Origin of the sequence: Thiohalophilus thiocyanatoxydans (assembly GCF_004366735.1) — a bacterium.
Classification (GTDB): Bacteria; Pseudomonadota; Gammaproteobacteria; order UBA6429; family Thiohalophilaceae; genus Thiohalophilus; species Thiohalophilus thiocyanatoxydans.
In genome coordinates this window covers 1-56,896 of the sequence record NZ_SOQX01000009.1, presented here as the reverse complement: position 1 = coordinate 56,896, position 56,896 = coordinate 1, and the positions used below count along the sequence as shown (strand labels likewise).

General features: G+C 58.1%; 56 protein-coding genes and 2 tRNA genes (1 of these 58 cut by a window edge). 27 read left to right on the top strand and 31 right to left on the bottom strand.

The annotated features are described in order from the left end of the window. Positions 1–141, top strand: the end of a protein-coding gene (locus EDC23_RS13070; RefSeq protein ID WP_134085205.1) for a bifunctional diguanylate cyclase/phosphodiesterase. The gene continues 2,931 nt to the left of window position 1, outside the view; 141 of the gene's 3,072 nt are visible here — the last part of the coding sequence; its start codon lies beyond the left edge, outside the window; it ends in the stop codon at positions 139–141. A gap of 19 nt (positions 142–160) precedes the next feature. On the opposite strand, the gene EDC23_RS13065 is transcribed toward EDC23_RS13070, so the two are convergent. Then, positions 161–730 carry a cell wall hydrolase gene (locus EDC23_RS13065; RefSeq protein WP_166668876.1) on the bottom strand — a complete coding sequence of 190 codons (570 nt, stop codon included), beginning with the start codon at positions 728–730 and terminating at the stop codon, positions 161–163. A 204-nt stretch (positions 731–934) separates the two neighbouring features. On the opposite strand from EDC23_RS13065, the gene EDC23_RS13060 reads away from it, so the two are divergent. Continuing rightward, entirely contained in the window at positions 935–1,942 is a 1,008-nt protein-coding gene (locus tag EDC23_RS13060) for a DUF2235 domain-containing protein (protein WP_134085202.1), read from the top strand. Between the two features lie 225 nt (positions 1,943–2,167). Here the strand turns inward: EDC23_RS13060 and cmoB are convergent, their stop codons facing one another. Genes cmoB through EDC23_RS13040 form a run of 4 tightly spaced genes read right to left on the bottom strand, consistent with a single transcriptional unit; the run spans position 2,168 to position 5,931 of the window. Next, entirely contained in the window at positions 2,168–3,142 is a 975-nt protein-coding gene (cmoB, locus tag EDC23_RS13055) for a tRNA 5-methoxyuridine(34)/uridine 5-oxyacetic acid(34) synthase CmoB (protein WP_134085201.1), read from the bottom strand. Then, complete coding sequence (cmoA, locus tag EDC23_RS13050; protein WP_134085200.1) at positions 3,139–3,873, bottom strand: carboxy-S-adenosyl-L-methionine synthase CmoA; 735 nt, start codon at positions 3,871–3,873, stop codon at positions 3,139–3,141. Before cmoA ends, cmoB begins: the two co-directional genes overlap by 4 nt. 6 nt (positions 3,874–3,879) lie before the next feature. Continuing rightward, positions 3,880–4,674 (bottom strand): undecaprenyl-diphosphate phosphatase, encoded by a 795-nt coding sequence (locus EDC23_RS13045; protein WP_134085199.1) that lies wholly within the window; start codon positions 4,672–4,674, stop codon positions 3,880–3,882. A gap of 12 nt (positions 4,675–4,686) precedes the next feature. Next, the gene (locus EDC23_RS13040) at positions 4,687–5,931 is read right to left on the bottom strand and encodes a class I SAM-dependent methyltransferase (protein ID WP_134085197.1); all 1,245 of its coding nucleotides are present in this window, start codon (positions 5,929–5,931) and stop codon (positions 4,687–4,689) included. A gap of 56 nt (positions 5,932–5,987) precedes the next feature. On the opposite strand from EDC23_RS13040, the gene EDC23_RS13035 reads away from it, so the two are divergent. Then, the gene (locus tag EDC23_RS13035; RefSeq protein WP_134085196.1) at positions 5,988–6,722 is read left to right on the top strand and encodes a pteridine reductase; all 735 of its coding nucleotides are present in this window, start codon (positions 5,988–5,990) and stop codon (positions 6,720–6,722) included. A 348-nt stretch (positions 6,723–7,070) separates the two neighbouring features. Here EDC23_RS13035 and folK read toward each other — a convergent pair whose 3' ends face one another. Together folK and folB are read right to left on the bottom strand one after the other, a co-directional pair. Further along, a complete protein-coding gene (gene folK / locus EDC23_RS13030; protein ID WP_134085195.1) occupies positions 7,071–7,562 on the bottom strand; it encodes a 2-amino-4-hydroxy-6-hydroxymethyldihydropteridine diphosphokinase in 492 nt (163 codons plus the stop codon). Between the two features lies 1 nt (position 7,563). Next, entirely contained in the window at positions 7,564–7,920 is a 357-nt protein-coding gene (gene folB, locus EDC23_RS13025) for a dihydroneopterin aldolase (protein WP_134085194.1), read from the bottom strand. Positions 7,921–8,016: 96 nt separating this feature from the next. Here folB and plsY point away from each other — a divergent pair, with 96 nt between their 5' ends. After that, entirely contained in the window at positions 8,017–8,613 is a 597-nt protein-coding gene (plsY, locus tag EDC23_RS13020; protein ID WP_134085192.1) for a glycerol-3-phosphate 1-O-acyltransferase PlsY, read from the top strand. Positions 8,614–8,811: 198 nt separating this feature from the next. Here the strand turns inward: plsY and EDC23_RS13015 are convergent, their stop codons facing one another. Together EDC23_RS13015 and thiS are read right to left on the bottom strand one after the other, a co-directional pair. Beyond that, positions 8,812–9,606: a thiazole synthase gene (locus EDC23_RS13015; RefSeq protein WP_134085191.1), complete on the bottom strand. Its 795-nt coding sequence runs from the start codon at positions 9,604–9,606 to the stop codon at positions 8,812–8,814. 63 nt (positions 9,607–9,669) lie between these two features. Further along, a complete protein-coding gene (gene thiS, locus EDC23_RS13010; RefSeq protein ID WP_134085190.1) occupies positions 9,670–9,870 on the bottom strand; it encodes a sulfur carrier protein ThiS in 201 nt (66 codons plus the stop codon). A 320-nt stretch (positions 9,871–10,190) separates the two neighbouring features. On the opposite strand from thiS, the gene EDC23_RS13005 reads away from it, so the two are divergent. The 7 genes from EDC23_RS13005 (at position 10,191) to EDC23_RS12975 (ending at position 15,270) form a co-directional block, all read left to right on the top strand. Further along, positions 10,191–10,264 (top strand) — tRNA-Gly (locus EDC23_RS13005). A 214-nt stretch (positions 10,265–10,478) separates the two neighbouring features. Then, on the top strand, positions 10,479–12,743 hold the full coding sequence (locus EDC23_RS13000) for an AsmA family protein (protein ID WP_134085189.1): 2,265 nt from the start codon (positions 10,479–10,481) through the stop codon (positions 12,741–12,743). A 28-nt stretch (positions 12,744–12,771) separates the two neighbouring features. Beyond that, positions 12,772–13,302 (top strand): SRPBCC family protein, encoded by a 531-nt coding sequence (locus EDC23_RS12995; protein ID WP_134085187.1) that lies wholly within the window; start codon positions 12,772–12,774, stop codon positions 13,300–13,302. Continuing rightward, positions 13,292–14,377 (top strand): A/G-specific adenine glycosylase, encoded by a 1,086-nt coding sequence (gene mutY / locus EDC23_RS12990; protein ID WP_134085186.1) that lies wholly within the window; start codon positions 13,292–13,294, stop codon positions 14,375–14,377. Before EDC23_RS12995 ends, mutY begins: the two co-directional genes overlap by 11 nt. 20 nt (positions 14,378–14,397) lie before the next feature. After that, a complete protein-coding gene (locus EDC23_RS12985; RefSeq protein ID WP_134085185.1) occupies positions 14,398–14,670 on the top strand; it encodes an oxidative damage protection protein in 273 nt (90 codons plus the stop codon). 174 nt (positions 14,671–14,844) lie between these two features. After that, positions 14,845–14,920 (top strand) — tRNA-Phe (locus EDC23_RS12980). A 146-nt stretch (positions 14,921–15,066) separates the two neighbouring features. Next, positions 15,067–15,270 carry a hypothetical protein gene (locus EDC23_RS12975; protein WP_134085184.1) on the top strand — a complete coding sequence of 68 codons (204 nt, stop codon included), beginning with the start codon at positions 15,067–15,069 and terminating at the stop codon, positions 15,268–15,270. On the opposite strand, the gene cysQ is transcribed toward EDC23_RS12975, so the two are convergent. Further along, positions 15,264–16,067 (bottom strand): 3'(2'),5'-bisphosphate nucleotidase CysQ, encoded by an 804-nt coding sequence (cysQ, locus tag EDC23_RS12970; RefSeq protein ID WP_134085182.1) that lies wholly within the window; start codon positions 16,065–16,067, stop codon positions 15,264–15,266. The two genes, EDC23_RS12975 and cysQ, sit on opposite strands and share 7 nt — an antisense overlap. A 100-nt stretch (positions 16,068–16,167) precedes the next feature. Beyond that, positions 16,168–16,863, bottom strand: coding sequence for an alpha/beta hydrolase (locus EDC23_RS12965; protein ID WP_208321384.1), 696 nt, complete (start codon positions 16,861–16,863; stop codon positions 16,168–16,170). Between the two features lie 93 nt (positions 16,864–16,956). Between EDC23_RS12965 and yrfG the strand changes: the two genes are divergently transcribed. Continuing rightward, entirely contained in the window at positions 16,957–17,610 is a 654-nt protein-coding gene (gene yrfG / locus EDC23_RS12960) for a GMP/IMP nucleotidase (protein ID WP_134085181.1), read from the top strand. Positions 17,611–17,880: 270 nt separating this feature from the next. Here the strand turns inward: yrfG and EDC23_RS12955 are convergent, their stop codons facing one another. Next, positions 17,881–18,288, bottom strand: a complete 408-nt coding sequence (locus tag EDC23_RS12955) for a YkgJ family cysteine cluster protein (RefSeq protein ID WP_134085180.1) — start codon at positions 18,286–18,288, stop codon at positions 17,881–17,883. Between the two features lie 106 nt (positions 18,289–18,394). Here EDC23_RS12955 and EDC23_RS12950 point away from each other — a divergent pair, with 106 nt between their 5' ends. Then, entirely contained in the window at positions 18,395–20,131 is a 1,737-nt protein-coding gene (locus tag EDC23_RS12950) for an ATP-binding protein (RefSeq protein WP_134085179.1), read from the top strand. Positions 20,132–20,480: 349 nt separating this feature from the next. Here EDC23_RS12950 and EDC23_RS12945 read toward each other — a convergent pair whose 3' ends face one another. The 6 genes from EDC23_RS12945 to EDC23_RS12920 all read right to left on the bottom strand — a co-directional run bounded on the left by EDC23_RS12945 (position 20,481) and on the right by EDC23_RS12920 (position 26,322). After that, entirely contained in the window at positions 20,481–21,128 is a 648-nt protein-coding gene (locus EDC23_RS12945) for a hypothetical protein (RefSeq protein ID WP_134085177.1), read from the bottom strand. A gap of 276 nt (positions 21,129–21,404) precedes the next feature. Beyond that, a complete protein-coding gene (gene dtd / locus EDC23_RS12940; protein WP_134085176.1) occupies positions 21,405–21,860 on the bottom strand; it encodes a D-aminoacyl-tRNA deacylase in 456 nt (151 codons plus the stop codon). Further along, positions 21,857–22,813 (bottom strand): prolyl aminopeptidase, encoded by a 957-nt coding sequence (gene pip, locus EDC23_RS12935; RefSeq protein ID WP_134085175.1) that lies wholly within the window; start codon positions 22,811–22,813, stop codon positions 21,857–21,859. The genes dtd and pip overlap by 4 nt, the downstream gene beginning before the upstream one ends. Before the next feature lie 9 nt (positions 22,814–22,822). Next, the gene (locus EDC23_RS12930; protein ID WP_134085174.1) at positions 22,823–23,380 is read right to left on the bottom strand and encodes a hypothetical protein; all 558 of its coding nucleotides are present in this window, start codon (positions 23,378–23,380) and stop codon (positions 22,823–22,825) included. A gap of 126 nt (positions 23,381–23,506) precedes the next feature. Further along, positions 23,507–25,321 carry a translational GTPase TypA gene (gene typA / locus EDC23_RS12925; protein ID WP_134085172.1) on the bottom strand — a complete coding sequence of 605 codons (1,815 nt, stop codon included), beginning with the start codon at positions 25,319–25,321 and terminating at the stop codon, positions 23,507–23,509. A gap of 290 nt (positions 25,322–25,611) precedes the next feature. After that, on the bottom strand, positions 25,612–26,322 hold the full coding sequence (locus EDC23_RS12920; RefSeq protein ID WP_134085171.1) for a response regulator transcription factor: 711 nt from the start codon (positions 26,320–26,322) through the stop codon (positions 25,612–25,614). A 504-nt stretch (positions 26,323–26,826) separates the two neighbouring features. On the opposite strand from EDC23_RS12920, the gene EDC23_RS12915 reads away from it, so the two are divergent. Next, positions 26,827–28,695, top strand: coding sequence for a putative bifunctional diguanylate cyclase/phosphodiesterase (locus tag EDC23_RS12915; RefSeq protein WP_134085170.1), 1,869 nt, complete (start codon positions 26,827–26,829; stop codon positions 28,693–28,695). Between the two features lie 55 nt (positions 28,696–28,750). On the opposite strand, the gene aroG is transcribed toward EDC23_RS12915, so the two are convergent. The 4 genes from aroG to EDC23_RS12895 form a co-directional block, all read right to left on the bottom strand. After that, a complete protein-coding gene (gene aroG, locus EDC23_RS12910; protein ID WP_317622986.1) occupies positions 28,751–29,821 on the bottom strand; it encodes a 3-deoxy-7-phosphoheptulonate synthase AroG in 1,071 nt (356 codons plus the stop codon). Between the two features lie 113 nt (positions 29,822–29,934). Continuing rightward, entirely contained in the window at positions 29,935–30,795 is an 861-nt protein-coding gene (locus tag EDC23_RS12905) for a dienelactone hydrolase family protein (protein ID WP_134085169.1), read from the bottom strand. 332 nt (positions 30,796–31,127) lie between these two features. Next, positions 31,128–32,369, bottom strand: coding sequence for a hypothetical protein (locus EDC23_RS12900; RefSeq protein WP_134085167.1), 1,242 nt, complete (start codon positions 32,367–32,369; stop codon positions 31,128–31,130). A gap of 527 nt (positions 32,370–32,896) precedes the next feature. Then, complete coding sequence (locus tag EDC23_RS12895; RefSeq protein WP_134085166.1) at positions 32,897–33,235, bottom strand: rhodanese-like domain-containing protein; 339 nt, start codon at positions 33,233–33,235, stop codon at positions 32,897–32,899. Between the two features lie 173 nt (positions 33,236–33,408). Between EDC23_RS12895 and EDC23_RS12890 the strand changes: the two genes are divergently transcribed. From EDC23_RS12890 to EDC23_RS12875, 4 genes are all read left to right on the top strand, one after another. Next, on the top strand, positions 33,409–35,577 hold the full coding sequence (locus EDC23_RS12890; RefSeq protein WP_134085165.1) for a tRNA(Met) cytidine acetyltransferase TmcA: 2,169 nt from the start codon (positions 33,409–33,411) through the stop codon (positions 35,575–35,577). A gap of 8 nt (positions 35,578–35,585) precedes the next feature. Continuing rightward, entirely contained in the window at positions 35,586–35,876 is a 291-nt protein-coding gene (locus tag EDC23_RS12885) for a hypothetical protein (RefSeq protein ID WP_134085164.1), read from the top strand. 67 nt (positions 35,877–35,943) lie between these two features. After that, a complete protein-coding gene (locus EDC23_RS12880; RefSeq protein ID WP_134085162.1) occupies positions 35,944–36,825 on the top strand; it encodes a PfkB family carbohydrate kinase in 882 nt (293 codons plus the stop codon). 6 nt (positions 36,826–36,831) lie between these two features. After that, the gene (locus EDC23_RS12875) at positions 36,832–37,158 is read left to right on the top strand and encodes a hypothetical protein (protein ID WP_134085161.1); all 327 of its coding nucleotides are present in this window, start codon (positions 36,832–36,834) and stop codon (positions 37,156–37,158) included. A gap of 12 nt (positions 37,159–37,170) precedes the next feature. Here EDC23_RS12875 and EDC23_RS12870 read toward each other — a convergent pair whose 3' ends face one another. After that, on the bottom strand, positions 37,171–37,365 hold the full coding sequence (locus EDC23_RS12870) for a PA3496 family putative envelope integrity protein (protein ID WP_134085160.1): 195 nt from the start codon (positions 37,363–37,365) through the stop codon (positions 37,171–37,173). A gap of 219 nt (positions 37,366–37,584) precedes the next feature. On the opposite strand from EDC23_RS12870, the gene EDC23_RS12865 reads away from it, so the two are divergent. From EDC23_RS12865 to EDC23_RS12850, 4 genes are all read left to right on the top strand, one after another. Then, entirely contained in the window at positions 37,585–38,424 is an 840-nt protein-coding gene (locus EDC23_RS12865) for a LysR family transcriptional regulator (RefSeq protein WP_134085159.1), read from the top strand. A gap of 146 nt (positions 38,425–38,570) precedes the next feature. Continuing rightward, a complete protein-coding gene (locus EDC23_RS12860; protein ID WP_134085158.1) occupies positions 38,571–39,605 on the top strand; it encodes a putative zinc-binding metallopeptidase in 1,035 nt (344 codons plus the stop codon). Further along, positions 39,602–40,627, top strand: coding sequence for a D-alanine--D-alanine ligase family protein (locus EDC23_RS12855; RefSeq protein ID WP_134085156.1), 1,026 nt, complete (start codon positions 39,602–39,604; stop codon positions 40,625–40,627). Before EDC23_RS12860 ends, EDC23_RS12855 begins: the two co-directional genes overlap by 4 nt. Positions 40,628–40,865: 238 nt before the next feature. After that, entirely contained in the window at positions 40,866–41,300 is a 435-nt protein-coding gene (locus tag EDC23_RS12850; protein ID WP_134085155.1) for a hypothetical protein, read from the top strand. Positions 41,301–41,320: 20 nt separating this feature from the next. Here EDC23_RS12850 and EDC23_RS12845 read toward each other — a convergent pair whose 3' ends face one another. The 4 genes from EDC23_RS12845 to EDC23_RS12830 form a co-directional block, all read right to left on the bottom strand. Then, the gene (locus EDC23_RS12845; RefSeq protein WP_134085154.1) at positions 41,321–41,992 is read right to left on the bottom strand and encodes a c-type cytochrome; all 672 of its coding nucleotides are present in this window, start codon (positions 41,990–41,992) and stop codon (positions 41,321–41,323) included. Positions 41,993–42,229: 237 nt separating this feature from the next. Next, positions 42,230–42,982 (bottom strand): MBL fold metallo-hydrolase, encoded by a 753-nt coding sequence (locus EDC23_RS12840; protein ID WP_134085152.1) that lies wholly within the window; start codon positions 42,980–42,982, stop codon positions 42,230–42,232. A 61-nt stretch (positions 42,983–43,043) separates the two neighbouring features. After that, positions 43,044–44,048 (bottom strand): alpha/beta hydrolase family protein, encoded by a 1,005-nt coding sequence (locus tag EDC23_RS12835; protein WP_134085151.1) that lies wholly within the window; start codon positions 44,046–44,048, stop codon positions 43,044–43,046. A 24-nt stretch (positions 44,049–44,072) separates the two neighbouring features. Next, positions 44,073–44,567, bottom strand: a complete 495-nt coding sequence (locus tag EDC23_RS12830) for a DUF302 domain-containing protein (RefSeq protein ID WP_134085150.1) — start codon at positions 44,565–44,567, stop codon at positions 44,073–44,075. 181 nt (positions 44,568–44,748) lie between these two features. Here EDC23_RS12830 and EDC23_RS12825 point away from each other — a divergent pair, with 181 nt between their 5' ends. Further along, on the top strand, positions 44,749–45,060 hold the full coding sequence (locus EDC23_RS12825) for a c-type cytochrome (protein ID WP_208321383.1): 312 nt from the start codon (positions 44,749–44,751) through the stop codon (positions 45,058–45,060). Between the two features lie 11 nt (positions 45,061–45,071). Further along, positions 45,072–46,364 carry an NAD(P)/FAD-dependent oxidoreductase gene (locus EDC23_RS12820; RefSeq protein WP_317622985.1) on the top strand — a complete coding sequence of 431 codons (1,293 nt, stop codon included), beginning with the start codon at positions 45,072–45,074 and terminating at the stop codon, positions 46,362–46,364. Between the two features lie 262 nt (positions 46,365–46,626). Here the strand turns inward: EDC23_RS12820 and EDC23_RS12815 are convergent, their stop codons facing one another. From EDC23_RS12815 to EDC23_RS12800, 4 genes are all read right to left on the bottom strand, one after another. Next, positions 46,627–48,594: an alpha-amylase family protein gene (locus tag EDC23_RS12815; RefSeq protein ID WP_134085147.1), complete on the bottom strand. Its 1,968-nt coding sequence runs from the start codon at positions 48,592–48,594 to the stop codon at positions 46,627–46,629. A gap of 58 nt (positions 48,595–48,652) precedes the next feature. Next, complete coding sequence (locus EDC23_RS12810; RefSeq protein WP_134085146.1) at positions 48,653–49,414, bottom strand: M90 family metallopeptidase; 762 nt, start codon at positions 49,412–49,414, stop codon at positions 48,653–48,655. Between the two features lie 158 nt (positions 49,415–49,572). Next, positions 49,573–53,280: a methionine synthase gene (gene metH, locus EDC23_RS12805; protein WP_134085145.1), complete on the bottom strand. Its 3,708-nt coding sequence runs from the start codon at positions 53,278–53,280 to the stop codon at positions 49,573–49,575. Between the two features lie 214 nt (positions 53,281–53,494). Next, positions 53,495–53,917 (bottom strand): hypothetical protein, encoded by a 423-nt coding sequence (locus tag EDC23_RS12800; protein WP_134085144.1) that lies wholly within the window; start codon positions 53,915–53,917, stop codon positions 53,495–53,497. 103 nt (positions 53,918–54,020) lie between these two features. Between EDC23_RS12800 and EDC23_RS12795 the strand changes: the two genes are divergently transcribed. From EDC23_RS12795 to EDC23_RS12785, 3 genes are all read left to right on the top strand, one after another. Further along, positions 54,021–54,803, top strand: coding sequence for a tRNA 2-thiocytidine biosynthesis TtcA family protein (locus EDC23_RS12795; protein ID WP_134085143.1), 783 nt, complete (start codon positions 54,021–54,023; stop codon positions 54,801–54,803). 287 nt (positions 54,804–55,090) lie between these two features. Next, positions 55,091–55,276 (top strand): hypothetical protein, encoded by a 186-nt coding sequence (locus tag EDC23_RS12790; protein WP_134085142.1) that lies wholly within the window; start codon positions 55,091–55,093, stop codon positions 55,274–55,276. Between the two features lie 128 nt (positions 55,277–55,404). After that, positions 55,405–56,274 (top strand): lysophospholipid acyltransferase family protein, encoded by an 870-nt coding sequence (locus EDC23_RS12785; protein WP_134085140.1) that lies wholly within the window; start codon positions 55,405–55,407, stop codon positions 56,272–56,274. Positions 56,275–56,896 lie beyond the last annotated feature (622 nt).

Below are 56,896 nucleotides of genomic sequence, written 5' to 3'. Positions count from 1 at the left end.
GCACAGCTTGATTTTTTGCGCTCCCATGGCTGTGATCACATCCAGGGTTATCTGTTTAGCAAACCTCTTCCCGCTGGCGATATTTGGAAATTACTCTCTGACTCAGAAACAAATAAACTTACCCTGATATATTCCAGTTAATATTCACCTGAAATTCGATTCATTTATAGAATATATGCTGCCCGATGCTGGCGACTTTCGTCTTGGTACGTGCCCAGCTGGGGCGAATATATGTTGCATGATAGAACAAGGCATCTTCCACCCGCGGTTCGTTACGTTGGTAATAAACATCCTCCGCGATCTTGCGCGCAGTTTTGTACGCCGGATCCCCGGCATCCGCCTTGAGCTCCAGTTCGGTCCATGAGAAGGCGCCGACATGGCGCTTGCGTATACTGTCCCAGCGCTGTTCGTGGACAACCTTGCATATCGTATCCGGGAAATGGCGCGAGGCCACGCGGTTCAGAGTGACTTCCGCCACCGCGTACTGACCGGCTGCCGATTCCCCACGTGCTTCATGGTAGATGTTCTGCGTCAGGCAACGTAGATCGTAGAGGGCCTGCTTGCTGTCCTGCGCGTGGCTGATCAGCCCGTGAATACCCAGCGGCATTGCCAGCAGGACAGCGAACACAATACTCATCAAAGTCAGCCGGGACTTGTCGCGCGTGTACCACCACGACTGCAAACCCAGCCGCCAGCCATACCAGGTCGACGGCCAGGTCAGTTCACGCATTTTTTCAAGTACCCGGTACATAGTGCGAGTATAGCCGGCAGTATTGTGATATGTGAAAAGTGGCAGGCTAGAATGTGCCACAAACCACAGCCTGGTCGGTAGTCACGCGTGCCGCGACTCTGCTGAGGGGCAATACCGGGCACTTGATTTCGTCCCGGACGGGGAGTAGATTTTTACACTTTATAAAAAAAAGGTCTCTCACGGATGGGCAAAATACTCTTTATCTGTACTGACGGTACCTGGAATACCGCCGACCAAAAAGACGACGGTGTCACCTCCCCCAGCAACGTGGCCAAAATGGCGCGCCTCATCCTCAGTACCCCGGAACAACTGACCTGGTATGACGAAGGAGTCGGCACCCGCAACTGGCTGGACAGGATCACCGGCGGAGCCTTCGGTCACGGTCTGTTCAAGAACGTCCAGGAGGCCTATCGATTCGTCGTGGAACACTACCAGCCCGGCGACAGACTGGTGTTGTTCGGCTTCAGCCGCGGCGCCTATACCGCTCGCAGCCTGGCAGGACTGATTGGTCAATTCGGCATTCTGCGCAAAAAGTACATCAGCAAGATCGAAAAGACGTATGCGATGTATCGCAGCCACGATACCGACCCGGCAAAAATCGAAGCCTACCGCGAACGCTACAGTCATGTTGACCGGGACGTGCACTTTCTCGGCGTCTGGGACACAGTTGGCGCGCTGGGGATTCCGTTGAAATCACTCAACTGGGCCACCGCCTGGATGTACAAATTCCACGACACAAAACTCTCGCCGCACGTGAAACACGCCTTTCATGCCGTGGCCGTCGACGAGAAGCGGCGCTCCTTCAGCCCGACACTGTGGCAAGCCAGCAACCTCAGCGAGGAGCAAGTCGTGGAACAGCGCTGGTTTGCCGGCGTGCACTCGAACATCGGCGGCAGCTACAAGGAGAAGGGGCTGTCCGACATCACTCTTGACTGGATGCTTGGCAAATTATGTGAACATCTGCCGGGCGTGCAACTGGACGAGGAGTATATCGAACGCACCGTCGAACCCGACTACAAGGACAGGCTGCACGAATCCCGCGGCAAGCTCTATATCAGCTCCTGGATCAAACCGCATATCCGCGATACCCGTCGCGAGCATATCTGTAACCAGATTATCGACGATACGGTATATCAGAGAATGGATTGTGAGCGGTGCGACTACCAGCCGAAGAATGTTATACGAAGCTGAGATCCCTGCCTTCGTGTTGAGTCAGACAGCAATGATCTTGCAGAGATCCCGTTTATTCATTGTCAATGTGTTTGGGGTATTCAGACACCCAGCCTGTCAGACAGGTGTCACGCAGGCTGTCGCCAGCGTGACCTACGGCTTTTTTGTAAAATCCCCGCATTTAACCGTAGGTCAGGTTGCACGCAGCGCTACCAGACATTCTCGCTACTGGTCCGGCCGGAATATTCAGGCTTTCTGTGCAATGATGATCGCCCGCCTTGGGGCCGGATAACCTTCGATTGACTTGCTGTGATCGGCGGGGTCGAGAAAGTCGGCCAGGGACTGGAAGGTCATCCAGTCGGTGGCCCGTTGTTCTTCTATCGTGGTAGTCGTCACATCGACCGTGCGGATGTTGCTGAAGCGACAGCGGCGCAGCCAGCGCTCGAGCATGGGCACCGAGGGCAGGAACCAGACATTGCCCATGCGCGCATAGCGGTCTTCGGGAAACAGAGCCGTATTCTCGTCGCCGTCAACGATCAGGGTTTCCAGCACCAGCTCGCCGCCGGAGGCGAGGCAGTCACGCAGTTGCAAAAGATGGTCGAGAGGCGAGCGACGGTGATACAACACCCCCATGGAGAAGACAGTATCGAAGGCGCCCGGTTTTTCCGGCACAGCGTTGATCCCCAGCGGCAGTACATACACCCCCTGGTCGCCGGCATAGCGGTGCATGACTTCATACTGCAGGGTAAACAGCGGAGTGGGATCGACGCCGATCACCAGTTCGGCGCCGGCACCTCGCATACGCCAGCAGTGATAGCCGTTGCCGCAACCCACATCCAGCACCGTTCGTCCGGCGAGCGGGCTAATGTGATCTTTTAATCGGTCCCACTTCCAGTCAGAGTGCCATTCGGTATCGATGTGGATACCGAACAGCTCGAAGGGTCCCTTGCGCCAGGGATGCAGTTGTTTTAGCTGCTGCTTTAACGCCTCCCGCTGCTCATCATTCAGCTCGCTGCCATCGCCGATGCGCACAGCGTCTTGAGTGAAGTCGCAACTGACCGGTTGCACCTTCGGCATGGCGTCCACGGCGGCCTGCCATTTGGGCAGATCCCCGTAACGTTTCGCATCCAGACCTTTTTCGATCTGTTCCGGCAATTGTTGTGTCCAATCGGCCAGCGGAGTATTCGCTATACGTTGGTACAAACCGGAATAATCGTTCATTTGACGGCCAGCAGGGAGACAAAGTTAAAACATTGAAACCATTGGTAGACATCTTTGAAACCGGCCTGTTGCAAACGTTTGCGATGTGTCTCGAAGCTGTCGGGAATCAGCACCTTCTCCAGCGCGGTGCGTTTCTGGCTGATCTCCAGTTCGCTGTAGCCGTTGGCTTTTTTAAACGCCAGGTGCATGTCGGTCTGAAACTGCTGTTCGCTATTCTTCTCGAACGCGAGTTTTTCCGACAATACCAGTGCACTGCCGGGCAGCAGGCCGGCGTAAATATGATCCAGCAGCGCCTGACGTTCATCGGCCGGAATAAACTGCAAGGTAAAGTTGAGCACCACCAGCGAGGCCCGCTCCACCTTGATGTCGCGAATATCGGCGCAGATCACATCCACCTCAACCGGCGAGTCGTCCTGTGCCAGTATCTGGCGACAGCGTTCGGTCATGGCGGTGGAATTGTCCACCGCGATAATGCGGCAACTGTCATGCGCGACCCGGTTGCGCATGGAGAGCGTGGCCGCGCCCAGGGAACTGCCAAAATCATAGATTCGGCTGTCGGGTTGTGCGTAACCTTCCGCCAGCAATCCCAGCAGGGTGATCACGGTCTCATAACCGGGCACCGAGCGGCGGATCATATCCGGAAACACCCCGGCCACTTTCTCATCAAAGGCAAAGTCCACAATCATCGATTGCGGCGTGGCATAGATGTTATCGCGGGGTTTGTCGTTCATAATCGCTTACATAAAGACGTATAACAGACCGGCGCCCAGCAACAGCCGGTAGATGACAAAGGGCAGCATGCCGATGCGATCCAGCAGCTTCAAAAACCAGTGAATACACAGATACGCAGTGAACGCCGAGATCACCGCGCCGAGTAACAGCGGCAACCACTCCACACTACCCTGCTCAATCAGCTTCAGGGTTTTGTAGGCCCCGGCCATGAGGATCGCCGGGATAGACAATAAAAAGGAGAATCGTGCCGCGGCAGTGCGGGTCAGGCCCATTAACAAGCCGGCGGTCATGGTGATCCCCGAGCGCGAGGTACCGGGGATCAGGGCCACGGCCTGGGCCAGGCCGATCACCACCACATCTTTCCAGCCGAGGCGGTGTTCGTCACGCACCCGGCGGCCGATCACATCGGCCAGCCACAACAGCAAGCCGAAACCAATGGTCGCCCAGGCGATGACCAGCGGCGAGCGCAAGGTGGTATCGACCAGATCATGCAGCAGCAGACCGAAGACCGCCACCGGAATACTGCCCAGGATCACCGCCCAGGCCAGGCGGCTCTCACCCGTCTGCTGGCGCTGTACACAGGAACTGCCCCAGTCACGCGCCATGGTGATCACCTCACAACGGAAATACCAGACCACCGCAGAGAGGGTGCCGACATGCACCGCCACATCAAACGCCAGCCCCTGATCGGGCCAGTCGCTCAGCTGCGGCACCAGGATCAGATGCGCGGAACTGGAGATGGGCAGAAACTCGGTCAGCCCCTGGATAATCGCCAGAATAATAATCTGTATCAGCAACATGCGTGGTTCTCGTTATAATTGATGGCGTAAATCACGCCCGCCGAAGCCTTTCGGCAATACTTCGCTGCCTTTATTGAGCAACATCACCTTGAAGATCTCGCCCATCTCCTGCGGCAGGGTCAGGCGCCTGACTTCGCCGGCACATTGCAGATAGTCGGCTTCATCACCGCCATGCTGTTCGAGACGCTGCATCAGACCGGCATCCAGCAGAAAGTGGGCCTGGGTGGTATAGCCCGCCACGCCAAACCCGGCGGCCAGGGCGCTGTCCGCCACATGGGTAAAATCCACATGCGCGGTGATATCCTGCAATCCCGGATAGACGAAGGGATCGTCGTGGGCACGATGGCGATAGTGGCACATGAGCGTGCCGCGCTGGCGCTGGGGATGGTAATACTCGTGGCGCGGATAGCCGTAATCGAGCAACAACACGATGCCCTGTTGCATCTGTTCGCCGAGCGACTCGATCCACTGCGCCGCATCAAGATTGATTTCGCTCAGATAATCATCGGGTAACGGCTGCGGCTCTTCGATAGCCGCCAGCTGGCATTGCAATGCCTCGTTGACCGACGGCTGTTCGCCGCTAACGAAACCATCCTGCTCGAACCCGACCGTCTGCTCGTACCACTGGCCCGCGCGTTTGTGAACCCGGTGCACGGGCATCGCGTCCAGCAACTCGTTGGCCAGCACGATGCCGTTAAAATCATCTGGCCAGCCTTGCAGCCACTGCACCCGGGGCAGCAGTTCAGGACAGTGTTGTGCGATCTGTTGCTGCTGGCGTTCGCGCAGATCGCCGCTCAGCTCCAGTATATAATAGTGTCGCGGCAGACAATCCTGTGCCTGCCACTCCTGTAACAACCGCGCGGCCAGGATGCCGCTGCCGGCCCCCGCTTCCAGCAGATCCCAGTCAGGCCGACTATTCAATACAGGCGACAGGGCTTCGGCGAGACATTCAGCAAATAAAGACGAAATCTCCGGCGCGGTGACAAAATCGCCGGCGGCGCCGAACTTGCTGCTGCCGGCAGCGTAGTAACCCAGTCCCGGTGTATACAGGGCCGCCTGCATGTAGTCATGGAAGGGGATCGCACCGCCGGCGGCGGCGATCTGTTCGCGGATCGCCTCGATCAGACGCAGACTGTGCTGGCGTGCCGTCGCATCGGGCTCGGGCCAGTCGGCCAGAGCCGCCTGACGCTGGCGCAGGCGCCGGGGAAAGCGCTCGCTCGGCGCTCCGCGCCCGGAATGGGGATCCGCTGTATTCATCGGCTGATTACGTTTAAAGTGTACGGCTGGTGGCGAAAACCGAAGGATAACACAGCATGTCTGAACACAAGGTGGTTTTGATTACCGGCGCGGCCCACCGGATCGGCGCCACGACCGCACGCCTGCTGCACGAGCAGGGCATGAACATCGTGCTGCATTATCGCCACTCGCGCGAGGCGGCAGAACAACTGCAACTGGAACTGGAACACCAGCGCGCCGATTCGGTCGTGCTGGCACAGGCCGATCTGCACCACACCAACGAGCTGCGGCAACTGGCCAAACAGGCCGCGCAGGTCTGGGGGCGACTGGATGTGCTGATCAACAACGCCTCGACCTTTTATCCCACTCCCGTCGAGTCGGCCAGTATTGCGCAGTGGGACGACCTGATGGGATCCAACGTCAAGGCGCCGTTTTTCCTGAGCCAGGCGGCGGCGCCGTATCTGCAAGAGCAGCAGGGCTGCATCGTCAACATCGTCGACATCCACGCCGAACGGCCGCTGCGCAACTTTCCCCTCTACAGCATGGCCAAGGCGTCACTGGGCATGATGACCAAGGCCCTGGCCGCCGAACTCGGCCCCGAGATCCGCGTCAACGGCGTCGCCCCCGGCGCCATCCTGTGGCCGGAAAACCTGGAAGATGAGGACAAGGAAAAAATTATCTCGCGTACCTTCCTCAAACGCCGCGGCAGTCCGGACGACATTGCCAAAGCGATTCTCTATCTCATCCGCGACGCCGACTACATGACCGGCCAGATCCTCGCCGTCGATGGCGGGCGCTCGCTGAATTCATAAAATTGATTCACCACGAAGGCGCGAAGACTCGAAGTAAACAACGAATTATTTAAAAACCACCAAGACACCAAGAAAAACAAATCTTTTCAGTGCTTGTTTTACTCAGTGCTAACACTTCGCGTCTTCGTGGTAATGATTCACCACGAAGGCACGAAGACGCGAAGAAAAGCGAAAGCTTTTTCAGGATGTTGTTTTATTCAGTAGTAACACTTCGTGTCTTCGCGACTTCGTGGTTAAGCTCTTGATCCCCGTTCAAAAAACCAGGCCACGATGCAAACAAGGCAGTTTCATAGTGTTGATTTTCAGTATTTAATACTTCGTGTCTTCGCGCCTTCGTGGTAAAGCTCTTTATTCCCATACGAAAGGAATCGGCCAGAGTGACTGGCTGGCCTTGTCGAATTGTTGCCACAGTTGGGCCATGCTCAGCTGTTGCTGGGGATGCCGGAGGTCCGGGGCGATCTCGGCCAGGGGTTGCAGGACGAAGGCGTTATGGGTGATCTCCTCGCGCGGGAGGTCGATGCCCTGATCATGCAGATCCAGATCGTCGTACAGCAGCAGATCCAGGTCCAGGGTTCTGGATGAAAAACGCGGGCCAGTGCGTTTGCGTCCGTATTGGTTTTCGATATCGTGCAGGGTATCAAGGACCTGTTGAACGGGCTGATCCGTTTTCAACCCGACAACCAGGTTGAGAAAGTTGTCACCCTCGAAGCCGACCGAGGCGCTTTCATAGACGCTGGAGAGGGTCAGTTCGCCGTACTGCTCTCTCAGCGCATGGACCGCGCCGCGGATGTTGTGTTCCGCGTCGATATTGCTGCCGATGCTGATGTAGATCTGGGCCATGTCAGGCCTGCGTGCCGCGCTCGATGATCACGCCCACGTCACGCGCGCCGCGCACCGCGCCCTGCTTGTTAAGCCGGATCCGCACCCAGGGCACGTTGAATTCGCCCAGAATGATTTCGGCGACCTTTTCCGCCAGAGTCTCCACCAGCTGGTATTCGCTCTCTTCCACAAAGCCGATGATCCGTTTGGCCACCGCCTTGTAGTTGAGCGTGTCGTCGATGTGATCGCTGGCGGCCGCCTGGCGAATGTCGGCGCCCATTTCCAGATCCAGCACCACGGTCTGCTTGATGCGCCGCTCCCAGTCATAGATACCGATGACGGTATCAATGCGCAGATCGTTGAGATAAACAATATCCATAATCGTACAACTTTGCCTGATCAACTGGCGCCCAACTATACACGGCTTGCGCCAATCCCTCTATAATTCGGCCTCCAGTGGGGGGATAATTTGTCCATGGATATCATCGATTACACGCTCATCGCGGGCGCCTATCTGCTCGGCTCGCTCTCATCGGCCATCATCGTCTGCAAGCTGGCGGGCCTGCCCGACCCGCGCGGCCAGGGCTCGGGCAATCCCGGCGCCACCAATGTGCTGCGTCTGGGCAGCAGGAAAGCCGCCGCCGTCACCCTGCTGGGCGATATGCTCAAGGGGCTGCTGCCGGTCCTGCTGGCGGTCACTCTTCAGGTCAGCCCGCCGGTGCTGGGACTGGTTGGCTTCGCGGCCTTTGTCGGCCATCTGTATCCGGTGTTTTTCCAGTTCAGGGGCGGCAAGGGGGTGGCGACCCTGCTGGGGGTGCTGTTCGGGTTTAATCTCTGGGCCGGTCTGGCCACCGCGGCCACCTGGCTGTTTATCGCCAAGGGGCTGAAAATCTCCTCGCTCTCGGCGCTGGTGGCCATGGCGCTGGCACCGCTCTTTGTCTGGCTGTTTGCAGGCGCGCAGTGGGCACTGATCCTCGCCACCCTCGCCATGGTGGTGCTCTCCTTCTGGCGCCACCGCAGTAACATTGCCCGGCTGGTCAAAGGGGAAGAGAGCCTGATCGGGAAAAGCTGACCTGGCTCATACAATGGCTCGCGCCAACCAGATGGAACAATGTCCAATGTCTCACGTATTCTTAAGGGCGGTTCCAGGTCATTGCGAGCACCCTGACGGGCATAAACTTCGCGTGGCAATCTGATGAAGACAAATCAATCGGCTAGAGATTGCTTCGTCACTTTGTTCCTCGCAATGACCCTTTGATTCAGAGGCGGCCTAGAAAAAGGTCCCATCCAGCGGCGACGAGGCACTGGCGTACTGCTTGCGCGGCATGCGCCCGGCCAGGTAGGCCTCCCGGCCCGCCTCGATCGCCTTTTTCATGGCCGAGGCCATCAGCACCGGATTCTGCGCGCCGGCGATGGCGGTGTTCATCAGCACCCCGTCGCAACCCAGCTCCATCGCCACCGCCGCATCGGAGGCGGTCCCGACTCCGGCGTCCACCAGTACCGGTACGCTCAGCTCCTCGATGATAAAGCGGATGTTATAGGGATTGCGGATCCCCAGCCCCGAGCCGATGGGTGCGGCCAGCGGCATCACCGCCACGCAGCCCATGGCTTCAAGCTCTTTGGCGATAATCAGATCGTCGGTGGTATAGACCATCACCTTGAAGCCGTCCTGGATCAGGGTCTCGGCCGCCTTGAGGGTCTGCTGCACATCGGGGAACAAAGTCTTCTCGTCGCCCAGTACTTCCAGTTTGACCAGGTTGTGGCCGTCCAGCAGCTCGCGGGCCAGGCGGCAGGTGCGCACCGCGTCGTCGGCGGTATAGCAGCCGGCGGTGTTGGGCAGGATGGTGTATTTATCCGTCGGGATGGCGTCGAGCAGGTTCGGCTCGTCCGGGTTCTGGCCGATGTTGCTGCGGCGTACCGCCACGGTAACGATCTCGGCGCCGGAGGCCTCGGTGGCCAGGCGGGTCTCTTCCAGATCTTTGTATTTGCCGCTGCCCACCAGCAGCCGGGAACGGTATTCCTTGCCGGCAATGGTCAACGGGGTGTCCTGTTTACTGCTGCTCATGCTCATTCCTGAAAATCGGGCGGGTGAAAAAGTGGATTATACCCTGCCGGGCGGCCCGGCAGATCAACCACCGCCCACGGCGTGGACGATTTCGACCCGATCGCCGTCGGTAAAGGCGTGCTCCCCATAGCGGCTGCGCGGCAGGATCTCCTGATTCACCTCCATGGCGATACGCCGCCCGCCGAGGCCCATCTGCTCGACCAGCGCCGCCGCCGTCAGACCCGGCTCAATCTGTTTCTGCTCGCCATTGACGATGATCTGCATAATCCTGCCGCCAAACACCAGATAAAAGTAAGGGAAACGCGGCCGCCGCCACGCTAAAGCTCGCTATCTTACCAGTTGCGGGCAGACTTCGTCAGGATCAAGGGAGCCCGGTCGAAAAAGCGCCAGGGGCGCGTATCCGGCGCTGCCCGAAAGACTCGTGGAAGGCCCTTGCCGCAGCAACAAGCCCTGCCTCTGACCATCGCGCTTGTAAAGCGCTCCTACAGGAACAAGGCTGAACCGATAAGCAACCCGGGTCCGGGTTTTCCTCGTCACTCGTCCCTAGTACCTCGCCCCTGCTCGCGCTAGAATAGCGCGAGCCCGCGGGTGTAGTTCAATGGTAGAACCGGAGCTTCCCAAGCTTCTAATGTGGGTTCGATTCCCATCACCCGCTCCACTTTCAGGCCGCCCCGTCCTGCCGGGCATCGAACCGGCCCCCTCAGCGCCTGTGACTCGCCGAATCCCACCCGGGATCACGGATCGCCCGCTCGGTGTCGCGACCCCCTCAGCCCCGTTTTCGGCGCACTAACCAACAGACAGCGGTTTACCCCTGTAATACACTCATACTTAATACAATACGTTAGCCCGTTCGCAGAGTGACAGGACAATCCATGAAATCGATTTTGAAAATCTTTTTGATCATAGTGGCGGCACTGGTGTTACTGGTGCTGGCCAGTATTGCGGTGGTCACCCTGGTGATCGATCCCAACGACTATAAAGAGACGATCAGCGACACGGTCGAGGCGCAGACCGGGCGGGAACTGAACATTGCCGGCGATATCAGCTGGAGTTTCTTTCCCTGGCTGGGCGTGGAACTGGGCGAAACCCGGCTGGCCAATGCGCCCGGTTTCGAACCCGAGACCTTTGCCGCGGTGGAACAGGTCGAGGTGCGGGTCCGGCTCTGGCCCTTGCTGTTCGCCGAGCTGGAAGTCGGTCAGATTATCCTGAACGGGCTGGATGTGACCCTGCAACGCAATGCTGAAGGCGTCAGTAACTGGGACGATCTGCTGCAACCGGCGCCACAAAGCCAGGCGCCTGACGCGGCGCCGGAGAGCGGTGGCCCCTCGCCGCTTGCGGCGCTGGCCGTGGCGGGCGTGGAAATGCGCCAGGCGCGGGTGATCTGGGACGATCAAACCAGCGGGCAATACATTGAACTGGATCCGCTCAATCTGACCCTTGGCCGCATCGCCCTGGCCACCCCCATTCCACTCAGCGCCGACTTTCGTCTGCAAAGCCGCGAGCCGCAGTTTGATGCCAGCGGCCGCCTCTCGCTGCAGCTCACCGCCCACCTGGAACAACAACAGTTACTGGCCGAGAAGCTGCAATTTCATGTCGACATGAAAAGCCCCCTGATCCCCGGCGATCAGGCCGACATCCGGCTGAGCGGGCCGCGGATCCAGCTGGATCTGGCCCGCCAAACGGCCACGGCCGAGGCCCTCTCGCTGGAGACATTCGACGTACAAATGCAAACGGACATCGAGGCCAGCCGGATTCTGCAGGCGCCCACTTATCAAGCCAGCGTGGCAGTGGAACCGTTCTCTCCCAGAATGCTACTGCAACAACTGCAGATCGAACTGCCGCCGATGGCTGACGAGCAGGCACTGCAAACAGCGCAGCTGAATGCCGCTATCAACGGCGATCTCCAGCAGGTCACTATCCCGGAGCTGTTTGTACAGTTCGATGAAAGTGAGCTCAGCGGCGAACTGGCGATCAGCGACTTCAGCCAGCCCGCGATCACCTATGCGTTGACCCTCGATCAAATCGACGTGGACCGTTACCTGCCGCCGCCCGACGCCGGCGAGGCGGCCCCGCCTGCCGACAAGTCCGCATCCGACAGCCAGGCCGTCCCCGCCACACCGGCCACTGCCGCGGCGGCCTCCACGGGCATGATCCCGGTCGAAGCCATTCGCCCCCTGGACATCGAAGGCACCTTGCGCATCGAGCGGCTCAAGGCCATGAACCTGCACTCACGCGCGATCCGGATCAGCACGCGCGCCCGGGATGGTCGGGTTCGCCTGCACCCGCTGGGGGCGCAACTGTACGAGGGCAGTTACAGTGGCGACATTACCCTGGATGTCCGCGACGACACCCCGCGCCTGACGCTGAATGAAACCCTGGCCGGGGTGCAGATCGGGCCCCTGCTCAAGGATCTGTGGGGCGATGACAAACTGCGCGGTCGCACCGATCTTTCGCTCGAGCTGAGCGCACGGGGGAACGATCCCGAGGCTATTCGCAAGACCCTGAGCGGCAACAGCCGGTTTGCTGTCCAGGAAGCCGAGGTGAAAGGCATCGACATGGCGCAACTGCAAAACGTGGTCAACGAGATCGACAACGACCTCAAGGCGGTCACCGACGCCGCCAACCTGGTGGAAGCCAAAACCCGCCTGGACAAGATCCAACAGCAGTTCGCCAGCATCAAGAATCCGCAGGCGGACAACGCCAGTTACTTATCCGAGGTGACCGGTACGCTGCAGATCAAAAACGGCCTGGCGCGCAACAACGATCTGCGGGCACGCCTGCCCTTCGGACGCATCCGCGGCGAAGGCAGCTTCGACCTGGTCCGCCTGTACAGTGACTACACCGCCTTTATCAAACTGACCTCCAAGGGCGAAGTGGCCGAGGGCAAGCGCTATGAACAGATGGACAAGACGCCGTTCAAGATTCACTTCAAGGGGCCGCTCGACAGCCTGACCCCGCAACCGGACTTCAGCGACTACCTGCGTGCCGAGAGCCGCAAGGCGCTGGACAAGGCGGAAGCCGAAGCCCGGGCCGAAGTGAAAAAGAAAGCCGACGAAAAAATCGAGCAGGAAAAAGAGAAGATTGAAAAGAAGCTGGAGGAGAAGGCTGGCGACGCACTCAAGAAGCTGTTCAACTAATTTAGCCTGCCGCTGGTTCGGGGCGCTGGTGGTGGCCTGCCTGTGTCCCGCCGCCCTGCATGCGGGGGAGATACTGCACTCGCAGGTGCGCCGTGACGGCGATCATTTTCTAATCCACCTGCAAATGCAGATCGACGTACCGACGAACGCGGTTTACCGGCAACTTACCGACTACGATCAGCTGCACAGGCTAAGCGAGGTGATCGTCAGCAGCCGGGTGATCGACACACAGGGAGAGCGGCAGCGGGTGGAGGTGATCAGCGAAGGCTGTGTGCTGGTATTCTGCCGCCGGGTCACCCAGGTACAGATCGCCACTTCCCTGGGCCAGGGCTATATCCGCCTGATCGACGATCCCCAACAGAGCGATTTTCACTCGGGGCGCACCCTGTGGCATATTGCGCCGGCCGGGCACGGCACCCGTGTCACCCTCAGCGCCGATCTGCAGCCGCGTTTCTGGGTGCCGCCGCTGATCGGTACGGCCATCTTCAAACACAAACTGCTCAACGAGAGCACCACTTTGATCAACAACCTGGAACAACGCGCCCCCGATGTCCCCTGACAACCACCCCACGCAGCAACCCGCCCGCTTCGACCAGCGTCTGCTCGCCTGGTTCGACCAGTGCGGTCGCCACGATCTCCCCTGGCAGAAGGATCGCAGTGCCTACCGGGTCTGGATCTCCGAGATCATGCTGCAACAGACCCAGGTAGCCACGGTGATTCCCTATTTCGAACGCTTCATGGCCCGCTTCCCGGCTATCCGCTCGCTGGCCGACGCCGAGCTGGACGAGGTGCTGCACCTGTGGACCGGGCTGGGTTACTACGCCCGGGCGCGCAATCTGCACAGGGCGGCGCAACAGATCCGGGATCAGCACGCCGGCGATTTTCCGGCCGATTTCGAGCAAGTGCTCGCCCTGCCCGGGATCGGCCGCTCCACCGCCGGGGCGATTCTGGCCCAGGCCCGGGATCAACGCTTTGCCATTCTCGACGGCAATGCCAAACGGGTGCTCGCCCGCTACCATGCCGTCGATGGCTGGCCGGGCGAAAAGGCGGTGGAGCGGCGCCTCTGGGAACTGGCCGAGGCCGCCACCCCGGGCCGGCGGGTGCGGGACTATACCCAGGCGATCATGGATCTGGGCGCGACCGTCTGCCGGCGCCGCCAGCCCGACTGCCCGGGCTGCCCGCTGGCCGACGGCTGCCAGGCCCGCCGGCAGGGCAATCCCCACGACTACCCCGGCCGCAAACCGCGCAAGGCCCTGCCGGTGCGCCAGACCACCATGCTGATCCTGCAAAACGCCGCCGGCGAGGTGCTGCTGGAGCAGCGCCCGCCGGCGGGCATCTGGGGCGGGCTGTGGAGCTTTCCCGAGTGCCCGCCGGACACCCCGCCACAGCAGTGGTGCGCCAGCCAGCTCGGCCTGGAGACGGAGGAGCTGACCCCGCAGGCCCCGTTGCGTCACACCTTCAGCCACTTTCATCTCGACATCCAGCCGCTGTGCGGCGCGATCCGGGGGGCCCCCACGCGGATGATGGAACCGAGTAAAAGAGTCTGGTATAACACACGCCGGCCTGACGCGCGGGGCCTGCCCGCACCGATCAAGGCCCTGTTGCAACAGCTGGCAACCGAATCCGACCAATAGTCCAAGCGAAGGAGACTTTCATGGCCCGTATGGTGCATTGCGTAAAACTCGACAAAGAGGCCGAAGGGCTGGACATGCCCCCCTATCCGGGCGAACTGGGCAAGCGTATTTTCGAGAATGTCTCCAAGGAGGCCTGGCAGATGTGGATCCAGCACCAGACCATGCTGATCAACGAATACCGCCTCAGCCCCATGGATCCCGAGCACCGCAAAATGCTGGAGGCGCAAATGGAGAAGTTCCTCTTCGGCGAAGGCGCCGACACCCCCGAAGGCTACGTCCCGCCCTCCGCCTGATTCGACTTGACGCCGGGGTCGCTTTTCACGTTAAATACGCGGCTCTTGCCCCTACGCAAGGGCCAAGGGACGAGTGACGAGGCACTACACTGAAGTTCCTCACAAAAACCAAACTGTGGCGGCACAACCCGGTTTTACTCGTTACTCGTCCCTCGTAACTCGTCACTGTTTATAGGCCGGGTAGCTCAGTCGGTAGAGCAGGGGATTGAAAATCCCCGTGTCGGCAGTTCGATTCTGTCCCCGGCCACCATTTTCCCGAACACAATCCGGTTATCAACCCGAAGTCCGTAGCAACGCATCAGGATCGGGGGACGCCTCGCCACAAGGTAACTAGGCTCTGGCTGCTAGAATCTAGAAACCACCCATGGATCCACGGAGCTTTGACGACTCCCGCCTATGACCATCGATGATCCCAAGCTCAGCCAGTATCTCGATCACCTCTGTAATCAGGGATGCACCGCGGTGCGCGAGGTGATCGAGCAGATGGAGACCGGCGACGCTGTGCCTGAACTGGCCAGCCTGAACCGGTTCGAACAAGAGCAAGTGTTAGAGGAACTCAAGGCCATCATGGCGGTGTACGACAGCCGCCATTATCACTGAAGATACTCCGCCCAGTCGATCGAGCGATCGCCGAAGACCAGAAAGTGGGGATTGAGCAGCTCTTCCTTGGTGTTGTAGCGCAACGGCTGCATGTGGGTGTCGGTCATCTGCCCGCCGGCCTCCTCCACAATAACCTGGGCCGCGGCGGTATCCCATTCGGACGTCGGCCCGAGACGGGCATACAGATCGGCCGTGCCTTCGGCCACCAGGCAGGATTTGAGCGCGCTGCCCATGCTGATGATTTCGTAATTATCGAGCTGGGCGATGAAGTTCTTGAACTCGGGCGTCTGATGCGAGCGGCTGCCGGCGATGATCATTTTATCAGGGCAATGTTCCCTCACCCGGATCTGTTCTGGTTCATCCAGGCCGCTGCGCTTGTAGGCACCCAGACCGTGGGCCGCATAATAAAGACTGCCGATCACCGGGGCGTATACCACACCGAGGATCGGCTCGTGGTCGTCAATCAGCGCGATATTCACGGTGAACTCGCCGTTGCGCTTGATGAACTCACGGGTCCCGTCCAGCGGATCCACCAGCCAGTACGTCGGCCAGTCGGCCCGTTCAGCAAAGCTCATCGGCTTTGACTCCTCGGAGAGAATCGGCAACTGCGGCGTCAATGCTCTGAGGCCGGCTTCGACCGCCTCATGGGCCGCCATATCCGCTTCGGTCAGCGGCGTGCTGTCCGCCTTCTCCTCCACCGAGAACCCCTGTTCGTAGATCCCCATGATTCGCCGGCCGGCTTCATAGGCAATCTTTTTCACAGGATCGATAAGGGTTTTCAGTTGCTGGTGACTCATGGGTGCGCGAACACCTGGGCGGCCGAATGCAGGCGCGTATTGTGCCAGTATTCTCCGGGCAACTCCACGCACCTGTCGTCATATACCGCACCGCAATGCGTCAGTTAATCGCCACCCGGAACATCAACTCGGTATTCAGCCGCCCTTCGAACCAGGCATCAAAACTGACACTATCGGCACGTTCATCGACCTCAAACCCTTTCTGCTTTTGAGGGGATACCGAGACCAGCTGCAGACCGGTTCCGCTGTAGTCGATATCCATGCTGACCCGCATGGGATAATAGCCATCCAGGAACTTGCGCATGAACGGCCCGTTTTGCATGGTATAGCGACCGCCTTCGCGGCTCTCCAGCGCCCGGGTCCAGCCGGAAACACACAACTGCGCGCCGGCCTGGACATCGCGTAACTGCACACTGTTCCCCTCGACCCAGCTTTCACCGATATTCTCGGCGCGGGTAATCGCGAGGTCCCGGACGCGCCCCTTCTTGAACAGAACCTGAACCCGACCGAACTCATCCATGTTGTCATGGCACTGCTGCAACCAGACCCAGCCGGTCGCCAGACTCAGTTCATTGATAACCAGCTTGTTGTGATGGTGATGCACCGGCTTGCCGGGAGGCTGCTGGAGAAAGACCAGATTGCCTTCATTGACATTCGCCGCCGACTGACCGGGCGGATGGGGGTCATCGCTTTCAAACCAGCGCTCCAGCTCCTCACTGGTCGGCTGCTGGGCAACCAGCGGCGCGGCAGCCAGTACCATCAGCCCGCCCAGGATCAGTTTATTGAACTTGCTCATAACCGCCTCCAGGTTCTGCCCTGATTTCAAGCCTAGATCAAAATCGCGCAATCCGGTACGTTAGCCGCCACAAACCCGACCCCCGATACGCCGATGCTCGACTGGAATAATATTGACACCGTTTTGCTGGATATGGACGGCACCCTGCTGGATCTGAACTTCGATACCTATTTCTGGACCGAGCATGTGCCGCGCCGCTATGCCCAGCACCACGCCATGGAGCTGGAGGCCGCCAAGCAGGCGCTCTACCCGGTTTTTCGTCGTATCGAGGGCACACTCAACTGGTACTGCGTCGATTACTGGAGCGAGACCCTGGGGATGGATATCGCCGCCCTCAAGGCGGAGATCGAACACCTGATTGCCGTCCACCCCTATGTGACCGAGTTTCTCGATCAGCTACGGCAGCATGGCAAAACCAGCGTGCTGGTCACCAACGCCCATCCCAAAAGCATGGAACTCAAGTTCGAACGCACCGCCCTGCACAACCATATCGAGCATGTCGTCTGCTCCCACGAGTTCGGCACACCCAAGGAGGAGCAGGCGTTCTGGCACCGGCTGCACGCCCGCCTGCCTTACGATAACGCCCGCACCCTGTTGATCGACGACAGCCTGCCGGTCTTGCGTTCCGCCCGGGAATACGGGATCGGCCACCTGCTGGCGGTAAAACACCCGGACAGCCAGCTGCCGCCCAAGGATGTCGAGGAGTTCGAGGCCGTGCGCTGCTTCAGCGACATCTTCCCGAAATAACAGGGACGAGTAACGAGGTTTTTTATATCCCCTCCCCCTGGCCCCCTCCCTGTGGGAGGGGGAACGGATCGTGCCAGTAGCAAGATCATTCCCTGCCCTTCCCGGGGGCCCTCGAGGGCATACAGGCCAGAGCCCGTCCCGCACTTGATGCGGGGGAGGGGAGATATAAAATCAGTCGCAACAAAACCCCTGGCACCAGGCATCTCTATCGGATTGCCGGACACCGCGTTGCTCAGTCCGGCCTACCCGCTCAGCACTCAGAACTCAGAACTATGTTTTAAACCGCTGATCCCAGCCCTTGAAACGTTTTCGACAATAGTCGTCGAGTTCCTTGTAGCTCTGGAAATAGTACTCAAACCCCTCTTCGGCCGGGGCGTCGAATTCGCAGTAATCGTTGCTGTAGTCCCGGCACACCTGCGGTCGGGTCTCGTAGATGCCGCAATTGCCGTCACCCAGTAAATGGGTGCAACGCGTGATGACCACCAGGAACCAGCCATCCTCGTCTTTATAGGCCTGGAGATTCTCGTGGGCCAGCTGCCAGAGAAGATGATCAAAATCATCTTTCGAGCGCGGGGCATCGATCTCCTGGGTGATGTAATTACAGCACTTTGTGCCGGGACAGAAGCTGCATTTGTTCTCGGGGGTCAGTGTGACCGGGATAGACTGCTTGACGGACATCTCGAAATACCATTAATTTTGTATTGAATTTGTCACAGGTTGCCAGTCATACTGGCGCGATAATATTCCGCATAGTTGTCGTGGGGAAGCCCCCAGGGAATGGCCTATGATACAAGAACAAAGCCGGGATTTTCTCGGTTATCTGAAAACCACCCGCATGTGGTCCAATCCGGATTTCAATCAGGCCATCACCCGGCTGATTATCTGGCTATTCGCCTTTGGTCATATCGGCGCCGGCATTCATACCGGCTACTATCCGGACAACCACGAAGAATATTACCTTTTCGCCGCGATATTCCTGCTCTATACCCTGGCAGTACTGATCAGTGTATTTGTTTATCCGGACTCCAGAATCCGTCCGTATGTGACCATTCCGCTGGATATTGCCGCCATTAGTACCGCGATGATCATCACTGATGCCGGTCCGTTCAGCCCCTACTTCCTGTTCTACCCCTGGATTTATATCGGCTACGGGGTACGTTACGGGCGCTGGGAGCTGTTCTCGGCGACCGCGGCGAGTGTCGTCGCCTTTTTGTTAATCCTGATCTATACCGATACGTGGTACTCCCATTACATCGATGCGATTGCCTATCTGATCTTTCTGATGGCCCTGCCATTTTATCTGAATGTCATGATCGGCCGCATCAAATCCGCCCGCTCCGAGGCGGACAAGGCCAACCGGGCCAAGAGCGAATTTCTCGCCACCATGAGTCATGAAATCCGCACCCCCATGAGCGGCATCATCGGCATGACCGAACTGCTGGATAAAACCGATCTGGACGACAGGCAGCGAGAGTACGTCATTAATCTGAAGGAAGCTTCCACCACCCTGCACTCGATCATCAATGATGTGCTGGATCTGTCGAAAATCGAGGCGGGGAAATACAAGTTCCAGAAAACCCGATTTGATCTGCCTGCCGTGTGCCGGGGAGTGACCAGCATCTTTGCTCCCGCCGCCGCCGAGAAGGGTATCGAAATCAATTGCCATATCGATAATTCGCTGCCGCGCTACTTCATCGGCGATCCCAACCGCCTGCGTCAGATACTGCTCAACCTGATAAGCAACGCCATAAAATATACCGACACAGGTGGCGTCACCATCAATGTTTCACTACGTAACCGGCAGGACAACATTTATCTGGTCCACTTTGAGGTCCGCGATACCGGTATCGGGATCGAGCGGAATAAACTGGCGGATATTTTCAACCCCTTCTATCAGTGCCATGACGATCATCCGGCACAAAAATCCGGCACCGGCCTGGGCACGACCATCTCCTTTAATCTGGTCCAGGCCATGAGCGGCAGAATGGGCGTCGATAGTACATCCGGAGAAGGCACCTGCTTCTGGTTTGGCCTGCCATTGCCCGCGGCCGGTAACCAGGAGAAGGCCCCCGCCAGTGAACAGGCCGCACAAAGCAGTGTGACTGATAAGATAGCCTTGAAGGTACTTCTGGCCGAAGATAGTGAAATTAACGCCAAGGTCATCACAACCTTCCTGCGCATGGACGGGCATGATGTCACCCATGTCACCCGGGGTGATCAGGCGCTGCAAATGCTTCTACAAAACCGCTATGATCTGGTGTTGATGGATATGCGAATGCCGGCACTCAACGGCATCGAGGTAAGCCGCGCCTGGCGCAAGCAGGAACCACCGGGGCAGCACGTACCGATTATCGCCCTGACCGCCAATGCCACAACCGAGGACCGAAGCAGCTGTCTGGCTGCCGGAATGGATCACTTCCTGGCCAAACCGGTCAGTCACGACACGCTACAGGCGGTAATCAACTCACTGTTTGAGAACGTGCCGGAGCACAGTAATGAGCAACAACTCTCCATACCCTGAAAACCCGCAGTTGTGGTCTGCAGGCTCAAGGGCCAGGAAACTGGTGTCAGCCGTAATATACGAAGCTTCAGTGTGACAGGTATCATGTACCGTGCTTCGCGCGGCGGAGAGAGTCTGGCGTATTACCGGTATAGAGCGGCCCGCGAGAGGCCGCCCAGATCGCCGACGCCTTCGGTGACCGAAACAGGCCTCATCAACACCGGGGCGGCTGCGTCTGTCTGAGGGCAGGATTGATGAACCGCTTGCAATGTCACGGCCATACTTCTGCTACAGGCTGACAACGCGCTTTACGACGCCAGGCAGGGCAGGCGCGACCGAATCAGTTATCGGGAAGCCAAAGATCCGCTATTCACGAATCAAACTGCCTGAGTAAAGGTAACTGCAGGCGCTCAAAATCCCGCGGCGCCACATATTGCAAGAGCTCCTTGCCCTCCCCGTCTAACAATAAATCCAGCCCTTTGTCCGGATATAAAAAATGCCGCTTGTCCTCACCGATGCGCATAATCTCTGCGGGTTCGCCAAACCGCTGGTGGACCATCTCTTCATCCAGATTCACATAGGGAATGTAGCCGAGCCCGCTGATCGTCATCTCGTACAGTAATTCGCGATCGGCCGATGAGGGCCGATAGCGCCGGGCACCGCTGTCCACGGTCCGGCTGTTGCCTGCCCGCTCCTTGAGGGCCTGCAATTGCGCCTCATCCGCATCGAGGGTCAGAATAAACTTGCCGCTGATACCGCCGAGTGTCACTTCATTGAAATAGATCTCCAGCGACATGCTGCCGTCACGATTTTCGAACAGACCTTCATCATGATGCGAGCCCAGGATCTTGCGCGCCTCTGCCAGCGTGGTGCGGTTAAATTCGATACCGAAAACCCGGCTTCCGCCGTCGGGCAACAGCTCGATCTGCCAGGGATAGATCTGCTCGGCCGGCACCTCCTGCTGTTCACAGCCGGACAGTGAGATCAGGAGGATTAAAAAGAAAACGACTCTCGCCATGGTTCATCCCGTGTTGTTTAATCGAACGACTCTGAACAGGTACAGCAAAACATTCCCCAACGCATACACGAGTCAGCCAGTTTACTCGTGTTCATTGGCATCGATATTTTACCTTGCGACTAAATAGAAGTTCCGAATATCAGATCACTTTGTTTCAACGGGGTGTGACGAGGTTATCCAGGACCGTTGGCCGCAAGGAAGCGGCCGTCGAGCATACAGGGAGGTATTCACTGCGTGTCCTGGATAACCTCGTCACATCCGCAACTGTACGGGTATTTAGTTTTCCGCCCCGGGCGGTACCTGGAGCCAGAAGGTGACCGGTCCGTCATTGACCAGGCTGACCTGCATGTCGGCACCGAAACGGCCACTGGCAACCGGCCGATGCCGTTGTTGGGCCTGTACCAGGAACAATTCAAACAGCCGCTCGCCTTCGGCGGGCGGCGCCGCGCAACTGAAACCCGGGCGCATCCCCTTGCGGGTGTCCGCCGCCAGAGTGAACTGGGGCACCAGCAACAGCCCCCCGCCGGTGTCACGCAGGCCCCGATTCATTTTACCTTCGGCGTCGGCAAATACCCGGTAACCCAGCAGCCGTTCCAGCAGACGCGTCACCTGGGGCTCGGCGTCGCCCTGTTCGACACCGATCAGCGCCAGCAGTCCCGGGCCGATCTCGCCGATGGTCTTCTGCGAGACCGTGACACTGGCCCGGCTGACGCGCTGAATGAGGGCGATCATGAACGGTCGAGTTCGCTGGCCATACGCCGAACCGCCCGGATCAGGGCATCCACCGTCCCCGGCTCCGTCGCCGAATGGCCGGCATCGGGAATAATGGACAACTCCGCCCGGGGCCAGGCCCGGTGCAGTTGCCAGGCACTTTCCAGCGGACAGATCATGTCGTAACGGCCCTGCACGATATGGCCGGGGATCTGCGCCAGGCGGGACGCCTCATTAAGGATCTGGTTGTCGGTCAGGAACGCATTGTGAACAAAATAATGTGCCTCGATGCGGGCCAGACTGAGCGCGGTATGGGTATCCCCGAAGTGATTCAGCACGCCCTTGCTGGGCCGCAGCGTGGCGGCGCGCCCCTCCCACAACGACCAGGCCTTGGCGGCGGTCAGGCGGGCGATCTCGTCATCGCCGACCAGCCGCTGGTAATAGGCCTGCAGCATGTCTTCGCGCTCTTCTGGCGGGATCGGGCGCAGATACTCTTCCCAGTAGTCCGGAAAGAAACGGTGCGCGCCGTGCTGATAGAACCACTGGATTTCCTCTGGCCGGCACAAAAAGATCCCCCGCAGGATCAGCCCCAGTACCCGTTCGGGGTGGGTCTCGGCATACACCAGCGACAGGGTGGAGCCCCAGGAGCCGCCGAACAGCACCCACTGTTCGATGCCCAGATATTCGCGCAGCGCTTCCATGTCCGCCAGCAGAGCCTGGGTGGTATTGTTCTCCAGCGACGCGTGTGGGGTGGAAAGCCCCGCCCCGCGTTGATCGAACAGGATGATACGGTACTTTTCAGGATCGAAGAACTGGCGATGATAGGGCTCACAGCCGGCACCCGGGCCGCCGTGGACGAACAGCACCGGGATACCTTCGGGACTGCCGCACTCCTCAACATGCAGGACATGCGGCGCCTCGACGGCAAAGCTGTGGGTCACATAGGGCTTGATCGCCGGATAGAGGGCCTCCACTCGGTCGTCCTAGTCCTTCACCGGCTCGCCCCGAAAGCCGATGGCCGCGGCAATGCCGGCCAGCGCCAGACCGATCAGGATCAGAAACGGCCCGATGCCGGTATTCAGAACGGCCCCGGCCCAGCCCATGCCGAAAAGCGTCTCCAGATACAACATGCCCGAATGCAACAGGGCGCCGGCGATGAAGATCCAGCTGATGACCTGCTTGAAGATCACATTGATCGCCAGAAAACCGAGCACCAGTCCGACGGCAATATTCAGCAGGGATTCCAGATTACCGTGGGCGTGGGCCCCGCCCTTGATGGCATCAATTTCGCTCTGTGAATTGAACAGCTTATTGAATGAGAGAATCCCCGCAGTATTGGCCCTGGCGATCTCCTCGCCACTCAACGGTTCCAGCATCTCCTCGAAATCATCGGTCTGCAACTGTTGCAGGCGACCCACGGCGGACTGCTTCTCCTGCACCGCCGCACCATAGTCATCATACTTGTCCACCATGACCAGTCCCAGTGCCGCGGTAAAGACCAGATAGATAAAACCGAAAACGATGTTCTTTTTACCAACCATGACCGCCTCCTTGTGCTGCGTGCTTTTTATTGATGGATATCCATCATAAAGCCTTCCCCCATACACGCCAAGGCGGGAAGCCGCCTTTTGCACCGGGCAAGGCGGTCGGGCGTTCATGGACCGTTGTCAGCTGGCGCGGGCCGCTTTCTTGCGCTCGTGCTCCTTGAGGAATTTCTTGCGCAGACGGATATGGTGCGGGGTCACCTCCACCAGTTCATCGTCATCGATGAACTCCAGGGCCTGTTCCAGGCTCAGGTTGATCGGCGGGGTCAGCAGGATGTTCTCGTCGGTCCCGGCGGCACGGACGTTGGTGAGCTGCTTGGCCTTGAGCGGGTTGACTACCAGATCGTTGTCGCGCGCATGGATGCCGATGATCATGCCCTCATACACATCCGTGCCGTGACCGATGAAAAGCCGCCCGCGCTCCTGCAGGTTAAACAGGGCATAGGCCAGGGCCTTGCCGTTGCCATTGGCAATCAGCACACCGTTGTTACGCTGCCCGAAGCTGCCGCCGCGCAGCGGGCCGTAATGATCGAAGACGCTGTAAAGCAGACCGGAGCCCTGGGTGGCGGTGAGAAACTCGGTGCGAAAGCCGATCAGTCCGCGCGAGGGAATCATAAAGTCGAGCCGGACCCGGCCCTTGCCGTCGGGCGCCATGTTGGTCAGTTCGGCGCCGCGCTGGCCGAGTTTTTCCATCACCCCGCCCTGGTGCTGCTCTTCCACATCCACGGTCAGCTGTTCGTATGGCTCATGACGCTGGCCGTCCACCTCGCGATAGATGACCTCGGGCCGGGAGACGCCCAGCTCGTAGCCTTCGCGGCGCATGTTCTCGATCAGAATCGACAAATGCAGTTCGCCGCGGCCGGAGACCCGGAACTTGTCCGGATCCCCGGTCGGCTCGACGCGCAGGGCGACGTTGTGGATCAGCTCCCGCTCCAGGCGCTCCTGGATCTGGCGCGAGGTGACGTACTTGCCGTCCTGCCCGGCGAAGGGGGAGTTGTTGACCACGAACATCACGCTCACGGTGGGCTCGTCCACCAGCAGGGCCGGCAGGGCTTCGACATTGGCCGGATCGCACAGGGTGTCGGAGATATTCATGCCGTCGATACCGGTGATGGCAATGATGTCCCCGGCCTGGGCCTCGGGCACCTCGTGACGTTCCAGGCCGAGAAAGCCCAGCACCTGCTGGACCCGGCCGTTACGCCGCTTGCCGTGGCGATCCACGATCACCACGCTGGTGTTGGTACGCAGCTTGCCGCGAGTGATGCGGCCGATGCCGATAACGCCCACGTAGCTGTTGTAATCGAGCTGGCTGATCTGCATCTGCAGCGGGGCGTCGGGATCCACATCGGGAAAATTGACCCGATCGACAATGGTCTGAAACAACGGGGTCATATCGCCGTCGCGTACATCGGAATCGAGACCGGCATAGCCGTTCAGTGCCGAGGCGTAGACCACCGGGAAGTCGAGCTGCTCGTCGGAAGCGCCCAGGCGATCGAACAGATCGAAGGTCTGATCCAGCACCCAGTCGGGCCGCGCGCCGGGGCGGTCGATCTTGTTAATCACCACGATCGGCTTGAGACCGCGGGCCAGGGCCTTCTCGGTCACGAAGCGGGTCTGGGGCATGGGCCCGTCCACCGCGTCCACCAGCAGCAGCACCGAGTCGACCATCGACAGCACCCGCTCCACCTCGCCGCCGAAATCGGCATGCCCGGGGGTGTCAACGATATTGATCCGATAATCCCCCCACTTGATGGCGGTATTCTTGGCCAGGATGGTGATGCCGCGCTCTTTTTCCAGATCGTTGGAGTCCATGATCCGCTCCTGCACCTCCCCCCGGCTCTCCAGCGTTCCGGACTGGCCCAGCAGCTTGTCCACCAGGGTGGTCTTGCCATGGTCAACGTGGGCAATAATGGCGATGTTGCGCAGATTCTCGATCACAAAAGTTCTCCAGCGGGGCCGCGAGAGCGGCAAAAGGGGCCTATTATACTAGATTTGGAGAAAAAACAGGCAGGATATTTCAGTTCCAAAGAAGATTACATCACGCCCAAAAATCCCGGCCCGGGATAGCATGAAAAACCCGCCGGGCTCCCCAGGTCACTGAACACACTAAAAAAAAGCTTCGAGGGAGGTCGCTCTACCAGTCGCGGATTCCAGTGGCCCGGTGGGCCGGGCGGTCGTTCGGCCACTGCCCGGGGATGACGCCCGGCGTCGGGATAGTGGGCACCCGCTCAGCCGGTGGCCGAACCCGGCTCTTCGGCAGAAATCTGCTCCAGCCGGTAGCCCTGGTGGTAAATGGAGCTGAGCCGCCAGCCCTGCTCCGGAAACAGCTCGAGTTTTTTGCGGATCCGGCTCACGTGGGTATCCACGGTGCGGGTATTGAGGCTGGCATCGTAACCCCAGACCGAGGAAAGGATGTAGTCGCGCGACAGCAGACGGCCCATATTCTGGAACATCAGGGTCACCAGCTTGAACTCTTTATCGGTCAGCTTGATCGGCTCTTCATGACGGGTGACCAGTCGTGATTCCGGATCGACCCTGAACTCGTTCAGGGTGAAGCCCCCCTCCGTTGCAGCCTTGTGCGAGCGACGAGTCACCGCATTGATCCGGGCCATCAGTACCGGCTGATGTATCGGTTTGACCAGATAATCATCGGCCCCCTGATTGAGCATTCGGACCATATCCTCTTCGGAGTCGCGGGCAGTGACAAACACGATAGGGGTATCCCATTCCGCCTGATGCTTCAGTCGCGAGAGAATTTGCTCACCGGAGAGATTCGGCAACAGCCAGTCCAGCAGAACCACATCGAAGTTTTTGTGGCTGGCCTGGCGAATAAATTCCTGACCTTCACGATAGCAGACGCAGTCGTGACCGGCCTCTTCCAACCACAAAACAAGCAATTCCAGCATTGCCGGATCATCTTCCACCAGCGCGATATGCACAGTTATTCTCACCCCCAAAGACGACAGTCAACGCCGTAAACCCCGATCCCGTTTCATCCCGGATACGGCAAATCTGACAAATTGACCCAATTATTTTCATGTATATAGCAGATTTGAGTTCCTGATGCCATTGGTAACTTCACGCCCCATGACAGCCGGGCACTTCCCCGGCCGGAACAGCGGAGATGCCCGGGTTGACTGACCGGTGCCCCGAGCCGGGGGCTCCCCCTATCATTCTACCTACAGCGCGCTAGAATGATCGCCTGATCAATGGCAAGGCACAACTGAATGACCCGATCCAACAGGGACTCTGGCAAGCGATTTTTGCGAACGATTATCGCCCCTGGCTTTTGAACTATACCGATTTTTTCATACTGCAGCTCATTGACGATGTTATGATAAATCCGCTTCGGGGTTCTCCATCGAGTCACGGGAAAGAACGCACGTCGCCCACCCAAAGTTTGTCTAACACCTTGAACTAAGGAAGGTTGAAGACCCTCTCTCATGAATCTGAGCAGGAAATTATTTCTCGGTTTTATCGGTATCGCGCTACTCGGTATCATTCTGTTTGGTTATATCACCTATCAGACTGCACTCGAAACGCGGAGCGAGGAATTGACAAAGTCCACCACGGACAATGCCATGCAACTGGCCAGTATTCTTGAGGGCAGTGATCCGGCCAGGGTTCGGCAACTACTGCGGAATTTTCAAACCCGTCAGCAGGTTCTCCCCTACAACCTCTTTATTGTTGATCGACAACAGGCCATCATATTCAATACCTTGCCAAATGAGATAGTCGCCGAACTGACTCCGCCATTGCTGGCAAGCGACGCGAACCATGGTCACGCCAATTTAAAAGAGACTTCTCTGGTATGGTCAAGTCAATCGATCCCCAATAGCGAACTCACTCTCTATCTGTTACGCCAGACGGAAAAAAGCGGTTTCATCCCGTTCTTAAAACACTCCGGTCTCCCTCTGGTCATCGCCAGTCTGATTCTGTTATGGCTGGCCATCTGGTGTGCCATGTTCCTGAGTTCGTTATACCGACGCCTTGACCAGCAACGCCGGGAACTGGAATTCCAGAAAAGGCATGACAGCCTGACCGGGCTATCCAATCGCAACTCGCTGGTCGAACAAACGGAACTTCGACTGGAGCGCTCTCTGCCCAAAGGAGAGTGTATTGCCCTGCTTATTATCGACATAAAACGTCTTAAGGAGATCAATGACACACTCGGTCATTATGCCGGCGATGCCCTGCTATGCCTGATCGCCGAACGGTTGAACAGCGTAATCCGCGAGAACGATATTCTGGCGCGTATTGTGAGCAATGAGTTCGCCATCCTGCTTGACAGGATATCGGAAGAATCGGTTGTCGCCACAACAACCCGGATACAGGAAACATTGAGTGACGGTTACGAAATCGAGGGACATGAGTTCTATCTGGGGGCCAGCATCGGCGTGGCCTTGTATCCAGAACATGCCCTGGATGCCATCAACCTGATCCGCCATGGCGAAATGGCCATGTACGCCGCCAAGCGTATCGGTGCCGATATTACAATCTACGACGAAACACACAAAACAAGTACACTCGAGCAACTCAAGCTGGTTAGTGATCTGCGTACTGATCTGGAAAATAAAAACATACAATTATATTTTCAGCCCAAGGTCAACCTTGATAACGGCCAGGCCGTCAGTCTCGAGGCCCTGGCACGCTGGGAACATCCGGATCACGGTTATATAGCCACCAGCCGTTTTATTCATATTGCCGAAAATACCGGCCTGATCAATCAGCTGACCTACTGGGTCATGGAGCAGGCGCTCAAATGCAGCCAGCAGTTACAGCAACAGGGACAATCATTGAATGTCGCGATTAACCTGTCCATGTGGAATCTTCAGGATCTCGAACTCGTCGAATATCTGCAGAGCCTGATTGACAAGTACAACGTCGAGCCTTCCCGCATCACGCTTGAAATCACCGAAACCGCAATGATGGTTAACCACAAACGGGCACTGCATACCCTGCATCGTCTGCATGAACTCGGAATTGTTTTATCGATTGACGACTTTGGGACCGGCTACTCCTCGATGACTTATCTCAAACAGCTGCCGCTTGGCGAGGTAAAGATCGACAAGAGTTTCATCAAGTCGATGCACAAGCAACCGGATGACTCCTCCATGGTGCGGGCGATCATCGATCTCGCTCATGATCTCGGACTTACGGTGGTGGGGGAAGGAGTGGAAAGCCGTGAGATCGCCGAAATGTTACGCGAACTTGGCTGCGATCAGGGGCAGGGGAGTTATTACGCCGACGCCATGCCTTTTGAGGCGCTGCTCGGATGGCTGGAGCGGTTTAACCAGCCCACCCGGGAGTAATAGTTCTGAGTTCTGAGTTCTGAGTTCTGAGTTCTGAGTGCTGAGTGCCGGGTCGTCAGGCGGCCTCGTGGTTGCGACGCTGGCGTACTGCCTCCGCCAGTTCTCTGAGCAAGCCTTCGCTCTCCTCCCAGCCGATACAGGCATCGGTAATGCTCTGGCCGTAGACCAGCGGCCTGTCGTTCTGCACATCCTGGCGGCCGGCCACCAGATGGCTCTCGATCATCGCGCCCATGATACGCCGATCGCCGGCCGCGATTTGTCCGGCCACATCCCGGCCGACATCCACCTGGCGCCTGTACTCCTTCTGGCTATTGGCGTGACTGAAGTCGATCATCACCTTTTCATCCAGGCCGGCCTCGTGCAATTCCCGGCAGGCGGCATCAATACTGGCCGCATCGTAATTGGGCTGCTTGCCGCCACGCAGAATGATGTGGCAATCCTCGTTACCGGTGGTGGCGAAGATCGCCGAGTGACCCGCCTTGGTCAGGGAGAGAAAATTGTGCGGCTGACTGGCAGCACGAATCGCATCAATGGCGATCTTCAGTTTACCGTCGGTGCCGTTCTTGAAACCGACCGGGCAGGAGAGCCCGGAGGCCAGCTCGCGATGCACCTGGCTTTCGGTAGTGCGCGCGCCGATGGCGCCCCAGCTGACCAGATCGGCAATATACTGCGGTGTAATCAGATCCAAAAATTCGGTACCAGCCGGCACCCCGAGGTTGTTCACATCCAGCAACAGCTTGCGCGCCAGATGCAGCCCCTTGTTGATATTAAAACTTTCATCCAGTTCCGGATCGTTGATCAGCCCCTTCCAGCCAACCGTGGTGCGCGGTTTTTCGAAATAGACCCGCATAACGACCAGCAGATCCTCGCCCAGCTCCTCACGCAGCGCCTTCAGGCGCCCGGCGTACTCCACCGCCGCTTCCGGATCATGTACCGAGCAGGGACCGATGATCACCAGTATCCGGTCGTCACGGCCACGCAGAATATTATGGATCGCCGTACGGGTCTCGAAGATGATTTTCGAAGCGGCATCGGTCATCGGGCAGTCGCCATGCAACTGCACCGGGGGGATGACTTCCTTGAGCGCGGTAATACGCAGATCGTCGGTATTGTATTTCATATTCATAGCTGCCAATTCTATCGCAATCGGGACAAAAAATGTTCATCCCTTCGGCCTAATCGGTGTCCTCGATGAGCGACTTCCCCGCCCCGAAACGGGGACCGAGAACAGACTCCGGGCTAATCCGCGCCCAGATGCCGGCGCATGAAGTCGGCCGCACGCTGGATGGCGTCCTTCGAGGCCAGATCATCGGCGAAGGTGCGCACCTGTTCGGGACGAAAATCAAAGCCACGCCCGACCCCGGGGTAGACAATGAGGCGCGCCGACTTGCCTTCTTTGTGCAAGGCCTCGATGCTGCTTTCTATCACCCGCCGGCGCTGATACTGCTCATCCTCGCCGATAAACACCAGCACGGGGATCGCCAGCTCATCGACCTCTTCGGCATAGCCGTAGACCTGCAGCGGCTCCGGGGCGTTGGGGTCCTGCAGATGCGGGTAATAGGAGACATAGCAGGCCACCTCCGACTTCTGACGCTCGAAGGTGGTCGCCACCTTCAGGGTATAGTAGCCGCCGCGCGTATGGGAGTAGAGGCAGGCTCGATCACCGCGGATATCCTCGCGTGCCAACAGCGCGTCCACCCCCCGATTGACGTCCTTCTCCAGGTCATAATCGTGCTCGATCGGATGCGTGCCGATAAAATGAGCCTGGTAAATATCCGGTGCCAGCACCACGAAGCCGCGCGCCGCCAGCCGCTTGACGTGACGCCGGACCAACTCATCCAGACCACGGCGCCCGTGCTGAAACAATACCGCCGGAAACTTGCCGGCCTGCTTCGGCCGCGCCAGCATGGCCGGAATTTTTACACCGTCGCTCTCATAGCTGGCAGACTCAACCGCAACGTCATAATTACGCGGAGGTTCAATTTTGCCTTCGTTCCACCACGCCTCGCTCCACCACAATTCTTGCGCGATTTGTGGCTCCTCATGCGCCCCGGCCAGCTGCATGACAAACACCAGCACCAGACCTATTGCATACCGCATCACATATTCTCCACGTCTCAATTCTATTCTCGTAAACCAGACGATCTTACCGGCCCGGGCAATAAAGGTAAACTGATCTTGTATTTATGAAAGATATTAACACAGAGGCGTTTATGCCCCTTGTTTGGATGCAAAGACGCAGAGAAAAGAACAAAGTGTTTCAACGAAATTTATATAAACCAAGAGTGATCGGGCAATATTTTGTCAGCTGTCAATTTTATTGCGCAACAACCAATTCTGCTATTAAATCCTGCGACCAGAATAAATACTCTGCGCTCCTCTGCGTCTTTGCGCCTCTGCGTTGGATTTTTGATCCAGGAAAAGGCGACAGTTCATTTGATGTCGAAGCGGTTACGACGCTGAATAAGGTCGTTACTGTTCTCCAACCCTTCAAGGTAGGAGGCAAAATCCGGCACCGGGCATTCATCGCGACTGATTTTTTTCTGCAGCTGTTCGGCATGCTTGATAACATTGTTGTAAATCTTCATAACCCGCGCCTTACGCAACCATTTAAGCGCCTCAGCCGCCTCGGACCGGGTGTCGGTGGCCAGCCTGTGGAACAGGCGCATGACATTGCGTGAATTGACATCAATACCACCCAGGTGACCATAGGAATGTTCCTGTGGTGGAAAGATCGGCGCGATGATGCGTAATAACTGGGCATCCATCATCGGTGAAAGTTCGATACCGGTCTCGGCATCCGGACCACTGACTCGCATCATAAAGTCCAGTAACGGCAGTACTTTTTGTTTCTCGCGACCGATATACGTGGACAGATCCTGGGCAAACTCTTCCGGTGACAACAAAAATGCGATTGCCAACCAGTACAGACGTTTATTTTCTTCCTTGATGCCATTCGGATCATTAACCATATCCCGCGTCGCCTGCAGCAACTCATCATGCTCCGCGTAACGCAACACAGCAAAAATCAGCTCCTTGAACGTTTTCATTTTGCAGCTTTGCCAGCGAATCAGTATCGGCAATAATACTTCCCGATTCAGATCGGCGCATCCAGGGTCGTCAAGAAGCTTGCGCAGTCCCGGCAGCATTTGCGCGTTTTTGTTTATCAGCCCCTGCCAGAAACCATTGAGTGCCGGTGCGGATATGGCAATATCAGCCAATAGCTTGTCAAACCATTCATCATGCTGCGAAGTCTGATTGGCGAAATGAAAGCAGAGCGCCGACTGCAATATCGAGTCCGGAAGCTGTTCAAGCTGGTCAGGGTCGATTTGCATCAGCCGATCCATGCCGGCGAGTACCACGTAACCACCGGGGATGCTTTCATCCCTGGCCAGGCGTTCACCGATTTCATACGGCGGGGGAATATCATCGCGTTGCAGGGCGGCAACAAATCCCGCCAGCACGGCGTCACTGACCTCACGATTGGCCAGTATCGCGACTTTTTCCGCCGGAGCAAGCTCGTCCTCAATCTCGTAAAACATGCCGAGATAGGCGCGAGCAAAGGGCTCCAGAACCTGCATATCCTCGCCGTTACGCAAGGCATCAAGTTGGCCAAGCAAGCGCTCATCATTTTCTCTGCGCGCCTGCGCGAAGGTATTGTCGGAATCACTCATAAGAACTGCCGGTTTAGGGAGAGAGGCTCCATTCGGGTCAGGCTTTATTATAGATAGACCCGGATAAACATGACAGCCTGTCAGACCAAATGCCGGTACCCCATCCCACTGAAGCTGAGGGTATGCTTGAGTTCCATAATGCCGCTCTCAGATACAGATAAACGTGGGTTACGCGCAAAACTGCAGGTATACCGGATCAGCATCGCCCGCAGAACAACCAGCGTAATCGCGAACAGCTCGGCCAGGGTATGAAAAGCAGAAAATTATAGCCGCTGACCAGAGCCAGTACGCCAATCAGCAATCGCGGGACCAGCCAGCGTTGCCCGCAGTGAGGCGCACGCAACCACGGTCAAACTGCTGGAGAGGATTTTATTATTATCACGCCAGGCGCAAGTCCGCTATTTATCAAACGTGTAAAAACAATAACGGCATATTCCTGAAAATACTTGAGAAATTGCTCCAGACCGGTTCAGCCGGCCGTGAACGGGCCTGGCGGAACCGGTAGAACAAGAGGCAAGGGAATGAAATCAGACGGCGCGGGGCAGGGCGATCTGCTGTCCGCTGGAGGTCCAGGCGAGCATCCCGCCACGCAGGTTGTAGACCCGTTCAAACCCCTGCTGCTGCAGGTACATGCAGACCTGGGCCGAGCGGGCACCGCTGCGGCAGACCACGACCAGATCCTTGTCCTTTTCCAGTTCGTTGAACCGCACCGGCACGGTCGCCATGGGCAGGGGATCGGCACCCGGTACGGTCCCGCCGCTGATCTCGTTCATTTCGCGAACATCGATCACACGAAAGCCTTCCGCCTTACTGTCATACCACTCGGCCAGTTCGCGGGCGTCGATTTCCTTGATGTTCCAGTGCATACCACTCTCCGGTTAGAACTGTAACAATAGTATATTAGTGTACTCTAATATTTCAACCCCGAAATAACCAAACTGTGATCCGCTCCGGGTCGCCGCTCAGGCTGCCGCCCGCCCCCGATCCTCGTGTAGTATGACCGGCCGGACTCTCAACCACCTTGATCCTGACCGCAAAAATGCCATCCCCCCCTGATCCCGCCTCCGCAAGCCTGGACGCCGCCATCGAAGCGCTGCAGCAACAGGCCGGTCGTGCCGATCAGCGGGCGCTGGTGGTGGCCGCCGGCGATCCCGCCTGGGGCCGGGCCCTGGCTGAACCGTTGTGGCGCAGCCATGACGCCCGCAGCCGGTTATGGCTCACTCACTCCCCCGAGGGTCCCGAACAGACGGCCATGAGCAAGGCCGATCAGCTGCTCGGCCAACAACGCCGGCTGCTGATTTTTGATTTCCATGCCGGTGTCGAGGCGGACGCCCTGGGTGTGGCCAGCGGCACGCTGGCCGGCGGCGGACTGTTGCTGATGCTCACACCGGCGCTGGCCGAGTGGCCCGCCGTGTCGACGGCCAACCCGTATGCCGCCGCCCCCTCGCGCTTTGTTCACCATCTGGTGAACTGTATCGAAGCGGATCCGGCACTGATGCTGCTGCAAGAGCCGGATTGGATCCGGACCAGCCACCACCCCTATCGAGCCGCCGCCCCGCGTCAGATGCCGGGGCCCTGCCGCAGTGCGGATCAGCAACGGGCAGTGACGGCATTGATTGCGCTGGGCAGCCGCCGCGAAGCCCGGCCGCTGGTGATCACCTCCGACCGCGGCCGGGGCAAATCGGCCGCGCTGGGGATCGCCGCCGCCCGCTTACTCGAACAACAGCCCGGCTTTCGGATCGCGGTCTGCGCCCCCCGACCACAGGCCTGTGCCGCACTGTTCGAGCGGACCGCCGAGCTGCTGCCCCGGGCCGAAAGTCGTCGCAACCGGCTGCAATACGCCGGCGGTTTTTTGCAGTTCATGGCCGCCGACGCCCTGCTGGGGCAACAGCCGCCACTCGATCTGCTGCTGATTGACGAGGCGGCGGCCCTGCCGCTGCCGGTGCTGGAGCGGTTACTGAGCTGCTATCCGCGGCTGGCTTTCGCGACCACGGTGCACGGCTATGAGGGGACCGGGCGCGGCTTCGCCCTGCGCTTCGGGCCCACGCTCGACAGCCTTGCCCCGGGCTGGGAGGCGTTGCACCTGAACGAGCCGATCCGCTGGCGGGCCGGCGATGCCCAGGGGCCCGATCCCCTGGAACAGTTTGTGTTTCGCGCCCTGCTGCTGGATGCCGAGGCCGCGCCCCCGGCCGGGACGGACCGGATCACGCCGTCGAACTGCGCATTTGTCGAGCTGGATCGGGCCGCGCTGATCCGTTCGCCCACGCGGCTGCGGCAGCTGTTCGGCCTGCTGGTCCTGGCCCATTACCGGACGCGTCCGGCGGATCTGCAGCGTTTACTGGATGCCCCCGGGCTGCGTCTGTTTGCCCTGGAGTATGACGGGCAGCCGGTCGCGGTCGCGATACTGGGCCAGGAAGGCGGCTTTGATGCGCCTACCGCCGAGGCGATCTATCGGGGCCGGCGCCGCCCGCCGGGCCACCTGCTGGCCCAGAGCCTCGCCTTTCACGCCGGCGTGCCCGATGCCGCCCGCTATTGCTATGCCCGCATCATGCGCATCGGGGTGCACCCGGCCCTGCAGCGACGCGGCCTGGGCAGCAGCCTGCTGCAGCAGCTCATCGCGCAGCTCGAGGCCGAGGCACAGCTCGACGCCGTCGGCGCCAGTTTCAGCGCCGGTGCCGAGCTGCTGCCGTTCTGGCTACAGGCCGGGCTGATCCCGGTGCGCCTCGGACTGACCCGCGAGCACACCAGCGGTCGCCATTCGGTGCTGGTGCTCAAACCCCTGAGTTCCGCCGGGCAGACGGTGTTCACCCGCGCCCGGGAGCGCTTCGAGCAGCACTGGGCGAGCTTGCGGGCCGGTCCCCTGCGGGATCTGGAGCCGACTCTGGCGGCCCGCTTGCAACCCCCGGGCGCGTCTTGTCCGCAGCAGGCGCTAACAGACGCCGATCGCGAGGACATCGACTCCTTTGTCCACGGGCTGCGTGGTTACGAGGTCTGCGCCTGGCCCCTGGAAAAGCTGATTACCCGCCTGCTCGCAACGCCGGAATACGCCGAACGGCTGGATCCGACTGACCGGCAGCTGCTGACCCGGCGGATCGTGGACAAATGCGACTGGCCGACACTCTGTGACGAGTTTAAGCTGAAGGGACAAAAACACGCCCGACAACGATTACGCGAAGCCGCGCGCAGGGCCTGGCAATCAGGGGGATAGAAGAACTCATGGATCAGCAAGAAGAAATTATGCAGATGATCAACCTGCTGGCCGGTGCCGCCCAGGCCGGCGCGCAGGGGGTGCTGGCCCGGGCCGCCCTGAATCTGATGCAGGCCTCCGAAGCGGTGGTCAAGGCCCGCAAGCTGCAGATGAGCGACGAGTTCCAGCAGGCGGCGATGGATCAGCTGCTGGCCGCCCGCCAGGCCCTGTTCCAGGCCCTGGAGTTGCCCGAGGCCATGAGCGAAGCCCGCCAGGATGTGATCGACAACGGCCAGCAGCCCTATCAGTCCGGCCAGTGAAACGGGCGTTTTGTCCGGCGGCCGATTGCGCTAAGCTGCGCGGCCCGTTTCCTCCGCAATCACGCTCATGAGTCGCATACTGAACATCGGCATCGCCACCCTCGACATCATCAATCACCTCGACCACTACCCCGCGGAAGACGAAGAGCTGCGGGCTCTGGTGCAGGAGCGCCGCTGTGGCGGCAACGCCGCCAACAGCGCCTGTGTCCTGAGCCAGTTCGGCCATCAGGTCAGCCTGCTCTGCACCCTGGCCGATGATGCCGCCGGCGCACAGATCCGCCGGGATCTGCAGGCCCATGGCGTACAGACCGATCAAATCGTCACCCTCGACCCGGCTCACACCCCGACCTCCTGCATCACCCTGAACCGGGCCAACGGGTCGCGCACCATTGTCCATTACCGGGATCTGCCGGAGCTGCAGGCCGGGGACTTTCCCTACCCGCAAATCGAGCAGTATGACTGGTTTCATTTTGAGGGCCGCAATATCGAGGCCAGTGAACCGATGTTGCGTCGCCTGAGCGAGCAGCGTGTCGATCAGCCGATCTCCATCGAGATCGAAAAACTCCGTCCCGGAATCGAACGGCTCTATGGCTACGCGGACATTCTGCTGTTCTCCCGCGCCTTTGCCCTGCAGCAGGGCTATACTTGCGCGAATGATCTGTTCGACGCCCTGCGACAGCAGGGTATCGCCGCCATCCTGGTCTGCAGCTGGGCTGAACAGGGTGCCTGGGCCTGCGACCGTCACGGTGATCGCTATCATCAACCGGCTTTTGTGCCGGAACAGATCGTCGATACCCTGGGCGCCGGGGACACCTTCAACGCGGGCCTGATTCATGCCCTGCTGGAGGGCCGCTCGATCGCACCGGCATTAGCAACAGCCTGTGAACTGGCCGGGCGCAAGGTGGGTCAAACCGGTTTTGCTCATCTCAACCGTACCGAATCGGAGTAACGTGCAATGAAATTCAGCCTGCTGGCCGTGGGGCAACAGTTCGAGTACCAGGGGGAAACCTATATCAAATCCACTCCGTTGATCGCGCATCAGGTGGACAGCGGTGAGCAGCGGCTGATTCCGCGTTCGGCGAACGTGATCAGTGATGTCAATCCGCCCGGCCCGGTAACGGATGATGCCCCCCATATCGACGCACGGGACGTGCAGCAGGCTTTCGCCGAGTTCGAAACGCGGTTGCAGGAACAGCTGCACCGTGATGACCGGTATGCCCGGGCATTCGAAGAGGCGAAACGGGCCTTTTTTGTTCGCCTGAAAATAACGCCCGATCAATAACCGGGCGTTCGCTCACTTGTCGTAATCGTAATCATCCAGCAACCTGCGCAACCGCAGCATTTCCATATGCTCTTCCAGCCGCTTGCGGGCGGTGTGGCTGTAGCGCACGGCCGAGCTTTCGTTGTCGAAAACATCGCTGGCGTTCAGGTCGTCGTCCAGCAACAGTTCGTCTTTATCGAGCATGCCTTCACCCTGTACTACATACATTTTGCTTCACCCTCCAGGAGGAGTTCGGCCGCGAAGGCCGACTGTAACGCCCCGCTAACCGGGCCATTCACTGCGCTTGATTTAACTGCGCTATTTAGAGGCAAGGAGGCGTGCCGTAAAGCAAAATAAATTTATTGACACCATCGTTTTTTTCAATTGATATGGGTGTCGAACCGCTGCTTTAGTTTGATGAGGGCTCCCGGGGGAGACGCCGGCATCATGGATATTCACGACTTTGTCACTTTTCTCGAGGTCAGCCGCACCCGCCATTTCGGCCAGGCGGCCAAAAACCTTCATGTCACCCAGTCCGCGGTCAGCGCCCGCATCCGCCAGCTGGAACAGCAACTGGGCACCGCGCTGTTTATCCGCGAACGCAACAACATCCAGCTCACTCCGGCCGGGGAGAAGATGCTCCGTTATGCCGAGGTAATCACCACCGCCTGGAACCGGGCCCGGCAGGAGGTTGGCCTCAGCCAGAGCGGACAACTGCCGTTCGGCATCGGCGGTATCGTCAGTTTGTGGGATATCCTGTTGCAGACGTGGATACAGCAACTGCACCGGGAACACGACGAGCTGGCCCTGCATGGCGAAACCCACGACAGCGACGTGTTGATCCGGCGCATCCTGAACAACACCCTGGATATCGCCTTTGTCTTCGACGCCCCGCAAAATGACACTCTGACGATCCGTGCCGTGGCCACGCTCAATCTGATCATGGTCGCCTCACAGGCAAGCAATGCCGACCAGGCGCTGGCCCGGGATTACATTCTGGTGGACTGGGGAACCGCGTTTCTAATCCGCCATGCGCAACAGTTTCCTGATCAACCCACCCCGCGGCTGCACATCGGCCAGGGACGAATCGCCCTGGCATTTTTGCTCAACAATGGCGGCAGTGCCTATCTGGCCGAGTCGATGGTGCAACCCTATCTGGATGAAGGGCGCCTGCACCGGATCAACGATGCACCGGCGATCGAACGTACCGCTTACGCGGTTTACAATAGCCAGAACGCAAAGTCGGAGCTGATCGAACAACTTCTGGATGAAATGCCCGCTTATTGACGATGCAGTAATGCGCAATCCTGATAAAGGGCCGGTCCGCCAATGCACGCAAATCAACGCGAATAAATGTTTTGTGCATTGGCGGACTGAATGACATCATCCATGACTTTTTAGCCTGTACGATTAAATGGTTTACTATTCGAGCGATGCCGGAAAAATCCAACATAGCCCCGCAAAACTGGCCCCGGCTGTCCAGGGAGCGATTGCTGGAACTGCGTATTTGTGATCTCGGACTGCGCATCGAAGGCAGTCCGCTGGTCGCCCCGCTCAAACAGCTCTATCGGGAGCTGGAACAAAAAGCACTGCGCTTTCGCCCGCATGTCTGGCTGTCGGATGAGTGGTTCTGTCCCGACGGCATTCCCGGGTTTGCCATACCGTTTTTTCTGGCCCATTCCCGCCTGCGGCGACTGGAACGCGAATTCATGCTGGAAGTGGAAGGCGGGGATCGCGCCTGGTGCCTGAAACTGATGCGCCATGAAACCGGCCATGCCCTGCTCAACGCCTATCGACTGGATCAGCGCCGCGACTGGAAACAGGCCTTCGGCCGACCGTCCACCCCGTATCCTGACACCTACCTGCCCAAACCCTACAGCAAGCGTTACGTACGCAACCTGCCCAACTGGTATGCCCAGAGTCATCCGCACGAGGACTGGGCCGAGACCTTTGCCGTCTGGCTCAATCCCCGCTCGGACTGGCAACGCCGCTACCGCAACTGGCCGGCGTTGAAAAAACTCCACTATGTCGATGAACTGATGAACGCGATCCATGACAGGCCGCCGCGACTGCGCAACCGCCAGACGGATACCCCGGTGGAGAAAATCCGCACCACCCTGCGCGAATACTATGACGACAAGATCTACCGCTACGGACTGGACAGCCCGGAATTTTCCGACACGGATCTGAGGCAACTTTTTTCCGCCGACCCCGAGTACCGAGGCAACGAGAAGGCCTCACGCTATATCCGTCGCCATCGCCGCGAGCTGCTCGGCATTGTCGAACGCTGGACGCATGAATATCGCTATCGAATCAATGAAGTTATCAACGGCATGATAAAACGCTGTGATGAGATGCAACTGCACGTCGTCGGTAGCGATGACGAAACCCGCCCTGAACTGGCCGCCTGTCTGACCATGCTGGTGATGAGCAAACTACACAGCGGAGGTTTTCATATCGCCTTATGAAAAAGCTCAAAGTCATGATGTTGTTGCATCCGGAGATGGTGCCGCCCGGGGATCTGAAGGATCCCGAGGATCCCCGCCACGACAAATACCGCACGGAAATGGACGTCCAGCAGGCGCTGCAAAAACTCGGCCATCAGGCGATCATCGTACCGGTGCATGATGATATCGCACCCATCCGCCAGGCCGTCGAATCCTGGCAACCGGATGTAGCCTTCAACATGCTGGAAGATTTTGCCGGCTTCGGCGCGCTCGATTTTTATATTGTCAGTTATCTGCACATGCTCGGCGTGCCGTATACCGGCTGTAACGCCCGTGGCCTGTTACTCTCGCGTGACAAGGCCTTGTCCAAGAAACTGATGGCGTATCACCGGATCCGTGTCCCCCGCTTCCGGGTGTTTCCCGCCTCACGCAAGGCCACACTCAAGCGCGCGGCACACCTGCCCTATCCGATGATCGTCAAATCCAAGATCGAGCAGGGATCGGTCGGGATTGCCCAGTCCTCCTATGTGGCGAACGCCGAAGAGTTGATCGAGCGCGTGCAACAGCTGCACCAGATGACCGGCGAGGATGCCATTGCCGAACAGTATGTCGAAGGCCGTGAACTGTACATCACGGTCATGGGCAATCAGCGGCTGGAGGTTCTGCCGATCCGGGAACTGGTCTTCGATAAACTCGATGACAGTATGCACCGTATCGCCACCTACCAGGTCAAGTGGAACGAAAAATACCGCGACAAGTGGGGCATTGATTACCGGTTTGCCCGCAACCTGCCCCAGGGCGTTGAGGCGCAGATCAATCACCTTGCCAAACGAGTCTATCGGGTCCTGGAGATGTCCGGCTACGCCCGGCTGGATTTGCGTCTGGCAGGCGACGGGAAAATCTATGTGCTGGAGGCCAACGCCAACGCCGCCATCAGCCGCGACGACGATGTGGCCTATGCCGCGCAAAAAGCCGGCTACAACTACGAGCAACTGATCCAGAAGCTGCTTAACCTGGGACTGCGCGCCATGCACTACAGCTAAATAACTTTTCCTGATTGATGCGCATCTTAATTTTCTTGCTAAAATTGCAGGTCACGCTGGCGCCAGCCTGCGTGACAGCCTTACCGATACGGAGAATGTCAGGTAGCGCTGCACCAACCTGGCCTGCGACTCTGCGCACTATCCAGGAACAGATATTTAAACCGTGCTGTCACTTCCCCGCATGGATTTGTTAAACTCGCTTTATTCCGCTTCTAACCACTACAGCAAGGCCAGGCTCATGAGCGAACAAAGCATCGATATCGAAAACCTGCGCATGAATACCGACGATCTCTACCGCGAGGAGGTCTTTACCGACCAGCGGGTCGGAACCCTGCGCCGCCTGACCCCGGTGACGTCCGACGGCAGTGACGACGCCTCGCGATCGGTACGCTATCTCGGCCAGTCGCAAATGATGACCCCGATGGGCGCGCTCCCGCTGAATTTCGAGATCGAGGCCGACTCACTGGAACAGGCCCTCGACAAGTATGCCGATGCGGCCAAACAGGCCGTGGAACAGGCACTTGAAGAACTCAAGGAAATGCGTCGCGAAGCCGCCTCGCAAATCGTGGTCCCCGAAGCCGGTGGTACCGGCGGTGGCATGGGTGGCCCCGGTGATATGGGCGGCGGGCCCGGCGGCTTCCCCGGGGGGGGTGGCGGCTTCAAGCTGCCCTGACGGTTACACGCTTCGCCGACTTACCCCTCCAGCCCCGCCAGATAGGCTGCCAGCGCCTCCATCTGTGTGTCATCCAGCCCCTCGACGATGGACTCCATGATCGGACTGCGGCGCACTGTCTCATCGACCTCTGCAGAACCCCGGGCGGTGGCACGGAAACGCTTGAGTGTCAGGCTCACATACTCCGGCTGTTGTCCCGCCAGTCGGGCATATTCGGCGCTTCCCCGACCGTTTTCGCCATGGCAGCTGGTACATCTGCTGTTATAAAGCTTCTCCCCACGCGCCGCCAGTTGTTCGTCAACCGCTTTGTCATCCACCTCCTGACGGGCGTAGTAAATCGCCAGATTCACTTTGTCATCCAGACTAAATTCCTTGGCCAGGGAGTTCATGACAAAATTTTCCCGCTCGCCTCGCGCGAACTTGTTGATCTGATCCAGCAGATAGACCGGATTCTGAGCGGCCAGGTTGGGAACCTCCGGTTTGACGCTGTTACCGTCATCACCATGACAATAGCTGCACAGCAGTGCCCGGTCGCGACCAGCCCGCATGGCCTCCTGCCTGGCTGCCGGATCCTCCATGCGCTGCTCGATGATCAGCATCAACCCCTTGATCTCGTCCTCCACCGCCAACAGCGGCCCCGACAGACCCAGCAAGATTAGAAGGCAAAACCCGACAGTCAGTTTTCGGTACATACTATTTCCTCATAAACAATTCAAATAAGCGGATTCAGGCGAGCGCTGTACCGCGATACGGACTGTATCGGTTATCGGACGGTTTTTTTGAAGGAAAATTGCTTCGATTTGATCTGGATCAAACTGAACACTGTGTACACAAAACAGCAGGAATAATTGACGTGGTTACTGCGACATTGAGTGGCGTATGTCCGAGCTTGTCGGGCGAAAAGTTTTCCCCGACAAAGCCGGATCGCATCAGCCCTGATCATGCCGATCACAGGGCGTTCGGTATTCATCGGGTACATTTTCCGGACAGGCACCGCACTGTTCGTTACCGGGTACGGCAAAATCGATCTTGCGCGGATAGGGCAGATCCATGTTGTTCATGATCTCGACAAATTCATCCAGACTTTTGTTATTGCCCAGCCGCGGATTACGAATCTTCTCCTGCGCAATGGTGGTAACAAAACGGCCCTCATAATCGTGGCAGGGATAGACCAGGGTTTCATCCGGCAGGGTAAAGAACTTGTCGTGAATACTGCGGTATAACGTTGCCGCATCACCGGACTGGAAATCGGTCCGCCCGCAGGCTTCAATCAACAGCGCATCGCCGCTGAACAACATCTTGTGCGTGCCGTTATCGATCAGATAAGCGTGATGATGATCGGTATGTCCCGGGGTATACAGCGGGTGAATCTCGATATTGCCCAGACGAAATGTTTCGCCCTCCCTGACCCCGATATCCGTACAGGGTAGCTGGTCAATGGCCGGCCCGACGATCCGGCTGCCGGTCAACTCCTTGAGTCGTTTGGCACCGGTCAGATGATCGGCATGCACATGGGTATCCAGAGTGAAATCCAGCTTCAGACCCAGTTCGTTGAGCAGTTTCAGATCCCGCTCCACGGTATCCAGCACCGGGTCAATCAGCGCGCTCTTGCCGCTGTCCGGACAATGCAGCAGATAAGTATAGGTGGATGAGTCCGGTTCAATCAGTTGACGAAACAGCATAACGGCTCCTTTGTTCAGATGTTCTGAGATATAATCCCGATCAGATCACGGGCGGTATGTCTCAATTCGGGTTATCCAGCGGGTTGGACATCCCGGGGCGCGTTTGCTCGGCAACAATCCGCTGGATTACCCGCTCGTTCAGTTGTTTCAGGACCTCCGCCCGGCCCGGCGTCACATGCTTACCCGACAACCATTCCAGATCATACGGTTTCTGCAGCGAGGCATGCAGGGCGACAACACTCGCCGGCGGATAGGCGCTGTCGCCACGCGAATTGAGCACTACCACCGGTCGCGGCGAGATTTTCCCCACCCAGCGCTCCGGCTTCAGGTCTTCGGCGGCAGTCAAGAAACCGAGCAGCCGGGCTGCCAGTACACGGGCCGGTTCAAAAGCAATCTGCTCGCGCAAGCGGTATTCATAGATGGCACGTGGATCGGCGGCACCCTGCACCAGCCAGACCCGACTGAAACGCTCCTCCATGGCCCCCGCCGTGGCAACAAAAAAGGCCCCGAGACTGACCCCGATCAACTCCATCTGCGCGGTGTCCACATACTCCTGATGGGCAAGATATTCCTGGGCCAGCAACAGGGCCGGCGTGGTATCCAGTATCGCCCGCTGGATCGCGTCGAAATGCCACAACACTCCCCAGCCTTCAAGTTCCTCGGGCCCCTGATAGGGATAGGCGATTGAGGCGACGATCATCTCGCCGGGATCCTGAACCAGCTCCGCCGCCTCGCGGCCGGTTCCGGCCCCGCCCAGCAACAATATCAGGGGGCGCGACGCCTCCCCCTCCAGTGGCCGACGCACTGTCAGCTCGACCTGCAGGCCGGAGGTGGATGACAGCGTCAGATGTTGATAACGGGAATCGGCCGTCTGCCACTGCCTGGTCACCTCCACCTGCTCGATTTCACCACGTCGCTCAATAAAGCGTTCGCTGGGATCGCCCCGTACCGGCCAGATCAGCCACGCAGACGGTACCGCAACAACGACGACCAACAGTGCAATGAGCAGCCATTTGCCACCGCGAGCGCGATCCCGGTGCCACAATCCGCGTTGTCTAAAATTCATACAGCAAACAACCGTGGGGTTCTGTTACAGCGCTCCCTCGGCCCCCGCCTGCATGATCTCCATCAGAGCATCGCGCACCCGGGTTGCCTCGGCCTTGAGCTCATCACTCAGCGTGGTGCTCTGCAACATCATATCGAGATTCATCATCACCAGCCAGCCCTGTCCGTTCTCATCCTCGACCAGGGCGATACGACACGGCAGGTAGGCTGCAAAGTTAATATTCTCTTCCACCATGCGCTGCGCCGTGAGGGGATCGCAGAACTGAAAGATATCCATACGCCGTGCATCGCGGCCCATGGCTTCCACCTGTTTGGACAGCGGCAACTCGGCGACAAGACCCATGTTGTGAATGTTGGCTCGGAGCTTCATCGAATCAACTGCATCATCCATGCTTACACCGTCTTCCAGCGGCATCTTGATGACCGTCTGTTCCAGTTTAACGTCGGGCGCATCAGCCGCTTTTGCCGCACCTGTCGCAAGCAAGCCGATGGATAACAACAATAGAATCAGTCTATTCATTGGTAACTCCTTGTCAGTTGTGACCAGCGTCACAGTGTTTAATTACATTAGCTCATGCTGAATCCGTATTCATCCCCGAAAACAAAGATCGAAGACCTTTTCAATACAGGGTTAATGGTCTAGATTTTATTCACGCTTTTTACTTGCCCGGTCGTTTGACTGAATTATGAGGAGATCATCCATGTCCCGACTACCCTTCCCGGCGGCTTTGTTATTCACAGTCGCATCATTCTCTGTCTCGTTCAATGCGTCGGCGGCTGAAATCAGCCAGGGCGCCATGTTGAGCAACTCCTGTGCCGCCTGTCACGGCACCGACGGCAAGAGCCCCGGTGCCATTCCGAAGCTCCATGGCAAATCCGCGGAATTTATCGAAAACGCTCTGATGGAATTTCGCTCGGGCGAGCGCGATTCGACGGTCATGCAGCGTCACGCCACAGGCTACAGCGACGAGGAAATCACCCTGATAGCCGATTACTTTGCCGGTCTGAACTAGGAGTTACCAGTATGATGAATCACATTAATCGCAGACAGTTTATTCAGTTAGTTGGTGGCGGCAGTGTCCTGGCCTCATCGATCGGCCTCGTCGCCTGTTCCAAACAGTCAACGACTTCCGGACGGGTGGTGATTATCGGCGGTGGATTCGGCGGTGCCACCTGTGCCAAGTACCTGCAGCGCTTCGATCCCGACCTCGATATCACCCTGGTCGAGCCCAAACAGAATTTTGTCACCTGTCCCTTCAGCAATCTTGTGCTAGGCGGGCTGCGCGAGATGGACAGTATCAGTCACAGTTATGAAGCCCACAGCAAACGGGGTATCAAGGTACTGCACACCAGCGCACGCGAGATCGATCCGACCGGCAAAAAAGTGCAACTGGCCGACGGCACCACGCTGGAATATGATCGCCTGGTGGTCTCGCCGGGCATCGATTTCCGCTGGGAGGATATCGAGAATATGAGCCCCGGTGATGCCGAAAAACTGCCTCACGCCTGGAACGGCGGTCCACAAACCGTAACCCTGCGCAGGCAACTGACCGCCATGCCCGACGGCGGGACCGTCATCATCGCGCCCCCCGCCAACCCGTTTCGTTGCCCACCGGGCCCCTATGAACGGGCCAGCATGATTGCCAGTTATCTGAAACAGAACAAACCCAAATCCAAGGTATTGATCCTGGATGCCAAGACCAAGTTCTCCAAGCAACCATTATTCATGCAGGGCTGGGAAGCACTCTATGGCGACATGATTGAATGGGTCAGCGGGGATGCCGGCGGTCGCATTACCGGTGTCGATATCGCCGGCAGAGCCCTCTATAACGAACTGGGCGAGGAGCATGCCGGCAGCGTGGTCAATCTTATCCCGCCACAGAAGGCCGGCAAGATTGCCCATGCCGCCGATCTGGTTGACGATACCGGCTGGTGCCCGGTGAACCAGCGTACCTTCGAGTCAAGTCGGCATCCCGACATCCATGTCATCGGCGACGCCTCGCTGGCCGGAGCCATGCCCAAGTCGGGCTTCGCCGCCAACAACCACGGCAAGGTCTGCGCCGCCGCCATCGTCTCGGCCCTGCACAACACCACTATGCCCGAGCCCTCCTATGTAAACACCTGTTACAGCCTGGTGGGTCCCGACTACGGTATCTCGGTGGCCGCGGTCTATCGCTACAGTGATGAGGAGGGGATCTACGCGGTCAAAGAGGCCGGCGGCGTCAGCCCCGGGGACGTCGGCCCCGACTTCCGCGAACAGGAGGCGCGCTACACCCGCGGCTGGTACGCCAGCATCACCAGCGATACCTGGGGCTAAGAACAAGTACTGAGTTCTGAGTGCCAAGTTCTGAGTACTGGATCCTGACACCTGTATCTCGACGCTTAAACCGGCAGGTCCGGTTGCGCATCCGCGTAACCAGACCTGCTCGCTTTAGGAGGCGCCATCGTAGGAGGCCTGATTTTTAATCACAGCTGAAAGCCCCTCCTATACTCTCCTCTACCAACTAAAAACTGCCTGCCTGTTTACCCTCAGCACTTAGCACTCAGAACTCAGAACTTTTTTATTCTGCCGACTATTTTTACGCTCCTCTGGACAACACCAGTATCTGATACGGCGCCATGACCAGTTCGCGTGTGGCCGTGATGGTGTGTCCCCCGAACAGATCGACCATGGTCTTGCGCAATCCCAGCATACGCAGGCGTCGCGCCTCCAGCTTTTGCTCATGCTCGCTGAAGTTGGCCAGAATAAACACACTGTATTGATTGTTGCTGCGAAAGAAACTGAAGACGTGTTTGTTGCCGCTGTCGGTGAACTCGGTCTCCGCGTTATTGAAAGCCGGGTTTTGCTGACGCAGCTGAATCAGGCGCAGAATGCCCTGGTAGATGCGCCCGGTGACGCTCTGGCTGTCCCCGCGTTTTTCGGCCAGCTCCCAGTCAAACTCGGCGCGGTGCAGCCAGCGTGTATCCCCCACCTTGGCGCTATCCTGTTCATACTCCTGATTGTTCAATGTACCGATCTCATCGCCGATATACAGTAAAGGAATGCCGCCCAGTGTAATAACCACGCCGTGGAGTAACAAAATGCGCTGTACCGCCAGTTCGATCTCCACTTCATCCTTCTCCGCCAGCGCCTTCTCCAGACCGCACAGTGAGGCACAGGTACCCGAGATGCGCGCATCACCGGTCTGTTTGTTCTCCTGAAACGGCGCGCCGCGAGCGAAACTGCCCGGATAGCGGCCGGTATAGAAATCTGTCAGAAAGCGTCGATGTTCGCCGGGATCGAACGCCGCGGCAATGACATCCTCATCGGAAAATGCCCAGCCAATATCATCATGACTGCGGACATAATTGACCCAGGTACAGCCGGCGGGAATATTAAAATCATCCTTCATCGCATTGTACAATACCCGCACATCACGGGTCGCCAGCGCCTCCCACAACAACGCCATCAATTGCGGATGGTACGACAGGGGACACTCATCGACACCAATATATTTTTTCACTTCATCGGGATGCACGATCGCTTCCGACTTGAAGACCATCGCCGGCGCGGCAATACTGGCGATGGCGTTGAAGGCCTGGATCACCCAGTGCGCTTCGGGCAGATTCTGACAATCGGTGCCCAGCTGCTTCCATAAAAATGCCAGTGCGTCCAGGCGCAGAACCTCAACACCCTGATTGGCCAGAAACAGCATCTCCTCGAGCATCTGATTAAACAGTGCCGGATTCTCGTAATTGAGATCCCATTGATAGTTATTGAATGTGGTCCAGACCCATTTTTTCATCCGGTTATGATAGGTAAACGCACCGGGATGATCCTCGGGAAATATTTCTCCCATGCTGCGCTCATAGGCATCCGGCAGAGCGCGGTCCGGATACATCCGGTAATAGGCCTGATAATCCGGATTCCCGTCCAATGCGGCTTTGGCCCAGTCATGCTCATCCGAAGTGTGATTTAAAATAAAATCCAGCACCAGTGAAATACCGTGATGCCTCAACTCGGTCGCCAGCGACTGCAGATCATCCATTGTGCCGAGTTGCGCATGCACTTCACGATAACTGCTTATCGCGTAGCCGCCATCATTATCCCCTTCCGGCATTTTGAACAACGGCATCAAATGCAGGTAGGTAATCCCCAATTCGGTCAGATAGGGGATCCGGGCACGCAGTTTTTGCAGATCGCCGGCAAACAGATCCACATAACACATGGCCCCCACCATCCGGTTTGACAGATACCATTCGCGATCGACTTCGCGCATGGCATCCAGGGCCCGTAATTCACCCGGACGTTGAGACCACATTCGAGTGGTGGACTTCAGAATGTTCTCGAGATGATAGAAGAAATCGTATTTCTCGCCGTACAGCGCATACAGACGCTCAAACAGGCTGGGGAAGTGACGCCTGAGCCGCTCTACATAGCCTTCCCACTCCGCGCTATCCACCTGCTCCTGAAAACCGGCCTCAAGGCGCGGCAACAAACGCGCGAGCGTAGTGGCGCTCTCTTTCTGCAGCCACAGAGGATCAACATTGCGGATCGTATTATTCACACCGTTTCCTTTTCCGGACACTCTCTTCTACTCACTATATGCCATCGGACGGTGTAATTTAAGCATCGAGCGGGTTCTGCCGGTAAAACAGCGCCAGTTGCCGGTACACAGCCGGATAGGCGTCGCGGATCGCCACCGGGCTCTCAAAAAAGACCTCACTCAATACAGCAAAAAATTCGGCCGGGGCGGTTGCCCCATAGTGGTCGATGGGGGTGGGTTTGCCGTGTTCAACGCGCTCGCGCAGATCCGCGTAAGCGGCACTGAGTGCCTCGCTCCACTGAACTGCGGACATTTCCCGATGCAGGGGCGGCATGCCGTTGGCCACGCCGTTTTGCATATCGAGCTTGTGGGCAAACTCGTGAATCACCAGATTGTGCCCGTCGATGGCACCGCCTTCCAGGGCGGCATCGGCGGATAACACCACCGGCCCCCGTTCCCAGGACTCGCCGCTCAACGGCTCCCTGACCCGATGCACTATGCCGTACTCGTCCATCTCGCTGTGCATCGGTGTGAAACCGGCACGATGAATCACCACCGAGACCCAGCCGGCATACCAGTCCAGTCCCAGGTTCAGGATCGGCAGGCAGGCCTGCAGGGCGATCACCAGCTTGAGTTCGGTCGTCAACACCAGATCGTCGGCGCCTTCCAGAGACTTGTGGTGCAAGAACAGTGTGGCAAGCCGCCGCAGTTGCACCTTCTCATCGTCACTCAGCCGATCCAACAGCGGCAATCGTTCAAATGCGCCCTGCCATTCGGATTCACTGTAGCCTGCGCGCCGCACGATACGTTGATCTCGCCACTGTTTGAGAAAGCTCAACATAAAATGCCATCAACTCGTACAGGAATAAAAATGCTACACGCCTTGTCGTCGCTTCGAATTGCGTGCCTCATACTATAGAGCATAACCCAGTTCCCAAAACAAAAAAGCCAGTGCATTGCTGCACTGGCTTTTTACTTTCCGGGACAGGGTATCCCGTTCTAGTCGGCGTCATAACCCAGGCTTTGACCCAGCCAGCGTTCGACTTCGGCCACGGACATGCCTTTACGTTTGGCATAGTCCTCAACCTGATCGCGGTTGATCTTGCCGACACCGAAGTAGCTGGACTCGGGGTGACTGAAGTACCAGCCACTGACTGCCGCCGCCGGCCACATGGCCATAGAGTCGGTCAATTTGACGCCGGTATGGGTTTCGGCATCCAGCAGTTCCCACAACTTCAACTTCTCGGTATGTTCCGGACAGGCCGGATAGCCGGGTGCCGGACGGATCCCCTGGTACTCTTCGCGCACCAGCTTGTCGCTGTCGAAGTTTTCGCTCTTCAGACCGTAATCCGGCGTCCAGTCGCTGGGCTCGTAACCCCAGTTGATATGGCGCATGCGATCGTGCATGTGCTCGGCAAAGGCCTCGGCCAGTCGATCGGCCAGTGCCTTGAGCATGATCGAACGATAATCGTCGTTCTGCTTTTCGAAGCGCTCGATGTGCTCATCGATGCCGAGTCCGGTGGTTACGACAAAACCACCGATATAATCCGGCTTGCCACTCTCTTTCGGCGCGATAAAGTCTGTCAGGCAGCGGTTGGGCTTACCCGGCGGACGCTGGGTCTGCTGACGCAGATGGCACAGGGTCATCCTCACCTTGGAGCGAGAGTCATCTTCATAGAGCTCGATGTCATCGTCGTTGATGCTGTTGGCGGGCCACAGACCGACGATGGCCTTGGCCTTGAGCCAGCGCTCCTCGATGATCTGATCCAGCATCTGCTGGGCATCATTTAACAGCTTCTTCGCCTCGGGGCCCTTATCGGGATCATCCAGAATCTTGGGATAGGAACCTTTCATCTCCCAGGTGTGGAAGAACGGGGTCCAGTCGATGTACGGGCGCAGGAACTCCAGCGGCATGTCATCAAACACCTGGATCCCCGGCTGTGCGGGAACCGGCGGCGTGTAATCGGACCAGTCGATCTTGGTCTTGTTGGCCCGTGCCTCTTCCAGCGTTACCCAGTTGGTCTTGGCGCGACGACCGGCGTGATTCTCGCGGACCTTGTCATACTCGGCACGTAATTCTGTGACGAATTTTTCCCGATGCAACTCGCTGATCAGGTTCTGTGCCACACCCACGGCCCGCGAGGCGTCCTTCACCCACACGGTCGGTGCATGATAGTGCTGCTCGATCTTCACCGCGGTATGCGCCTTGGAAGTGGTGGCACCACCGATCATCAATGGGACATCAAAACCGTTACGTTCCATCTCCTTGGCCATATGCACCATCTCGTCCAGCGACGGGGTGATCAGGCCGGACAGACCCACGATGTCCACATTCTCTTCTTTGGCTTTCTTGAGAATGTCATTGGCCGGCACCATGACACCCATGTCGACCACTTCAAAGTTGTTACACTGCAGTACCACGCCGACGATGTTCTTGCCGATATCGTGCACGTCACCTTTCACAGTGGCCATCAGCACCTTGGCATCGGCCTTGGCGCCTTCTTCCTTCTCGGCTTCGATGAAGGGGAACAGGTAGGCCACGGCTTTTTTCATCACGCGTGCCGATTTGACCACCTGGGGCAGGAACATCTTGCCGTCACCGAACAGATCGCCGACCACGTTCATGCCGTCCATCAGCGGACCTTCGATCACTTCCAGCGGCCTGTTGAACGCCTGACGCGCCTCTTCGGTATCGTCATTCACATAGGCGTCGATGCCCTTGACCAGCGCGTGTTCCAACCGCTTGGCCACCGGCCAGCTGCGCCATTCCAGATCCTCTTCCTTCTTGGCGCCGCTGCCGTCACCCTTGTACTTGTCGGCCAGATCCAGCAGACGCTCGGTGGAATCGTCGCGGCGATTGAGCACCACGTCTTCCACCGCCTCGCGCAGCTCCTCGGGCAGGTCATCATAAACCGCCAGCTGACCGGCGTTGACGATCCCCATATCCATGCCCGCCTTGATAGCGTGATACAGGAACACGGCGTGGATCGCTTCGCGCACCGGGTTGTTACCCCGGAACGAGAACGAGACGTTGGAAACGCCGCCACTGATCAATGCATACGGCAGCCTGCTCTTGATCTCGCGGACCGCCTCGATAAAGTCAACACCGTAATTGTTATGCTCTTCGATACCGGTCGCGATGGCGAAAATATTCGGATCGAAGATAATGTCTTCCGGCGGGAAACCAATCTGCTCGGTCAGAATCTTGTAGGCCCGCTCGCAGATTTCAACCTTGCGCTCTTTGGTATCAGCCTGGCCGGTTTCGTCAAAGGCCATGACTACCACGGCCGCGCCGTAGCGGCGGCAGAGTTCGGCCTGGCGAATAAATTCTTCCTCGCCTTCCTTCATGGAGATGGAGTTGACCACACCCTTGCCCTGAACACATTTGAGGCCGGCCTCGATAATGTGCCACTTGGAGGAGTCGATCATCACCGGTACGCGGGAGATATCCGGCTCGCTGGCAATCAGGTTCAGGAAGGTCACCATGGCGTTCTCGCCATCGAGCATGCCTTCGTCCATGTTGACGTCGATGATCTGGGCACCGTTTTCCACCTGCTCGCGCGCCACATCCAGTGCCGTGTCGTACTGCTCTTCGAGAATCAGGCGCTTGAATTTGGCCGAGCCGGTCACGTTGGTCCGCTCGCCGACATTGACAAACAGCGAGTCCTTGTCGATGTTACAGGGCTCCAGGCCACTCAGGCGGGTTATGTGTTCATCTTCGGGCAGCTTGCGCGGCTCGTAAGGCGCGACGGCTTCGGCAATCGCCTTGATGTGCCCCGGAGTGGTACCACAGCAACCGCCGATGATATTCAGAAAGCCGCTTTTGGCCCACTCTTCGATCTGCCCGGCCATCTCTTCGGGTGATTCGTCGTACTCCCCGAACTCGTTCGGCAGACCGGCGTTGGGATGGGCGTTAACGTGACATGTGGCGATGCCGCTCAGCTCTTCGATGTGCTGGCGCAGTTCGCCGGCGCCCAGAGCACAGTTGAAGCCGAAGCTGATCGGTTTGACATGCCGCAGCGAGTTATAAAACGCCTCGACGGTCTGGCCCGACAGGGTTCGACCGGAGGCATCGGTAATGGTCCCGGAGATCATCACCGGCAGGCGCTTGTCTTCTTGACCGACAAAATAGCTGTCGATGGCAAACAGCGCCGCCTTGGCGTTGAGCGTATCGAAAATGGTTTCCACCAGGATCAGATCCACACCGCCGTCGACCAGACCGCCCAACGCCTCGGTATAGGATTCGACCAGCTGATCGAAGTTGATGTTACGAAAGCCCGGATTGTTTACATCCGGGGAAAGACTGGCGGTACGGTTGGTCGGGCCCAGCACGCCAGCGACAAAGCGCGGCTTGTCGGCAGTACCCACCGCTTCACAGGCCTCACGCGCCACCTCGGCGGAGGCCTTGTTCATCTCGTAGACCAGCTCTTCCATGTGATAGTCGGCCATGGAAATGGAGTTGGCGTTAAAGGTGTTGGTCTCGACAATGTCGGCACCGGCCTCGAGATAGGCGGTGTGAATATCGCGAACGATCTTGGGCTGGGTCAGTGACAACAGATCGTTGTTGCCTTTGACATCGGATTGCCAGTCAGCGAAACGATCGCCGCGATAGTCTTCTTCTTCGAGTTTATAGGTCTGGATCAGACTGCCCATGGCGCCATCCAGCACGAGAATACGTTGCTTTAAAGCTTCTTCAAATTGACTCATAACTAGTTCTTTTTAGCCGTTGTTAATTGACTGAAATGCGTAAAAAAATCGGAGAACACGCGGATAAGAGCGCAGCAGTATACCAGAAAACAGGGGGCATCTCTATTTCCCTCGATCATGGTAAGGATGCTATCTGGCGAAAAAGAGCGGCATTGCGCTATATGGCAGATTCATTATCCCGGCTGTGCCTCAAACCGGGGGAAACAACAGCGGATCAGCCTGTTAATTTAGTCAGGGTAAGTAACTCCCGATACAGCAGCAACAGCGCAACCAGAATCAGCAGCATACCAAACATGCGCGCAGGCTTACCTTTAATTATACGTACGGTAAACGGCGAGCGGGTTCCGGCCGGCGGCACGCGTAAAGAGGCAATGATGCGCCAGCCGTACCAGAGAAAAAACAGGATGGGCAACATACGCCATATACTGTAAACATAGCCGGTCAGTTTTTGCTTTTCTTCCGCCAGCGCCATCACCCGATAGGGATCGGCGGCTTCCGGATCGGGGACAAGCAAAAAGTCAATCAGCGGCTGCAAACCAATCGCGATCAAAAAGTAGATACCCACGATCAAGGCAAGATTCAGACGCAAAGACCTGTCGCCGTATTCAAACTCGGGTTCGGGTTCCTGTTCCTGCATAGGCAGAACATAACATATTCCGTTGCCTGACCGGGCGGTCGCGGGCAGATCACAAACCCGCTATATGGTTCTCGGCCCGCCGGCACGTTAAACTGGCGCGGTTATGTCGAGTTCTGTTTCAACCAGCCGCGAGGAAATTTCCGCCGACCGGGTAAGCGCGCTGAAAATTCCCAAGGCGCTGCTGCGACCGGTGGGCCGGGCCATCGCCGATTTCAACATGATCCGCGAGGGCGATCGGATCCTGCTGGGCCTCTCCGGCGGCAAGGATTCCCTGTCGCTGTTACATATCCTGCGCCATCTGCAGCGTCATGCCCCGATCCGCTTCGAGCTGGCGGCACTGACCGTGGACCCGCAGATCGAGGGTTTTCACCCGCAAACGCTCAAGGCGTATCTGGCGCAGCTGGGGATTCCCTACTTCTTCGAGAGCCAGCCGATCGCCGAGAACGCCAAAAGCCAGATGAAGCACGACTCGTTCTGCGCCTACTGCTCACGCATCAAGCGCGGCATTATGTACGCCACCTGTCGGCGCGAGGGCTACAATGTGCTGGCCCTCGCCCAGCACCTGGACGATCTGGCCGAAAGCTTCCTGATGTCAGCCTTCCACGGGGGCCAGCTGCGTACCATGAAGGCCTGCTATACCAACCGCGACGGCGACGTACGCATCATCCGGCCGCTGGTCTATGCGCGCGAACGGCAAACCGCCGACTTCGCCACCCGGCAGATCCTGCCGGTCATCCCCGACTCCTGCCCCGCCTGCTTCGCCATGCCTACCGAGCGGGACCACATGAAGCAATTGCTGGCACAGGAAGAGTCCCACAACAAGCAGCTTTTCAGGAGCCTGATGACCGCCATGCGCCCACTCTACTCTAAAGACGGAGCAGAATAGGGTATATTTTCCCACATTAAAATATACCCGCTAAAACACTTACATCAAATACACAATATTTTTAAAAAGTGGTTTTTTTGGTTCATTAATACAAAAACAACGCCCCTTATGTGGGGAAGATGCCCCTCCCATAAAAGAAATGTGAAAAATTGTGAATTTATTCACATTTTTATTATCGGGGCGCTATGATTGCCGATAAGGTCTCCAGGCAGCCCCAATATGTTGGGAGGTTTGCCCGGAATGTTCTCCAATTCGTGTAGCAGGATGAGCCTGTCGGGAGGTATCGGATGAAACACGTCAACCGAGAAGCGCCAATGATGGTCCAGTGTGGCGAGGGCTGGTGCATTGAAACACCGGCCGGGATGGAAGGCCCGCTGGACAGCCGACAGGATGCGGCCGTTTACCTGAACCTGCTCAACCGGGTGAACGCCGCCCGCAATGAGCAGGCCTGCCTGGATGGGGAGGCCCCCTAACCGGAACCCGCTCAAGCCCCCACCACCTTGTCCGGTTCGCCCGCCGGCCGACCGGCGCGGCCAGAAGGAAAATCCTGTACCCTGTCAGGTGTACAGGATTTTTTACTTTTCACATCTGACAATGACCCATGCGTGAATTCTGGCTGTTACTGCTTGCCCGCCTGCCCTTACCGATACTCCACAGCACCGGCTGGCTGCTGGGTCAGCTAGTGTGGATGCTGCGGGCAAAGCCGGCGCGAATCGCCCGGCGCAACCTGGCCGTCTGTCTGCCGGAGCTGGATAACCGGGCCCGTCGACGGCTGGCACGACGCAGCCTGATCGCCACGGCCCGAACCCTGCTCGAATCCTTTCGCCTGTGGCACGGTCCCGCTGCCCGGGTGATCAACCTGGTTCGCCATGTTGAAGGGGAACACTGGCTCCGCTCGGCACTCGAAAAGGAGACTGGCGTGATCTTGCTGGTCCCTCACCTGGGCAACTGGGAAATGATCGGCCTCTACTGTTCCCGCCATTATCCCATCACCAGTCTTTATCGTACCCAGCGTTCTGCCTGGCTCGATGATTTCATCCTGCGCGGTCGCCAGCGCTTCGGCGCCGAACTGGTCACCACCACCGCGCGCGGGGTACGCGCCTCGGTGCGGGCCCTCAAACGGGCGCATCGCATTGTCGGGATTCTGCCGGATCAGAATCCCGGTGCCGGGGCCGGCGTGGTGGTCCCGTTTTTCGGTATCCGCACCAACACGCCAGTGCTACCCACACGCCTTGCTCATCAGCACAACGCGCCCGTCATTTGCGCCTGGGCCGAACGCCTGCCTCGCGCACGCGGCTTTGCCCTCCATTTCGAACCGCTGGATAACGCCATCGCCGATCCCGATCCCGAACAGGCTGCGGCCGCGATGAACCGTGAACTGGAGCGCATCATCCGCCAGAAACCCGAACAGTACTGGTGGAGCCACCCGCGCTTCCGCTACCGCCCCGAAGGTGAGGAGCCGATCTATTAGCTAACTCTCTGGAAATTAACGCGGAGGTCGCAGAGGCGCGGAGACGCAGAGAATAATAATTAACAGGATTTAAACAAGCTCACAAATCTTTGCAGCATCGCCTATCCGCTAAGAACCATAATAAATTTTCTTTTCTCCGCGCCTCTGCGCCATCCGCCGCAAACCCGAACAGTACTGGTGGAGCCACCCGCGCTTCCGCTACCGCCCCGAAGGTGAGGAGCCGATCTATTAGCTAACTCTCTGGAAATTAACGCGGAGGTCGCAGAGGCGCGGAGACGCAGAGAATAATAATTAACAGGATTTAAACAAGCTCACAAATCTTTGCAGCATCGCCTATCCGCTAAGAACCATAATAAATTTTCTTTTCTCCGCGCCTCTGCGCCATCCGCCGCAAACCCGAACAGTACTGGTGGAGCCACCCGCGCTTCCGCTACCGCCCCGAAGGTGAGGAGCCGATCTATTAGCTGACTCTCTGGGAATTATCGCGGAGGTCGCGGAGGCGCAGAGGAGTAATGAATTATTAATTTGGTGGTCTCTAAGTCCTAGTGCAATACCATAATACCTTAACCCAAGGGGGTGTTGCATGTCAGAGCACTACAAACGTATTACAATGATGGAACGA

Excerpts from the sequence above, each read along its gene's own strand:
- EDC23_RS12825 (WP_208321383.1), top strand. The coding sequence starts at position 44,749 with ATGTCCCGACTACCCTTCCCGGCGGCTTTGTTATTCACAGTCGCATCA.
- metH (WP_134085145.1), bottom strand. The coding sequence starts at position 53,280 with ATGAGTCAATTTGAAGAAGCTTTAAAGCAACGTATTCTCGTGCTGGAT.
- folB (WP_134085194.1), bottom strand. The coding sequence starts at position 7,920 with ATGGATATTGTTTATCTCAACGATCTGCGCATTGATACCGTCATCGGT.
- EDC23_RS12810 (WP_134085146.1), bottom strand. The coding sequence starts at position 49,414 with ATGTTGAGCTTTCTCAAACAGTGGCGAGATCAACGTATCGTGCGGCGC.
- EDC23_RS13060 (WP_134085202.1), top strand. The coding sequence starts at position 935 with ATGGGCAAAATACTCTTTATCTGTACTGACGGTACCTGGAATACCGCC.
- EDC23_RS12890 (WP_134085165.1), top strand. The coding sequence starts at position 33,409 with ATGCCATCCCCCCCTGATCCCGCCTCCGCAAGCCTGGACGCCGCCATC.
- EDC23_RS12900 (WP_134085167.1), bottom strand. The coding sequence starts at position 32,369 with ATGAGTGATTCCGACAATACCTTCGCGCAGGCGCGCAGAGAAAATGAT.
- EDC23_RS13040 (WP_134085197.1), bottom strand. The coding sequence starts at position 5,931 with ATGAATACAGCGGATCCCCATTCCGGGCGCGGAGCGCCGAGCGAGCGC.
- EDC23_RS13015 (WP_134085191.1), bottom strand. The coding sequence starts at position 9,606 with ATGAGCAGCAGTAAACAGGACACCCCGTTGACCATTGCCGGCAAGGAA.
- EDC23_RS12820 (WP_317622985.1), top strand. The coding sequence starts at position 45,072 with ATGATGAATCACATTAATCGCAGACAGTTTATTCAGTTAGTTGGTGGC.
- aroG (WP_317622986.1), bottom strand. The coding sequence starts at position 29,821 with ATGAATATGAAATACAATACCGACGATCTGCGTATTACCGCGCTCAAG.
- thiS (WP_134085190.1), bottom strand. The coding sequence starts at position 9,870 with ATGCAGATCATCGTCAATGGCGAGCAGAAACAGATTGAGCCGGGTCTG.
- EDC23_RS12885 (WP_134085164.1), top strand. The coding sequence starts at position 35,586 with ATGGATCAGCAAGAAGAAATTATGCAGATGATCAACCTGCTGGCCGGT.
- EDC23_RS12800 (WP_134085144.1), bottom strand. The coding sequence starts at position 53,917 with ATGCAGGAACAGGAACCCGAACCCGAGTTTGAATACGGCGACAGGTCT.
- EDC23_RS12915 (WP_134085170.1), top strand. The coding sequence starts at position 26,827 with ATGAATCTGAGCAGGAAATTATTTCTCGGTTTTATCGGTATCGCGCTA.
- folK (WP_134085195.1), bottom strand. The coding sequence starts at position 7,562 with ATGGCCCAGATCTACATCAGCATCGGCAGCAATATCGACGCGGAACAC.
- EDC23_RS13045 (WP_134085199.1), bottom strand. The coding sequence starts at position 4,674 with ATGTTGCTGATACAGATTATTATTCTGGCGATTATCCAGGGGCTGACC.
- EDC23_RS12865 (WP_134085159.1), top strand. The coding sequence starts at position 37,585 with ATGGATATTCACGACTTTGTCACTTTTCTCGAGGTCAGCCGCACCCGC.
- EDC23_RS12785 (WP_134085140.1), top strand. The coding sequence starts at position 55,405 with ATGCGTGAATTCTGGCTGTTACTGCTTGCCCGCCTGCCCTTACCGATA.
- EDC23_RS12905 (WP_134085169.1), bottom strand. The coding sequence starts at position 30,795 with ATGCGGTATGCAATAGGTCTGGTGCTGGTGTTTGTCATGCAGCTGGCC.
- EDC23_RS12835 (WP_134085151.1), bottom strand. The coding sequence starts at position 44,048 with ATGAATTTTAGACAACGCGGATTGTGGCACCGGGATCGCGCTCGCGGT.
- EDC23_RS12895 (WP_134085166.1), bottom strand. The coding sequence starts at position 33,235 with ATGCACTGGAACATCAAGGAAATCGACGCCCGCGAACTGGCCGAGTGG.
- EDC23_RS12840 (WP_134085152.1), bottom strand. The coding sequence starts at position 42,982 with ATGCTGTTTCGTCAACTGATTGAACCGGACTCATCCACCTATACTTAT.
- EDC23_RS12870 (WP_134085160.1), bottom strand. The coding sequence starts at position 37,365 with ATGTATGTAGTACAGGGTGAAGGCATGCTCGATAAAGACGAACTGTTG.
- EDC23_RS12975 (WP_134085184.1), top strand. The coding sequence starts at position 15,067 with ATGACCATCGATGATCCCAAGCTCAGCCAGTATCTCGATCACCTCTGT.
- EDC23_RS12955 (WP_134085180.1), bottom strand. The coding sequence starts at position 18,288 with ATGTCCGTCAAGCAGTCTATCCCGGTCACACTGACCCCCGAGAACAAA.
- plsY (WP_134085192.1), top strand. The coding sequence starts at position 8,017 with ATGGATATCATCGATTACACGCTCATCGCGGGCGCCTATCTGCTCGGC.
- EDC23_RS12790 (WP_134085142.1), top strand. The coding sequence starts at position 55,091 with ATGAAACACGTCAACCGAGAAGCGCCAATGATGGTCCAGTGTGGCGAG.
- EDC23_RS12985 (WP_134085185.1), top strand. The coding sequence starts at position 14,398 with ATGGCCCGTATGGTGCATTGCGTAAAACTCGACAAAGAGGCCGAAGGG.
- EDC23_RS12845 (WP_134085154.1), bottom strand. The coding sequence starts at position 41,992 with ATGTACCGAAAACTGACTGTCGGGTTTTGCCTTCTAATCTTGCTGGGT.
- EDC23_RS12945 (WP_134085177.1), bottom strand. The coding sequence starts at position 21,128 with ATGGCGAGAGTCGTTTTCTTTTTAATCCTCCTGATCTCACTGTCCGGC.
- cysQ (WP_134085182.1), bottom strand. The coding sequence starts at position 16,067 with ATGAGTCACCAGCAACTGAAAACCCTTATCGATCCTGTGAAAAAGATT.
- EDC23_RS12880 (WP_134085162.1), top strand. The coding sequence starts at position 35,944 with ATGAGTCGCATACTGAACATCGGCATCGCCACCCTCGACATCATCAAT.
- mutY (WP_134085186.1), top strand. The coding sequence starts at position 13,292 with ATGTCCCCTGACAACCACCCCACGCAGCAACCCGCCCGCTTCGACCAG.
- EDC23_RS12830 (WP_134085150.1), bottom strand. The coding sequence starts at position 44,567 with ATGAATAGACTGATTCTATTGTTGTTATCCATCGGCTTGCTTGCGACA.
- cmoA (WP_134085200.1), bottom strand. The coding sequence starts at position 3,873 with ATGAACGACAAACCCCGCGATAACATCTATGCCACGCCGCAATCGATG.
- EDC23_RS12855 (WP_134085156.1), top strand. The coding sequence starts at position 39,602 with ATGAAAAAGCTCAAAGTCATGATGTTGTTGCATCCGGAGATGGTGCCG.
- cmoB (WP_134085201.1), bottom strand. The coding sequence starts at position 3,142 with ATGAACGATTATTCCGGTTTGTACCAACGTATAGCGAATACTCCGCTG.
- EDC23_RS12795 (WP_134085143.1), top strand. The coding sequence starts at position 54,021 with ATGTCGAGTTCTGTTTCAACCAGCCGCGAGGAAATTTCCGCCGACCGG.
- EDC23_RS12930 (WP_134085174.1), bottom strand. The coding sequence starts at position 23,380 with ATGGTTGGTAAAAAGAACATCGTTTTCGGTTTTATCTATCTGGTCTTT.
- yrfG (WP_134085181.1), top strand. The coding sequence starts at position 16,957 with ATGCTCGACTGGAATAATATTGACACCGTTTTGCTGGATATGGACGGC.
- dtd (WP_134085176.1), bottom strand. The coding sequence starts at position 21,860 with ATGATCGCCCTCATTCAGCGCGTCAGCCGGGCCAGTGTCACGGTCTCG.
- EDC23_RS12950 (WP_134085179.1), top strand. The coding sequence starts at position 18,395 with ATGATACAAGAACAAAGCCGGGATTTTCTCGGTTATCTGAAAACCACC.
- EDC23_RS13000 (WP_134085189.1), top strand. The coding sequence starts at position 10,479 with ATGAAATCGATTTTGAAAATCTTTTTGATCATAGTGGCGGCACTGGTG.
- EDC23_RS12965 (WP_208321384.1), bottom strand. The coding sequence starts at position 16,863 with ATGAGCAAGTTCAATAAACTGATCCTGGGCGGGCTGATGGTACTGGCT.
- EDC23_RS12860 (WP_134085158.1), top strand. The coding sequence starts at position 38,571 with ATGCCGGAAAAATCCAACATAGCCCCGCAAAACTGGCCCCGGCTGTCC.
- EDC23_RS12850 (WP_134085155.1), top strand. The coding sequence starts at position 40,866 with ATGAGCGAACAAAGCATCGATATCGAAAACCTGCGCATGAATACCGAC.
- EDC23_RS13035 (WP_134085196.1), top strand. The coding sequence starts at position 5,988 with ATGTCTGAACACAAGGTGGTTTTGATTACCGGCGCGGCCCACCGGATC.
- EDC23_RS13065 (WP_166668876.1), bottom strand. The coding sequence starts at position 730 with ATGCGTGAACTGACCTGGCCGTCGACCTGGTATGGCTGGCGGCTGGGT.
- EDC23_RS12875 (WP_134085161.1), top strand. The coding sequence starts at position 36,832 with ATGAAATTCAGCCTGCTGGCCGTGGGGCAACAGTTCGAGTACCAGGGG.